General features: G+C 50.4%; 52 protein-coding genes, 1 tRNA gene and 12 pseudogenes (1 of these 65 cut by a window edge). 25 read left to right on the top strand and 40 right to left on the bottom strand.

All coding sequences use genetic code 11. The annotated features are described in order from the left end of the window. From flgK to flgB, 10 genes are all read right to left on the bottom strand, one after another. On the bottom strand, window positions 1–1,538 hold the 5' portion of the coding sequence (flgK, locus tag P349_RS00890) for a flagellar hook-associated protein FlgK (RefSeq protein ID WP_032664294.1). It extends 100 nt beyond the left edge of the window; 1,538 of the gene's 1,638 nt are visible here — the first part of the coding sequence; its start codon is at window positions 1,536–1,538; the stop codon falls past the left edge of the window. 99 nt (window positions 1,539–1,637) lie between these two features. Beyond that, window positions 1,638–2,582 carry a flagellar assembly peptidoglycan hydrolase FlgJ gene (gene flgJ / locus P349_RS00895; protein WP_032664293.1) on the bottom strand — a complete coding sequence of 315 codons (945 nt, stop codon included), beginning with the start codon at window positions 2,580–2,582 and terminating at the stop codon, window positions 1,638–1,640. Next, complete coding sequence (locus P349_RS00900; protein ID WP_443112204.1) at window positions 2,582–3,703, bottom strand: flagellar basal body P-ring protein FlgI; 1,122 nt, start codon at window positions 3,701–3,703, stop codon at window positions 2,582–2,584. The genes flgJ and P349_RS00900 overlap by 1 nt, the downstream gene beginning before the upstream one ends. A gap of 7 nt (window positions 3,704–3,710) precedes the next feature. After that, window positions 3,711–4,355 (bottom strand): flagellar basal body L-ring protein FlgH, encoded by a 645-nt coding sequence (locus P349_RS0124775; RefSeq protein ID WP_443112205.1) that lies wholly within the window; start codon window positions 4,353–4,355, stop codon window positions 3,711–3,713. A gap of 179 nt (window positions 4,356–4,534) precedes the next feature. Continuing rightward, window positions 4,535–5,317, bottom strand: a complete 783-nt coding sequence (flgG, locus tag P349_RS00905) for a flagellar basal-body rod protein FlgG (RefSeq protein ID WP_032664288.1) — start codon at window positions 5,315–5,317, stop codon at window positions 4,535–4,537. Window positions 5,318–5,339: 22 nt separating this feature from the next. After that, window positions 5,340–6,083, bottom strand: coding sequence for a flagellar basal body rod protein FlgF (locus P349_RS00910; RefSeq protein ID WP_032664287.1), 744 nt, complete (start codon window positions 6,081–6,083; stop codon window positions 5,340–5,342). A gap of 11 nt (window positions 6,084–6,094) precedes the next feature. After that, window positions 6,095–7,300 (bottom strand): flagellar hook protein FlgE, encoded by a 1,206-nt coding sequence (flgE, locus tag P349_RS00915; RefSeq protein WP_032664285.1) that lies wholly within the window; start codon window positions 7,298–7,300, stop codon window positions 6,095–6,097. Between the two features lie 47 nt (window positions 7,301–7,347). Continuing rightward, a complete protein-coding gene (locus P349_RS00920) occupies window positions 7,348–8,055 on the bottom strand; it encodes a flagellar hook assembly protein FlgD (protein ID WP_032664284.1) in 708 nt (235 codons plus the stop codon). 12 nt (window positions 8,056–8,067) lie between these two features. Continuing rightward, entirely contained in the window at window positions 8,068–8,472 is a 405-nt protein-coding gene (gene flgC, locus P349_RS00925) for a flagellar basal body rod protein FlgC (RefSeq protein WP_032664282.1), read from the bottom strand. Window positions 8,473–8,477: 5 nt separating this feature from the next. After that, on the bottom strand, window positions 8,478–8,894 hold the full coding sequence (flgB, locus tag P349_RS00930; protein WP_032664281.1) for a flagellar basal body rod protein FlgB: 417 nt from the start codon (window positions 8,892–8,894) through the stop codon (window positions 8,478–8,480). 269 nt (window positions 8,895–9,163) lie between these two features. Here flgB and flgA point away from each other — a divergent pair, with 269 nt between their 5' ends. The 4 genes and pseudogenes from flgA to P349_RS0124770 all read left to right on the top strand — a co-directional run bounded on the left by flgA (window position 9,164) and on the right by P349_RS0124770 (window position 11,935). Further along, window positions 9,164–9,853 carry a flagellar basal body P-ring formation chaperone FlgA gene (gene flgA, locus P349_RS00935; protein WP_050597535.1) on the top strand — a complete coding sequence of 230 codons (690 nt, stop codon included), beginning with the start codon at window positions 9,164–9,166 and terminating at the stop codon, window positions 9,851–9,853. Between the two features lie 67 nt (window positions 9,854–9,920). Next, a complete protein-coding gene (flgM, locus tag P349_RS00940; RefSeq protein ID WP_032664279.1) occupies window positions 9,921–10,205 on the top strand; it encodes a flagellar biosynthesis anti-sigma factor FlgM in 285 nt (94 codons plus the stop codon). A gap of 11 nt (window positions 10,206–10,216) precedes the next feature. Beyond that, a complete protein-coding gene (locus P349_RS00945; RefSeq protein ID WP_032664278.1) occupies window positions 10,217–10,660 on the top strand; it encodes a flagella synthesis protein FlgN in 444 nt (147 codons plus the stop codon). Window positions 10,661–11,375: 715 nt separating this feature from the next. After that, window positions 11,376–11,935 (top strand): annotated as a pseudogene (locus tag P349_RS0124770) (YagU family protein). A gap of 30 nt (window positions 11,936–11,965) precedes the next feature. Here P349_RS0124770 and P349_RS00950 read toward each other — a convergent pair. The 4 genes and pseudogenes from P349_RS00950 to actS form a co-directional block, all read right to left on the bottom strand. Then, window positions 11,966–12,535: pseudogene (locus P349_RS00950) on the bottom strand (IS21 family transposase); the annotation flags it as partial. A gap of 86 nt (window positions 12,536–12,621) precedes the next feature. Next, window positions 12,622–12,813 carry a hypothetical protein gene (locus P349_RS00955; protein ID WP_032664277.1) on the bottom strand — a complete coding sequence of 64 codons (192 nt, stop codon included), beginning with the start codon at window positions 12,811–12,813 and terminating at the stop codon, window positions 12,622–12,624. Window positions 12,814–12,964: 151 nt separating this feature from the next. Next, a tRNA-Gly gene (locus P349_RS00960) sits at window positions 12,965–13,038 on the bottom strand. Window positions 13,039–13,119: 81 nt separating this feature from the next. Next, window positions 13,120–13,845 (bottom strand): annotated as a pseudogene (actS, locus tag P349_RS0124765) (amidase activator ActS). Between the two features lie 156 nt (window positions 13,846–14,001). Here actS and P349_RS00965 point away from each other — a divergent pair. Then, window positions 14,002–14,736, top strand: coding sequence for a FadR/GntR family transcriptional regulator (locus tag P349_RS00965; RefSeq protein WP_032664276.1), 735 nt, complete (start codon window positions 14,002–14,004; stop codon window positions 14,734–14,736). On the opposite strand, the gene fliR is transcribed toward P349_RS00965, so the two are convergent. The 13 genes from fliR to fliF form a co-directional block, all read right to left on the bottom strand. Then, complete coding sequence (gene fliR / locus P349_RS00970) at window positions 14,733–15,521, bottom strand: flagellar biosynthetic protein FliR (protein WP_032664274.1); 789 nt, start codon at window positions 15,519–15,521, stop codon at window positions 14,733–14,735. The genes P349_RS00965 and fliR overlap by 4 nt on opposite strands. A 2-nt stretch (window positions 15,522–15,523) precedes the next feature. Next, window positions 15,524–15,793 (bottom strand): flagellar biosynthesis protein FliQ, encoded by a 270-nt coding sequence (fliQ, locus tag P349_RS00975; protein ID WP_032664273.1) that lies wholly within the window; start codon window positions 15,791–15,793, stop codon window positions 15,524–15,526. A gap of 12 nt (window positions 15,794–15,805) precedes the next feature. After that, complete coding sequence (fliP, locus tag P349_RS00980; protein WP_032664271.1) at window positions 15,806–16,549, bottom strand: flagellar type III secretion system pore protein FliP; 744 nt, start codon at window positions 16,547–16,549, stop codon at window positions 15,806–15,808. After that, a complete protein-coding gene (gene fliO / locus P349_RS25870; protein WP_032664269.1) occupies window positions 16,546–16,941 on the bottom strand; it encodes a flagellar biosynthetic protein FliO in 396 nt (131 codons plus the stop codon). Before fliO ends, fliP begins: the two co-directional genes overlap by 4 nt. Next, window positions 16,941–17,327 carry a flagellar motor switch protein FliN gene (gene fliN, locus P349_RS00990; RefSeq protein WP_032664268.1) on the bottom strand — a complete coding sequence of 129 codons (387 nt, stop codon included), beginning with the start codon at window positions 17,325–17,327 and terminating at the stop codon, window positions 16,941–16,943. The genes fliO and fliN overlap by 1 nt, the downstream gene beginning before the upstream one ends. Window positions 17,328–17,334: 7 nt before the next feature. Next, complete coding sequence (gene fliM / locus P349_RS00995; protein ID WP_032664266.1) at window positions 17,335–18,336, bottom strand: flagellar motor switch protein FliM; 1,002 nt, start codon at window positions 18,334–18,336, stop codon at window positions 17,335–17,337. Window positions 18,337–18,341: 5 nt separating this feature from the next. Continuing rightward, complete coding sequence (gene fliL, locus P349_RS01000; protein WP_032664264.1) at window positions 18,342–18,848, bottom strand: flagellar basal body-associated protein FliL; 507 nt, start codon at window positions 18,846–18,848, stop codon at window positions 18,342–18,344. A 147-nt stretch (window positions 18,849–18,995) separates the two neighbouring features. Continuing rightward, on the bottom strand, window positions 18,996–20,222 hold the full coding sequence (locus P349_RS25040) for a flagellar hook-length control protein FliK (protein WP_050597533.1): 1,227 nt from the start codon (window positions 20,220–20,222) through the stop codon (window positions 18,996–18,998). A 1-nt stretch (window position 20,223) separates the two neighbouring features. Continuing rightward, a complete protein-coding gene (gene fliJ / locus P349_RS01005) occupies window positions 20,224–20,667 on the bottom strand; it encodes a flagellar export protein FliJ (RefSeq protein ID WP_032664262.1) in 444 nt (147 codons plus the stop codon). Between the two features lie 15 nt (window positions 20,668–20,682). Then, a complete protein-coding gene (gene fliI, locus P349_RS01010) occupies window positions 20,683–22,056 on the bottom strand; it encodes a flagellar protein export ATPase FliI (protein WP_032664261.1) in 1,374 nt (457 codons plus the stop codon). After that, window positions 22,056–22,763 (bottom strand): flagellar assembly protein FliH, encoded by a 708-nt coding sequence (locus tag P349_RS01015; protein ID WP_032664258.1) that lies wholly within the window; start codon window positions 22,761–22,763, stop codon window positions 22,056–22,058. Before P349_RS01015 ends, fliI begins: the two co-directional genes overlap by 1 nt. After that, window positions 22,750–23,736 carry a flagellar motor switch protein FliG gene (gene fliG, locus P349_RS01020; protein ID WP_032664257.1) on the bottom strand — a complete coding sequence of 329 codons (987 nt, stop codon included), beginning with the start codon at window positions 23,734–23,736 and terminating at the stop codon, window positions 22,750–22,752. The genes P349_RS01015 and fliG overlap by 14 nt, the downstream gene beginning before the upstream one ends. Then, complete coding sequence (fliF, locus tag P349_RS01025) at window positions 23,733–25,427, bottom strand: flagellar basal-body MS-ring/collar protein FliF (RefSeq protein ID WP_032664255.1); 1,695 nt, start codon at window positions 25,425–25,427, stop codon at window positions 23,733–23,735. The genes fliG and fliF overlap by 4 nt, the downstream gene beginning before the upstream one ends. 288 nt (window positions 25,428–25,715) lie before the next feature. Here fliF and fliE point away from each other — a divergent pair, with 288 nt between their 5' ends. The 8 genes from fliE (at window position 25,716) to P349_RS01065 (ending at window position 32,731) form a co-directional block, all read left to right on the top strand. Continuing rightward, entirely contained in the window at window positions 25,716–26,045 is a 330-nt protein-coding gene (fliE, locus tag P349_RS01030; protein ID WP_032664253.1) for a flagellar hook-basal body complex protein FliE, read from the top strand. Window positions 26,046–26,109: 64 nt separating this feature from the next. After that, window positions 26,110–26,955, top strand: coding sequence for a CheR family methyltransferase (locus P349_RS01035; protein ID WP_032664251.1), 846 nt, complete (start codon window positions 26,110–26,112; stop codon window positions 26,953–26,955). Further along, window positions 26,952–27,998, top strand: a complete 1,047-nt coding sequence (locus P349_RS01040; RefSeq protein WP_032664249.1) for a protein-glutamate methylesterase/protein-glutamine glutaminase — start codon at window positions 26,952–26,954, stop codon at window positions 27,996–27,998. The genes P349_RS01035 and P349_RS01040 overlap by 4 nt, the downstream gene beginning before the upstream one ends. Window positions 27,999–28,040: 42 nt before the next feature. Continuing rightward, the gene (gene cheY, locus P349_RS01045; protein ID WP_032664246.1) at window positions 28,041–28,430 is read left to right on the top strand and encodes a chemotaxis response regulator CheY; all 390 of its coding nucleotides are present in this window, start codon (window positions 28,041–28,043) and stop codon (window positions 28,428–28,430) included. Between the two features lie 2 nt (window positions 28,431–28,432). Then, window positions 28,433–29,074, top strand: a complete 642-nt coding sequence (gene cheZ / locus P349_RS01050; protein ID WP_032664244.1) for a protein phosphatase CheZ — start codon at window positions 28,433–28,435, stop codon at window positions 29,072–29,074. A 12-nt stretch (window positions 29,075–29,086) separates the two neighbouring features. Then, window positions 29,087–30,238 carry a flagellar biosynthesis protein FlhB gene (gene flhB, locus P349_RS01055; RefSeq protein ID WP_032664242.1) on the top strand — a complete coding sequence of 384 codons (1,152 nt, stop codon included), beginning with the start codon at window positions 29,087–29,089 and terminating at the stop codon, window positions 30,236–30,238. Next, window positions 30,231–32,330, top strand: coding sequence for a flagellar biosynthesis protein FlhA (gene flhA, locus P349_RS01060; protein WP_032664239.1), 2,100 nt, complete (start codon window positions 30,231–30,233; stop codon window positions 32,328–32,330). The genes flhB and flhA overlap by 8 nt, the downstream gene beginning before the upstream one ends. Before the next feature lie 8 nt (window positions 32,331–32,338). Continuing rightward, window positions 32,339–32,731 carry a flagellar protein FlhE gene (locus P349_RS01065; RefSeq protein WP_050597539.1) on the top strand — a complete coding sequence of 131 codons (393 nt, stop codon included), beginning with the start codon at window positions 32,339–32,341 and terminating at the stop codon, window positions 32,729–32,731. A gap of 64 nt (window positions 32,732–32,795) precedes the next feature. Here the strand turns inward: P349_RS01065 and P349_RS01070 are convergent, their stop codons facing one another. The 3 genes from P349_RS01070 to fliD are packed head-to-tail and all read right to left on the bottom strand — an operon-like array spanning window position 32,796 to window position 35,086. After that, entirely contained in the window at window positions 32,796–33,137 is a 342-nt protein-coding gene (locus tag P349_RS01070) for a flagellar protein FliT (protein ID WP_032664233.1), read from the bottom strand. Window positions 33,138–33,154: 17 nt separating this feature from the next. Then, entirely contained in the window at window positions 33,155–33,538 is a 384-nt protein-coding gene (gene fliS, locus P349_RS01075; RefSeq protein WP_032664231.1) for a flagellar export chaperone FliS, read from the bottom strand. Window positions 33,539–33,589: 51 nt separating this feature from the next. After that, window positions 33,590–35,086, bottom strand: a complete 1,497-nt coding sequence (gene fliD / locus P349_RS01080; protein WP_032664229.1) for a flagellar filament capping protein FliD — start codon at window positions 35,084–35,086, stop codon at window positions 33,590–33,592. Between the two features lie 455 nt (window positions 35,087–35,541). Here fliD and P349_RS01085 point away from each other — a divergent pair, with 455 nt between their 5' ends. Next, window positions 35,542–36,816 (top strand): FliC/FljB family flagellin, encoded by a 1,275-nt coding sequence (locus P349_RS01085; protein ID WP_032664227.1) that lies wholly within the window; start codon window positions 35,542–35,544, stop codon window positions 36,814–36,816. 111 nt (window positions 36,817–36,927) lie between these two features. On the opposite strand, the pseudogene P349_RS0124755 reads toward P349_RS01085, so the two are convergent. Beyond that, window positions 36,928–37,050 (bottom strand): annotated as a pseudogene (locus P349_RS0124755) (amino acid--tRNA ligase-related protein); the annotation flags it as partial. A 585-nt stretch (window positions 37,051–37,635) separates the two neighbouring features. Between P349_RS0124755 and P349_RS01090 the strand changes: the two are divergent. Beyond that, a complete protein-coding gene (locus P349_RS01090; protein ID WP_050597532.1) occupies window positions 37,636–38,304 on the top strand; it encodes a hypothetical protein in 669 nt (222 codons plus the stop codon). 613 nt (window positions 38,305–38,917) lie between these two features. Further along, a pseudogene (locus P349_RS0124750) lies at window positions 38,918–39,256 on the top strand (tyrosine-type recombinase/integrase); the annotation flags it as partial. A 312-nt stretch (window positions 39,257–39,568) separates the two neighbouring features. Here the strand turns inward: P349_RS0124750 and P349_RS01095 are convergent. Then, entirely contained in the window at window positions 39,569–40,579 is a 1,011-nt protein-coding gene (locus tag P349_RS01095) for a RepB family plasmid replication initiator protein (protein ID WP_032664320.1), read from the bottom strand. Window positions 40,580–41,301: 722 nt separating this feature from the next. Here P349_RS01095 and sopA point away from each other — a divergent pair. Further along, window positions 41,302–42,468: a plasmid-partitioning protein SopA gene (sopA, locus tag P349_RS01100; RefSeq protein ID WP_032664225.1), complete on the top strand. Its 1,167-nt coding sequence runs from the start codon at window positions 41,302–41,304 to the stop codon at window positions 42,466–42,468. Beyond that, window positions 42,468–43,424 (top strand): ParB/RepB/Spo0J family plasmid partition protein, encoded by a 957-nt coding sequence (locus P349_RS01105; RefSeq protein WP_032664223.1) that lies wholly within the window; start codon window positions 42,468–42,470, stop codon window positions 43,422–43,424. Before sopA ends, P349_RS01105 begins: the two co-directional genes overlap by 1 nt. 737 nt (window positions 43,425–44,161) lie before the next feature. Here the strand turns inward: P349_RS01105 and P349_RS26900 are convergent. The 4 genes and pseudogenes from P349_RS26900 to P349_RS26085 form a co-directional block, all read right to left on the bottom strand. Continuing rightward, window positions 44,162–44,294: pseudogene (locus tag P349_RS26900) on the bottom strand (DNA polymerase V subunit UmuC); the annotation flags it as partial. A gap of 106 nt (window positions 44,295–44,400) precedes the next feature. Beyond that, window positions 44,401–45,621, bottom strand: a complete 1,221-nt coding sequence (locus P349_RS01110; RefSeq protein WP_152540109.1) for a S8 family serine peptidase — start codon at window positions 45,619–45,621, stop codon at window positions 44,401–44,403. A gap of 5 nt (window positions 45,622–45,626) precedes the next feature. Beyond that, window positions 45,627–45,998, bottom strand: coding sequence for a hypothetical protein (locus tag P349_RS01115; RefSeq protein ID WP_032664222.1), 372 nt, complete (start codon window positions 45,996–45,998; stop codon window positions 45,627–45,629). 261 nt (window positions 45,999–46,259) lie between these two features. Then, a pseudogene (locus P349_RS26085) lies at window positions 46,260–47,002 on the bottom strand (IS3 family transposase); the annotation flags it as partial. A 263-nt stretch (window positions 47,003–47,265) separates the two neighbouring features. On the opposite strand from P349_RS26085, the gene P349_RS01120 reads away from it, so the two are divergent. Together P349_RS01120 and P349_RS01125 are read left to right on the top strand one after the other, a co-directional pair. Then, complete coding sequence (locus P349_RS01120) at window positions 47,266–48,018, top strand: hypothetical protein (RefSeq protein WP_032664219.1); 753 nt, start codon at window positions 47,266–47,268, stop codon at window positions 48,016–48,018. 32 nt (window positions 48,019–48,050) lie between these two features. Continuing rightward, window positions 48,051–48,785, top strand: a complete 735-nt coding sequence (locus P349_RS01125; protein WP_152540108.1) for a site-specific integrase — start codon at window positions 48,051–48,053, stop codon at window positions 48,783–48,785. A 125-nt stretch (window positions 48,786–48,910) separates the two neighbouring features. On the opposite strand, the gene P349_RS25860 is transcribed toward P349_RS01125, so the two are convergent. Beyond that, window positions 48,911–49,216, bottom strand: a complete 306-nt coding sequence (locus P349_RS25860; protein ID WP_071995340.1) for a hypothetical protein — start codon at window positions 49,214–49,216, stop codon at window positions 48,911–48,913. After that, window positions 49,213–49,839, bottom strand: a complete 627-nt coding sequence (locus tag P349_RS01130) for a ParA family plasmid-partitioning AAA ATPase (protein ID WP_008502208.1) — start codon at window positions 49,837–49,839, stop codon at window positions 49,213–49,215. Before P349_RS01130 ends, P349_RS25860 begins: the two co-directional genes overlap by 4 nt. Window positions 49,840–50,071: 232 nt before the next feature. On the opposite strand from P349_RS01130, the pseudogene P349_RS0124740 reads away from it, so the two are divergent. Beyond that, window positions 50,072–51,424: pseudogene (locus P349_RS0124740) on the top strand (hypothetical protein). A gap of 303 nt (window positions 51,425–51,727) precedes the next feature. On the opposite strand, the gene repE reads toward P349_RS0124740, so the two are convergent. Together repE and P349_RS0124735 are read right to left on the bottom strand one after the other, a co-directional pair. Beyond that, entirely contained in the window at window positions 51,728–52,483 is a 756-nt protein-coding gene (gene repE / locus P349_RS01135; protein WP_032664216.1) for a replication initiation protein RepE, read from the bottom strand. Window positions 52,484–52,925: 442 nt separating this feature from the next. Then, a pseudogene (locus tag P349_RS0124735) lies at window positions 52,926–54,177 on the bottom strand (Y-family DNA polymerase). 219 nt (window positions 54,178–54,396) lie between these two features. On the opposite strand from P349_RS0124735, the pseudogene istA reads away from it, so the two are divergent. The 4 genes and pseudogenes from istA to P349_RS0124725 form a co-directional block, all read left to right on the top strand. Next, window positions 54,397–55,311 (top strand): annotated as a pseudogene (istA, locus tag P349_RS01140) (IS21 family transposase); the annotation flags it as partial. Between the two features lie 22 nt (window positions 55,312–55,333). Beyond that, window positions 55,334–55,681, top strand: a pseudogene (locus tag P349_RS27085) (Mu transposase domain-containing protein); the annotation flags it as partial. Then, window positions 55,681–56,478, top strand: coding sequence for an IS21-like element helper ATPase IstB (gene istB, locus P349_RS01145; protein ID WP_032664212.1), 798 nt, complete (start codon window positions 55,681–55,683; stop codon window positions 56,476–56,478). The pseudogene P349_RS27085 and the gene istB, both read left to right, overlap by 1 nt. 92 nt (window positions 56,479–56,570) lie before the next feature. Further along, window positions 56,571–56,974: pseudogene (locus tag P349_RS0124725) on the top strand (ISKra4 family transposase); the annotation flags it as partial.

Here is a 56,974-nt window from a genome sequence, read left to right as displayed (position 1 = left end):
TACTCTTCGTTCATATCGACCCCGGAGACTGACTGCTGTTGAGTTTGCCACTGGTTGTAAGATTTACTGGCCGTGTCCATATCCCCTTTCAGCGTGCTGACGGAAGAGCCAACAGAGCTGACCAGACTGGCATAAGCCCCCGTGAGAGTCATGTTGCCCACGACCGTTTCGTCTTTTACCGCAATCATCGCTTTTATATTTTCGTTGTTGCTGGTATCCGTCGGATCAGAGGAGCTGGAGGCGGCAATCTGATCACCATCAGTGATCGCCACAGTCAGGCTAGAAGCCGCATTAGCAACCGGGTTGAGCGTGAAACTGTCTCCAGCCTGCGGTGTACCTTTCGGGGTAACCGTAATACCGTCAAAACTCAGCGCACCCGTTTGAGGATCGACACTTGGCTTAATGGTCTGTCCATCACAGGTCGTTACCGTCCAGGCAGAACCATCGTAAGATAAGGAGTAATCCTGCGCTTTGACTTGGGTGATGTCGCTGTAAGCCACATCCAGGGTAGCGTTCCCCTGATTGCCCGTATTGCCCATCGCCTGTGGGTTATCAACGTTAAAAATATCAACACCGGCATTGCCGTTTTTATCGTAGCCCTGCTTATTCACATCGTTGAACTTGTTGGCCATTTGTAGCGCCAGCTGGTTCAGCTGATTACGGGCATCGACTAAATCAGTACTGCGGAATTTGAACAGCCCCCCCAACGCCCCCGTGGTTTTGTCTTCATCAATCTTCAGCGTATTACCGGAAGCATCAATGTAAGACACGACGGTCTCGTTAGGATCTTTGTCTGACTGGCTCGTCTGCAACTGATAGGCTTTATCACCGCTGACCAGCGCCATGCCGTTTTGCATAGAAACATCAACAGTACCGTTTTCTTTGTTTTCTGTGACCTTGACCCCCAGGTCGGTACTCAATTTGCTCAGCAGTTGATCACGCTGATCCAGCAGGTCGGCAGGCATGCCGCCGGTCTGCCCATGGATTTTCGCAATTTGGGCATTCAGGTTAGCTAACTGTTTAGTGGCGGAGTTAATGTCATCCACCGTCAGATTAATCTGCGTGTTAGTACTTTTATCCAGACCATTCAGTGTCTTGCTGTTACTCTGAAACTGGTTGGCAAGCGCCTGAAACTGAGAAAGCACGCCCTGACGCGCCGCCGGATCAACCGGGTCTTTACTGACGGACTCCATCGCATTGAACATGTTGCCAAAGGTGGTCGAAATATTGTCAGTACTGTCACCCAGCATATCGTCAATTTGGCTGACTTGCTGATAGCGGCTTTGCAGTCCACTGAATTCCGTGGTTGCCCCACGAACCTGGTTATTGAGAAATCCATCGTAGCAACGCTGAACGTCGTCTACCTGCACACCATAGCCAAAATAGCCGTAACTGGTGTTTTTGCCCCCTGCTTCCCCCAGAATAATATTCTGACGGCTATAGCCGGGGGTCACCGCATTGGACAGATTATTACCGACCACGTTTAATGCCGCCTGAGCCGCACTTAACCCATTCTGTGCCAGATACAATAAATTCATACGTTATCCGTCATTTTCGTGTAGGGCCAGCCTGGCTGACCTGTTGTGAATTATCTAATTAAATTATCGGCCTCTTAAAAATCCACTAAAGGGCCGCGTTTAAAATAATGAAGAAATATCTGACTCATACGCATTAACTGCCTGATGTAGATTGTTTTTTACCTGATTAATAATACCAATAAGTTTTTTCGCATAGCCCGGGTCAGTCGCATAGCCCGCGTGCTGTAACGCTTTTGCCGCTAATTCAGGTGATGAGGATTGCAAAACATTTCTGTAACGCGGATTATTTTTCAGTAATGCGACATAATCTGACAATGCTTCGGTATAAGAAGCGTACACTTTGAAGTCTCCCTTCACTTTATAGGGGACGCCATCTTTATATTCCGTGGTGGTAATCTGGGTTGTTTTTCCCTGCCAGTCAGGTGTCGCCTTAATACCAAATAAGTTGTGACTCGGTTTGCCGGACTGTGTCGGTATTTCCCGGTTGCCCCAACCCGATTCCAGAGCAGCCTGGGCAATAATCAGCTGGTGAGGAATACCACTGTGACGCGCGACAGCCATGGCCGGGGCCAGCAACCGGGAGATAAAGCTCGTGCTATCCCTATGGTTCTCATCATCTTCATGATCCTGCGCTTTTTGCCCGGACACATGAGCGAGACGGAAAGGCACAGTGCTGCGAAGGGGTATGGGTATACTGCCAGATGGCACTTCAGGAGATGACGTTATCGTGGGGGCAGGCCTATGTCCCGTGACCTGCGCCATAAACAGATCGGCGAACCCCATTTTCCCCGTACTGGCGATATTCTGGGCGATCTGCTGATCGTACATGGAGGTAAACATAGAGGACTGCTCACTGTCCAGCATTCCCCCTTTAAACGACGCGTCGCGCATGCTTTTCAGCATCATCTGCACGAACAACCCTTCCATTTGCCGGGCTGCGGCCTTCATCGCCCCCGGTGAGTTGTTCTCTGCCGCCAGTTTCAGTTTGTCGAGGCTATGTTGATCAAAGGCCGCCCCCTGAGTGATAAGCGGATTGCTATTCATCAGTCGATCTCCAGTTTTGCATGCAGACAACCCGCGTTTTTCATTGATTGCAGGATAGCCATGAGATCATTCGGCGTTGCCCCAAGGCTGTTAAGCGTCCGCACGACATTGTTCAGGTCTGCACTGGTGTTTACCCGTTGCAGAGAACCATTCTGCTCACGCACAGAAACCTGCGTTTGCGGCACCACTACGGTACTCCCGCCACCAAACGGCGTATTCGGTTGACTGACCTGATTATTCTGGGAAATATCCACCGACAAGTCCCCCTGGGCGACCGCACAGGAATCCAGCGCCACACGACGGTTCATGACGACAGATCCCGTGCGTGAATTGATAATGACACGGGCATCACCCACGTCTGTACGCAGTGAAATATCCTGAATGTCCGCCAGGAAGCGAACCCGTGCGGCAGCATTCGCTGGCACATGTACTTTGACGGTACGGGCATCCTCGGCGACCGCGACCAGACCATAACGGCGGTTGATGGCATCACTAATCTGCTGAGCAACAGTAAAATCATCGTCATTCAGCAGTAGATTGAGTTGATTCTGTTCGGCAAAGGCCATGGGGACTTCACGTTCTACCGTACCACCGTCACTGATACGCGCGCCGTTCAACTGGTTAACCTGCACTTTACTTCCCCTGCTTTGGGCACCAACACCTGAAACCAGCAGGTTACCCTGGGCTAGGGCGTAAATCTGATTATCGACCCCTTTCAGCGGTGTCATCAGTAATGTGCCACCACGCAAGCTTTTTGCGTTGCCCATTGAAGAGACCACCACATCAATTTTCGCCCCTGGGCGGGCAAAGGGTGGCAATTCGGCGGTGACCATAACAGCCGCCACATTCTTAAGCTGCATATTGGTACCGGCGGGGACCGTAATCCCCAACTGCGACAGCATGTTATTCAGGCTCTGAGTGGTAAAAGGTGTCTGGGTGGTCTGATCGCCAGTTCCGTCCAGTCCGACCACCAGCCCATACCCCATCAACAGATTGCCACGCACGCCCTCCAGGGTCGTTAAATCCCGGATACGCTCGGCGCGGACGGGATGAGAGATCAGCGCAATGGCCGTCAGGCAAAAAATCCCAAATAAAAATACCCCGTTTCGCATATTCATCATCAGCACCTCAGAAAGGAGAAAGGTTAAGGAACAGACGCTGTAACCAACCCATCTGCTGCGCTTCATTGATATAACCATTGCCCACATATTCAATTCGGGCATCAGCCACCTGCGTGGAAATCACGGTATTACTGCCGCTAATCGTGCGAGGATTGACAACACCAGAAAAACGGATGAACTCAGTGCCCTGATTGATGGCAATCTGCTTTTCCCCTACGACGTTGAGATTGCCGTTATCCAGTACTGATTTGACGGTAACGGTAATGGTGCCGTTAAAGGTGTTTTGCGCCGCAGCGCCGCCTTTACCACTAAAATCATTGCTCCCGGTAATATCAGCATCAGCCCTACCACCACCAAAAACACCACTCATAAAGCTGGGGGTGGTGGCGAATTTAAGCCCGGTCGAACCACCACGGGTCGCATTCGCTGAGGAGCTTTTGCTGGCACTGACGTTTTCCTGCAACACAATCGTCAGAGTGTCGCCGACGTTTCTTGGACGACGATCTTCAAACATCGGTTGGTAACCGTAGTTCATCGCCTGCCCAGTCTGAAAAATCGCGCCATTCCCGACACCTGCCGCAACAGGAGTGGGTAATGCCGTCGTCTCTCCCTTCACCAGTGGCGTTCGGGGCAGATAAGCGCAGCCAGTCATCAACAATGTCAGTAAAAAAGGGGTAGACAGGCGGTAAACTACGCGCCCGGAACAAGGCAGAAAGGTCATAAGCGTCACTACAGATAAGGCCGCAGCGGGTCTCCCCGCTGCCGAAACGAATATCAACCCCCGGGCCGAACATATCCAACCTGAGGGCTCTGATTAAAGAATAAAAACAATTAAAGTTGCGTGAGACGTTGCAGCATCTGATCTGAGGTAGAGACTGCTTTACTGTTAATTTCGTACGCACGCTGCGTCTGGATCATATTGACCAGCTCTTCAGCAACGTTCACGTTGGACGTCTCTACATAGCCCTGCTTCAACGTCCCGGCACCATTCAGACCAGGGGTTGATTCATTTGGCGCGCCAGAGGATTGTGTTTCCCGGTATAAATTTTCCCCCACGCTCTCAAGGCCCGATTCGTTCACGAAGGTACAGAGTGTCAGTTGACCAAGCTGCTGCGGTGCGGTTTGCCCCGGCATGGTCACACTGACGGTACCGTCAGTGCCGATGGTCATCGTCTGAGCATCCGGTGGCAATGTAATCGCAGGCTGGATGGGATAACCGCTGGAGGTCACCAACTGACCATTCTGATCCAACTGGAACGAACCATCGCGGGTGTATGCGGTGGTTCCGTCCGGCATCAAAACCTGAATGAAACCGCTCCCCTGAATCGCAACATCCTTGCTGTTACTTGTTTGGGTCAGGCTTCCCTGACTATGAATACGCTCGGTGGCGACCGGACGTACCCCAGTACCCAACTGCAAACCGGAAGGGATGGTGGTTTGCTCAGAGGACTGCGCGCCAGGCTGGCGCAGTGTTTGATACAGCAGATCTTCAAACACAGCACGCTGACGTTTAAAGCCGTTGGTGCTCACGTTGGCCAGGTTATTGGATATCACATCCATATTGGTTTGTTGGGCTTCCAGCCCCGTTTTGGCGATCCACAAAGAACGGATCATAAAGCATTCTCCTCGCCGGAATTTAACCGGCACTCAATAGCTGGTTGGCGTTTTTCTCATCATCATCCACGGCGCTGATGACTTTCATGTTCATGTCAAAGCCGCGTGCGGTGGCGATCATATCGACCATCGACTTCACTGAACTGACGTTGCTGCCTTCGAGCATTCCGGGCATCAGCTTCATGTTGGTATCCGTCGGTAGCGCGGGTGCCGTTATGTCTGTCTGGTGGAACAGGCCATCGTCGCCACGCTGGAGTTGATCGGGCGTGGTATTGACCATTTTCAACCGCCCGACCTGTGCTACCGCCTTCGGTTCATCTCCCGCACCAAGTGCGGTGATCGTGCCATCCGGGCCGATAGTGAGTTGAGCTTGCGGCGGCACCATGATGGGGCCGTTATCTCCGAGTAACGGCATACCGCGAACCCGCAGTTGACCTTCGCTATCCACTTCGATGTTGCCATCTTTCGTGTAACCTTCACCGCCATCTGGCAACTGTACGGCAAGCCAGCCATTCTGCGGCATCGCGACATCCAGGTTACGTCCCGTTGATTCAATCGCCCCCATCGTGTCATCACTCCAGGGGGTGGATTCCGTGACTAACGTACGTGTCGCCATTGAGGGGCCATTGACCGGCACAGCCCGGAAGGCCGCAATCTGCGCACGAAAACCTGGCGTTGAAGCATTCGCCAGGTTATCCGCGGTGACAGCCTGGCGATCGAGGGCGGCTCGCGCGGCCCCCATAGCGGTATAAATCGCGTGATCCATGCCCGCCGCCGTTAGCCGAGATTAACCAGCGTCTGTAGAATGTCAGACTGGGTTTTGATGGTCTGGGAGTTGGACTGGTAGTTACGCTGATAAACAATCATGTTGACCATCTCTTTACTCAAATCCACATTAGAGGCTTCCAGCATGCTGCCATGCAGGGTACCAAGGTTGCCGGTACCGGAAATCCCAATCACCGGCTGACCAGACTCCGGTGTTTCTGTCCAGCAGTTATTGCCTTCAGATTTCAATCCACCTGGATTAGTGAAGTTGCTTAACACAACCTGGCCAATCAACTGGGTCTGACCGTTACTGTAGGAGGCGATCAACTGACCGTTATCTCCCACGGTGTAGCCATTCATGGATCCCGGTGGATACCCGGTCGTGGTTGGGCTATCCATCGTATTTTCAGACGCTTGCTGGGTCATCTTGCTCAGATCCAGATCAAAGCTCAGCGCATCAGCCCCTTTGTAAGCCCCACCTGCTACAGGTAACTTAACCGGCGTGTTTTGCAGTTGACCAGAAGCATCAAACGTCAGAGATACCGGTCCTGCTTCCCCTCCAGCGGTAGAGTCCACGCTATAAGCTGACCACTGGTTATCCGCCGTTTTAACAAAATAGACGTTCACCGCGTGTTCATTACCCAGGCTGTCATACGCCTTCAATTGGGTTGAGTAGGAGTAGCTGTCAGGATCATCTGTCTTGAAAGGATGGTTAGTCGTATCCACAACGTCCGTTCCTGAGTCAAGGTTACCGCTCAGTGTTCCGGCGTCGGAAGCTTTGGCGGGCATCTGCCCTGTTGGAATTTGCATCGGTCCAACCGGAGAACCAGGCTGAATCGCTGGCGGTGTTCCCGTCGCCATGTAGCCTGTCAGCTTCATCCCCTGGTTATTGATGACATAACCATCAGCATCTGTTTTAAACTGACCGTTACGGCTGTAAAAGACTTTGCCTGCATCAGTAACCAGACGGAAAAAACCGTTGCCCTGAATCCCCATATCCAGCGGGCTGCTACCCGCTCCCAGAACACCATCGCTGAAGTTCTGGTTAACACCTGCAACCTGTACCCCCATGCCAACCTGCGAACCCGCAAAAACGTCCGCAAAGGCAATCGAGCCAGATTTGAAGCCCACCGTTTGGGCGTTGGCAATATTGTTGCCGACCACATCCAGCGCTTGCGCCGATGCGTTCAGTCCACTAAGACCTTGTGAAAAACCCATTATCTGTTTCTCCGGCGCTTGACGTGCCTGTTCAAATTAAAAAAAAATTACTCAATGAGATAAACGCCGCTCAGGGTAGCGGTACCATCGACACCCAGTTGCAGCACGGCCCCAGTCTGCGTAAAGGAGACGCCATCCACGGTCGCTTTTTTCAGTGAAACAATATTCGGGGTACTGCCATCATTGTTGGTAGCAGAGAAGGAGACTTTGTAACTACCATCCGCCGGTGGCGCGCTCGGTTCAAAATCTTTCAGATCGTCCATCGTGTATTGATGCACGCCAGCCTTCACATCCTTCAGATGGGCGGTATAAGCTTTACCCGCAGGATCCGTCAGTGATACCGTGACATCATCAGCATCTGTATCCAGTGACATACCAAAGTCCTGATTGCCGCCGAAATTCGTCTGCACAGTAGAATCACCTTCCACCAATACTTTGCGCCCTACCCATTCAGCCGCATTCATCTGCTGCATGCTTGTCACCAGCGTACCAACACTGTTCAGGGTGCTATTCAGCTCCTGAACCCCTGCTGCCGTGTTGAACTGCGCCAGCTGTGATGTCAGCTGGTTGTTATCCATCGGGTTCGTGGGGTCCTGGTTTTGCATTTGCGCAACCAGCAGTTGCATGAAGGTGTTCATCAGATCATCGGCGCTATTGCCATCTGAAGCCCCGCCATCACCCTCTGCCGAGAGGCGTGGGTTATGGCTCGCTGACACCGTGGTACGGTGCTGAGACATTACGGGTGAAATTCCCATCTGTTGTTATCCTTATTGGCCGAGAGTCAGCGTTTTTAACATCATACTTTTCGCGGCATTCATTACTTCAACATTGGCCTGATAGCTACGGGAAGCGGAGATGGTATTAACCATTTCCCCGGCCTCATCCACATTTGGCATGTGCACGTAGCCTTTATTATCAGCCATCGGATTTGATGGTTCGTAAATAAGGCGGTCAGGGGCTGTACTTTCCACAATATCGCTAACTTGCACACCACCAATCTCCTGCCCTTCATCATGTTTAACACGAAAGACAACCTGTTTTGCGTGATAAGGCTGTCCATCAGGACCGGAAATACTATTGGCATTCGCCATATTACTGGCGCTCACGTTAAGACGCTTAGACTCTGCCGACATGGCCGATCCTGCTATATCAAAAACACTAAACAGCGACATTTTTATTAGCCCTGATTGATCACACTCGTCATGTTTTTAATTTGAGTGGAAAGAAAAGTTAAGCTCGACTGATATTTCATATTGTTATCTGCAAAATTCACGCGCTCACGATCCATATCGACCGTATTGCCATCAGCACTGGGTTGATCCGGTACGCGATAAAGCAACTGTGGGTCATCTATTGTTGTTGGCGCTTTCGCCGCGATATGCATACCCGAGGTGAGCGTCAGGGATAACGGTCCACTGACCGGGTGCTGACGGTTTACCGCGTCCTTTAGCTGCTGAGTAAAATTGATATCTCGCGCCATATAGCCCGGTGTATCAGCATTCGCAATATTTGATGCCAGAATATCCTGTCTTCTGGACAACAGACGCAATGCCTGCTGCTGAAAGCGTAATTCATTATCGAGTCTGTCAAACATGCCACAAAACCTTTATCCGCTCGCCAATTTACGCGCTATAGTCTAAAAGGGCTTAGCATAATTCTATACCTGAAAGATCTGACAAAAGTAACGCCTTTTGCCACCTTTATTATTTAACAGGCAGAAACGAATTCGGGGTTTATATCTTGCAACAATAAACCAACAAAATACGCGCATAAATGCCCGCATTTAACGCATCTGAATAGCGTTACCCATCGGTATAATAATTAAATTACAGTTCCCATTTTTCATTTGAAGGCTTCTTTAATATGTTCAGTCTGCGCGCTTTGTTGGTGGCACTGCTGGGGTTTAGCCTGCCGCAGGTTTATGCGGCCACACAACAAGAATTAATCCCTCGCATCAGCGAGCTGATTGCTCCACAGCAGCATATGAACACCCCGGGTATGCTCACCGTGAAAATTAAAATGCTGTCCCCCAAAGAGCAGCTGGCTAACCTGTGTGAAACGCCAGAGTTTCGTCTGTCGGGTCATCCCGCTCGTCTGACCGGCAATCGCAGTATTATTGCGCGTTGCGGCAACCGACAAACCTTTCTCCAGGTGAATATCAGCGCCACTGGCACCTACTGGACAGCGACCCAAACCCTCACCCCAGGAACCCTCATTAGTAGAGCTGACATCCAACCCCAGCGCGGCGAACTGGATGGGCTCAGCGATAACATCCTTCTCGATCCGGCAAAAATTGTCGGCACCACGCCAACACGAATCATTCGTGTAGGTCAGGTGCTGGATTCCGATCAACTGCGTAAATCCCGGGTGATTAGAGCCGGAAATGAAGTGGATATTGTCGCCCCCGGAAACGGTTTCCTCATTCATGCCAAAGGAAAAGCGCTGGACAGTGCCGGTCTGAATGAAAGATTGCGGATCCAAACACATACAGGTCAGATTGTGCGCGTCACTGCGACAGGCAACAATAAAGCGACAATAAATCTGCAAGATTGACTTCAGTACTGTTGACGCTATGCCGATAGTTATTCTATGAAGCACATATTAATTACCCAGGACAGCTATGAATATCGATCGTATTTCACAGACCCAACCCGTCAATACCAGTGATGTTCGTCAGAATGCTCAGACGCGTTCCGAACATACAACCGCACCCGGTACAGGCAAAGAAAATGGCACCCGTGTACGCCTGAGTCAACGCACACAGCGCTACAACACGGATGACAGCCATGACGTGAACTATCCCCGTCTGGCTGAAATACAGGCCAAAATAGATGCCGGAGACCTTCCGCTCGACAGCGACAAAATTGCCGGTTCGCTGGTCAATGATCTGTTCCAGTTATCCTGAGAAAAAAACCAATGGAAGCGTTAAGTGCTGTTTTAACTCAATTACAAACTCTGATGGATGAACTGGCAGATACGCTGACCGAAGAAGTTAGCCAACTGAGCCAGGCCCGAGTGAATCCAGTCTCATTACAGGTTATCTCGGATAATAAAAGTCGCCTGCTCTCCTCCATTGATTTTTACGATGAGAAACGCAAAGAGGAAGAGAAGCGTTGTCAAACCCAGGCGCCATACCCGCACGAATGTCCCCTTACCGGGCAGTGGGAGCACATTGTTCAGGTTGTGAAACGTTCAAGTCAGTTGAACCAGAAAAGTTTCCAGTTGCTGAATCTGCATCTCCAGCGGGTGAATGAATTTAAGGTGTTAATGGATAAGGCCAGCGGCACCCAGACGCTGTACGGAGAAGGAGGGAATAACAATGGAACATTCACGGGCAAGGCCATGAGCATCTCCGTGTAGAATGGTATACCATTGATATTTTTTCGTCATGAAAATCGGTAATATCTGTATTTTTTTCGTCCATTAGTCGCAAAAAATATGACTAAATGTGTCACCCGAATTGTTACAAAAAATATATGGAAACATCAATAAAACAGAATTAATGACACACAGAATGCAATTGAAAGAAATTAAACAGCGTAAAATCAAAACAAAATAGACAAATTAACTAATTAAATTCAAATTGCATTTATACAAAAATACGATTATTGCTCCACGAAACATTATGACAATCTAATTTTGTGTACCATTACCGGGGAGAAGACATATAGTCTGGCGCATGGCATACCATAACTAACCACCTTCCCGGTTTATGCCACGTGGTTGCCCATTTGGATTTCATGGACCAAATGAGCACAGATACGGAAGCAGTTTAAGCAGTCAAGGATATGCGCCTCGTTGTCATCGCATGCTCTGCATGTAGTGAGCACGAAAAGCCACTTTGCCGCCTTTTCAGGTGGCATTTTTTTTGCGCATCTGTCTGAAGCAGACATACCGGGGAATATGACGGGATCGACAAAACCTATCAATTTGCTGATCTTTGCAACAGTGCCGTAAACACGCTTAGCATTCAGAAAAAAGATGACATACTTTTTAAAATCAGTCCGACAGAAAATACGATAACTTTATAAATACGATAGATTTATAATTAACATTTTCTTAAAGGAAATAACTAATGGTGAAAATCTGGAACAAACTCAACATTTCAATCCTTGTCTGGGCAACACTCATTGGCGGTGCGGTCAGCTCTCTGGTGAAGTCAGGGACTGAGGCTAATATGCCTCCCAGAGTTCCGGGAGAGATTTCCCCACCCGCACTTAACATTGATGCCTGACTCGGCCCGCTTGGGATAAACGCGCATTCCCTGGATTACATCTGGCAGGGGTGACTGTCCCGGGTGCAGTGATGCTCTACCACTGGCTTTTCAGCTTTGCTTTTGCCTTCCTGTATGTGCTGTTTTCTGCGATAAGCCCTAAAATCCGTCTCTGGTACGGAGCGGCTTATGGCATCGTTATCACCCTTGTTATGCATGGATTGTTGATACCCGCACTGGGTTTTCGTCATCCAGTTTATCTTCACGGCAATACTGGCTGGTTGTGGGATCTCAATGGCTATGAACTATGGAGTGAGCTTATCGGCCATATTTGCTGGTCAGTCTCAATTGAACTCAGTCTCATCGCTGTACTTGCTATCTTCTCAAAACCTTTATCAGGTCCCTGGGGCACGACCCAATAGCAAGCAGAAAACCATGAACCGCTCCGGATCCCCGGGGCGGTTCAGTGCCTCCTGCAATCCTTCGGCCAGGGCGGTGAAGCTCTCCCCACCGGTGACAACCCGCATCCAGCTCCAGCGGCTCCATTCAAGGCGGAAGTGGAAGAGTTTGTGTTCCAGTGGCCTGCCATTAATGGTGATAACCGTGCCTTTCAGCTGGGTAAAGTCGGACAGCGCCCGCATTCCCGGCTGATGATCCTGAAGGAACATGATCTCACGTTCCTCACCGTGGCAGGCTTTCCAGGTGCGGATACGACGCTGCAGCGTCCGGCGCACATTATCAGGATACTTCCCCGGATATTTATCCTGCAGATACTCGAGGACCGTTGTCGGCGAGATCTGCGGACGGGACTGGAGCAAGGGAAGGATATCGCTCAGCCAGACATCTTCAAGAGGGTCCGGGCGTGTCCGCCAGTGCCGATCGCCTGACTGCTGCCATTGTCCTTTTTCAATGCGTCGTCCGGAACGAACAGAGATGCCGGCGGTGACCGCTGCGGCTTCCTGGGTAAGACCTTTATTATGTTGAGCCATGTAAAAACTGACCTGTCTGGTATTTAGCGCCACAACCTCTCCCTGGAAAGAAGAAACAGGACGCTCAGATTACAAACAGGCCAGAGTAATTGTCGCGATGCGGACGGGGTAATTGTCGCCTAATAATCAGCTTTCAAAGCTTTAACGTATTCAAGAAAGCCAAGCTCAATCAGCCTTGGATGAATGGGAACTTGTCTCAACGCATTGAGCGTTTTCAGCGATTTATCCGCTTCAGCTTCAGCTTCAGTGTCCATAACTTTATCCGATGAATCTAAATTGAAGTCCAGATACGCAACACCATTTTCACTCATACGGATATCCGCAGAACATAGATCCCGCTAGGACGTCGATAGAGATTACCACGTTGCGCCATCGGCCGTATGAACTCCTTGTAGGAGGATCACGAGCGCCGTCACGTATGGTTTAGAAAAAGATAGTGGAATGAATACGTTAGGGGAATTCTGGAGCGGGCGAAGGGAATCGAACCCTCGTATAGAGCTTGGGAAGCTCTCGTTCTACCATTGAACTACGCCCGCATTTGAGGTGCACGAAGTATTATAAACCTTACACGTCTTCATACAAGCCTCTTCACAACTAAATGGTGATTAAACAATCACTTAGCACTTCGGTTTGCCGCCCTGTACCGGGAGATAGCGCTGTGGGTCGATGGCTGTAGCACGGTAGCGGATCTGGAAGTGAAGCTTCACAGAGTTCGTGCCAGTGCTTCCCATGATTGCGATCTTTTGTCCCGCTTTCACGTTCTGTCCGTTATTGACCAGCATCGTGTCGTTGTGCGCATAAGCCGTAATGTAATCTTCACCGTGCTTAATCATGATTAAGTTGCCGTAACCACGCAACTGGTTACCGACATCCACGACCTTGCCCGCCCCGGAAGCATAAATCGGCGAACCGCGCGTGCCCGCAATATCAATCCCTTTATTTCCCCCTCAGAAAGTGAATAAGGAGAAACCACTTTACCACTGGCAGGCCACACCCAGCAGCGTTGTCCCGGTGGTGGCCACGATGAGGTCGGAACTTTATAAGACGGCGTCACCGCTGCAGTTTGCTTTTTGGTGGACGAGGGTTTTTCGCCGAGGAACCATTGACCTTAAGCCGCTGCCCCACTTCAATGGTATAAGGGGGGAGATGCCATTGATACGTGCCAAATCTTGCACGCTGGTTGCCGTCTTCTGCAAAATACGATAAAGCGTATCGCCGCGTTTAACGGTATAGACCGACCCGGAATAGCTGCCGGCATCCGGAGATTTACTGCCGGAGCAACCCGCCAGTATCAGACAACACAATGCGGCAATGAGCGTTTTTATCAAGCGTCCTGCGGGCAAAACAGACCTCGTTCAATGTGAATAGAGACCCTCTATACTACCAATAAGACGGTTGCATTGCCTGACAATTTTCTGACCGAGGGTCGCTGAAATATCGGATGACTTTCCTTACAAAAGAACTAAACTCTGAAAGCTTATTTATGTCATGAGGTCTGTATGCTTGATAACTTATTTACACCCATAATTAAAAATAAAGACCAAAAAGAAACACTTTCCGATCTGGTTTATAACGAAATTCGTACAGCAATCAGAAATGATAAACTTCGCCCGGGCGATCAACTCCCGGCAGAGCGGCAACTGGAAAAACTATTTCTCGTCTCCAGGGTGCCTATTCGCGAAGCCATCAAAAAACTGACTACCGAAGGGATGTTACGCCATAATCCGGCAGGTGGTGCGATCGTTTCTGATCTCTACAAAGAGGTATTTTCCCAACCTCTGGAACTGTTGCTAAACGTCGATCCACAAGCCAAAAGAGACGTCCTGGAACTGCGTCGCCTGCTGGAAGGGGAAGCCGCTTATTATGCTGCTCAACGCGCGACTGCTCAGGAGCATGAACTGCTGACCCAAAATTACTATAAACTTCGGGACGCTTATTTTAATGGTACCCAGCAGGAAGCTGCAGCAGCCGATGCTGCGTTTCACTTAAGTATCGTTCATGCGGCTCATAATCACGCGCTTAATAGTATTATGAGTATCTTTTATACTGTACTGGAAAGTTCTGTTCTCAATGCCGCAGACACGATAAGAAAAAATGAAGAGAGCTGGAATGCAACGGATAATCATCATAAGAAATTATTATCCAGTATTATTCAGGGAGATGCCGAGGAGGCTCGCCGTATTGCCAGAGAGCATCTGAATTTCATTTACAGTATTCTGACCATGATACGCTAATTACGCGACTGAAATCCGGCGAAAACGTCTCTCAGCCCGTCAAAACACCCGGCCAGCAGATGGGAAAAGAAAGGTGAAAGGGTGTACATAATAAGCGATAATGCCAGCATCCCCACACTCAGGGAGAGCGGGAATCCAATCACGAACACCGACAGTTGTGGTAACAACCGGTTGATAATCCCTAGCGTCAGGTTCAGACACAGCAACAAAGCAATAACCGGTAATCCAAGCATCAGACCAAATTTGAATACCATCCCCGCCCCTGCCACCAACGTATAAAAGCCTGCGGCTCCCATGAGGCTCACGCCAATGGGCAATGTTTTAAAACTCTCCGCAACAACCTCTATCATGTACAGGTGACCATTAAAGATCAGGAACAGCATCGTCACCAGCAAGTTCAGCAACCTTGCTACCACAGGCATATTCTGTCCGCCACTGGGATCGTAAAACGTGGCGAAGGAAAGCCCCATTTGCAGGCCGATAATTTCCCCGGCATGGCGCACAGCCACGAAAATAAGCTGAGCACTGAGTCCGATGGCGGTACCGATCAGCAACTGCTGCGCCCCACACCACAACCCACTGAATGAGTAGATAGCAACAGAGTTATCAGGTAACTGCGGCGCGATAAGCGCACTCAGAATCAGCGCGAGACCAATTTTAACCTTCTTACTGATCTGCTTTTCGCTGAACAGCGGCGCACTGCTGAAAAGCGCCAAAATACGCAAGAAGGGCCAGAACAGATGACTGATCTGCGGGAAGAGCGAAACCAAAGACAGTGCCAGCATAATTAACGGATGAGGTAAGGAATACTACTGAAAAGCGTGTGCATATAATCGAGAAAAATCTCCATCATCCAGGGACCAAGAGCAATCACCACCACCACCAATACCAGGATCTTGGGAATAAATGACAGCGTCATTTCGTTAATCTGGGTCGAAGCCTGCAAGATACTGACCACAAGCCCCGCCACCAGCGAGGCAAGTAATAATGGCGCGGCGATCAACAGGCCAATTTTTATAGCCTGAAACCCCAATGACATGACTATTTCCGGCGTCATTTTCGCTCCTGATTAACTAAAGAAGCTCTGGGCGAGCGAGCCAATAATCAACTGCCACCCCCCTACCAGCACAAACAACATCAACTTGAACGGCAGTGATATAGTCGCTGGCGGTACCATCATCATCCCAAGCGCCATCAGTACGCTGGCAACCACCAGGTCGATTATCAGAAAGGGAATAAACATCGTAAAACCGATCTGAAACCCGGTTTTCAGTTCACTGGTCACAAAAGCGGGTACCAGCAGGCTCATCGGCACATCATCCGGAGTGGCAAAATTTTGTTGATGCGCAATGCGGGTATAGAGTGCAAGATCATCTTCCCGGGTCTGGCGCAGCATAAATTCACGCATCGGCTGCTCTCCTTTCACCAGCGCTTCCTGAAAAGTGATTTTGTCCTGAGAGAGCGGATGCCAGGCCTCGTCATATACCCGGTTGAATACCGGCGACATCACAAAAAAGGTCAGAAACAACGCCAGTCCCAGCAAGACCTGGTTTGGCGGCGTGGACCCCGTGCCCAGCGCATTACGCAGCAGTCCTAACACAATAATAATCCGGGTAAATCCGGTCATCATCAGTAAAACCGCAGGCAAAAACGTCAGTGACGACAGCAATACAAGCGTCTGCACTGGCAAAGACCAGCCATTGGCCGTTTCGTGAGCCAACAGAATATCGCCATTCGCCGCGAGAGCACTGTGTGCTGGCAGCAACATCAACACACAGCTCAGCAGCAGCAGTTTGCGTAAGCAGATATTCATTTGCGCCCTCCGGGAGCGTAGCGTTTCACGCTACTCAGCAGCGCTTTGTGGAAACTTTCCCTGGCCGATAAAGGGGAAAACGAAGCCTCAATATTCTCCTGCTTCTCCATCGTTGACAGACAAGAGATGCTTTTTGCCGTCACCCCCAGCACCAGCCATTGCTCCCCGATTTCCACCACCACAACTCGCTGCCCAGGGCCTAACGATTCGCTGTGTTTAACGCTAAGCATTGGGCGCACATGACGCCCTCGCCCCGTAAAAACGACCCGCCGATAAAGGTTGACTGCGACTATAAAGGCCAGCAGCACCAGTACCAGTCCTCCACCAACATGAAGAAAGACAGAGGATATCGCAGGCCCGGTATTCAGAACGGTGTGTGTAGCAGGGATCATTATCGGCTCAGACGGTTCATACGTTCAGAAGGGGTGATGATGTCGGTGATGCGGATACCGAATTTATCAGAGACCACCACAACTTCCCCCTGAGCTATCAGATAGCCGTTGATCAGGATATCCAGCGGCTCTCCCGCTAACCCTTCCAGGGCAACAATCGATCCCTGGCTGAGTCGTAGCAAATCTTTGATCGTCATTTTAGTGCGCCCTAACTCCACGGTCATTTTGACCGGGATATCAAGCACCAGATCCAGATCTTCAGAAAACTGGGCAGTCGGCTGTACAGAATGTTGCTCTTCGGTGGAGAGCTGTTCACTCATTGCACTGGCCCAGAGATCGTCCGCTGAGGATTTGTCTGCGCCAGCAGGCTGTTCGTTATCGCTCATGCGACCGTCACTCCTTGGTTTTTAAAGATAACAATGCGGGGTTCATCATTTTGTCGACCCGCAGGGCATACTGGTTGCTGACGCTCCCGTATTTCCCCGCCAGGACAGGTATGCCATCAACAAAGGCTTCCACGTTTTCGGGTCTATCCAGCGGAATAATGTCCTGCGGTTTGAGTTTCATCACCTGCGACAGGCGCGTAGGGATGTCAGCAAAATTCACCACCAGTTCCAGCTCTGTATCACGCACCTGAGACGCCAACGCGCTACGCCACCGATCGTCTTCCTGGCGGGAGTTTTCCACCGGTGGGTTGGTCAGCAACTCACGTAAAGGCTCAATAAGGCTGAACGGAATACAAATATCCAGCTCACCGCTATGTGAGCCTATCTCGACATAAAACGGCGTAGTGATCACAATGTCGTTAGGCGAAGAGGTAATATTGGTAAACTTCACCTGCAATTCAGAGCGCACATATTCTGTTTTCAGCTTGAAAATGGTGCTCCAGGCATCATCGTAAGCTTCCTGAGCCATGGACAGCATACGCTGAATAATGCGCTGCTCCGTTGGGGTAAATTCACGTCCATCCGCTTTGGTCTGAAAACGCCCATCGCCACCAAACAGGTTATCGACCGCCATAAAAACAAGGTTTGGCGAGAAGACAAACAGCGAAGTGCCACGTAACGGATTTAAATGCACCAGGTTCAGGTTGGTCATTACCGGTAAATTGCGGGCAAATTCGTGGTAAGGCTGAATACGAATATTGCCAGCGGTAACATCCGGGCTGCGACGCAGAATATTAAACAGCCCCATACGAAACTGACGGGCGAAACGTTCGTTAATGATCTCCAGCGAGTGTAGACGCTCACGGATAACGCGGCGCTGAGTATTGGGATCATACGGGCGGATCGTTTCACTCCCGATTTGCTGTTCGGCAAATCTTGGGTGCTCTTCGCCCCCTCCACCGTTCAGCAGACGATCTATTTCATCCTGAGACAATATGCTGTCAGACATTATTATTACCGTAAGATAAAAGCGTTAAACAGGACGTCAGTGACAACCAGCGACTGTTTTCCTGGAAGCGGCGTTTTTAGCATCGTTTCGATATCCTTCACCAGCTGTGCCTTACCCTGCTCCATGGAAAGGTCGGAAGCCGTCTGCTGAGACAGCAACATCAACAAGCGGCTGCGTATTTCAGGTAAATATTCCGTTAGTATCGTTTTGTCACGCTCATTCGCTAAACGCAGGGTTAATCCGATATACAGTACCCGCTCACTGTTATCACTTTCGGGTTTGAGGCTGACGGTAAATGTGTCCAGAGGAACATAAATCGGCGGTACCATCGTCTTTGCCGCCGCAGATGTCGATTGCTGAACATGGCCCGCAACCTGATTTTTAATTTTGTTCATTTCGAAATACATAAAACCTGCCAGCAACACAATAATGATAAACATTAACACCAGCAGAATAATAATCAGGGGGCGTGTTTTACCGTTTCCGGCGGGTTTCTGGTTTTTCTTCGACATCGGATTAATAAACCTTTAATAAAAGCCATCTGCTACGTGAGTCATTAAATGTGCAGACCGGGAGGGCATTCTATTACAGCCTCCTCCCGGAACAATTTGCTGAAAAAATGAAATTCCTGACAGCAGATTGAGTAATAGAAAATAGCGTCAGACGAACGTATTGATCCCACTGGAATAAGAGATCGTCCGCAGAATATTATCCGTCTCTTCAACGGTGGATTCCCCACCACCTTCTTCCGTCATCCCCTGAGAAGAGCCTCCCCCCTGACCCTGGCCGGAGTAAGACGATCCCCACGAAGCGGCCCCATCTGAGCCGATACTGCTCTGCCCAAGCTGAATACCGGACTCTGCCAGAGAGGTCCGAAGGTGTGGCATCGCAGATTCCAGAGCGGCGCGCACCTGGTGGTTATCGGTGACAAAATGCAATTGTGCCTGATCATTGTTTAGCCTCAGACTGATTTGTAGCGCCCCTAACTCTTCGGGATGCAGTCGAAGCTCCGCATGATGTACGCCATCACGGGTGAAACAGGCCACCTGCTGACCCAAAGACTGTTGCCACACGGGAGTTCCGACGTCCGCATTCAACACCCCAGTCGTGATGAGTGGCGCTGGCGTGGTAAGGGAAACGGTGGGAGGTGTATGAACCGGTGTGCTACTCACTTGTACTGGCGTACTCACATCAGCCATCGGTGTAAAATGTGCCGGTTGCTGAGGTTGATCAGGCTGCGACTGTCCCACCGATTCACGCGCAACGGATAACCGCGTCGCCATGATGTCGGTTGCCTTCGCTGACTGTTCGGCCGAGGGCTTCATAGGGATTAACGAGATAGCACCCTGCTCATGCTTTGTCGCCTGAAGACTGTCCTGTACGGCCAGATGAACCGACTGGGGTTTATCCGTCACAGAATCCTTTTGTGCCTGCATCAACGGAGCCAGCACAGCAGACATATCCTTTTCCCCTGCTAATGCCGTCGTTGCCACGGTTTCCTGCCGGGCAGTCCCGCCCCCCTCCGCTGCCGTCGGCACATCAGACAATACCGGAGATAAACGCGAAGCGTGGTGGATAGCACCGGCCGCAACGTCTGTGGACAATGCATCAGGTGGTGTATCGGCAACGGTCTGAACCAGCGGGAACAATCCAACAGCAAGACCGTTGACCGGTAATTCTGTCTCTTTCTTATCAGACGCTGGTTTATCCCCATTCTGCGCCGTCTTACCGGGTAAAGTATTCTGTGTCGCGGGTTGTGCTGACGGTGGGAAATCCGGCTGCCGTTTTTTATCCAGCTCGGCTGCGAAACGTTCATCGCCGTCAGGCTGTGCAACGGCCTGACGGCCTGTTTCGCCAGGGGTGACTGGCAGTGTTCGAACGATCATTTTATTTATTCCTCTGGCTCGCACGACGTGCAAATTCATCCATCATTTTCTGATCCTGACGATTTTCATAGAGTAACCGCCGGGCTTCAGCACGGTTTTGCAGGGTTTCAAACGCATTCAGTCGCTGCTTATCCTTACGCCAGGCGCAGAGAGTCTCTTCCACTGCACGTTCGCTATCGTTGACTGTATGGGTCTGCCGGGCGACCACGCGTCCAAGTGAGCCGATAAACCCCTGGTAAGCCTGTAACGCAATGACTGAGACACCTTCACCCACGAGGGTATTTTGCATACGCTGGCGGTAATCACGTTCATAGCTCTGTAACTGTTCAAGACGGTGCATCTCCATGGCATGCGCCTGACGCGCTCGTCCCAGTCGGGACGTGGTGTCATTCAGCGTCTTCTCCGCCAGATCGCGCAGAATATCCATTGGGGCTGGTGCAGCCATCGCAAATACCTCTGGTTATGCTTTCGCTTCCGGGATCAAAGCACCAAGCTGCTCACGTGCTTGCGTATACTCGCAACATTCGTGGATCCCCTGCTGTAGATACTGTTCTATCTGCGGGTAAAGCGTAATCGCCTGATCCAGTAGCGGATCACTGCCTGCGGCATAAGCCCCCACACTGATCAGATCGCGATTGCGCTGGTAAGAAGAGAGCAACTGCTTAAAACGCTGCACCTTTTTAAAATCGGAAAGCGCAATAAGTTCCGCCATCACGCGGCTGATTGAGGCTTCAATATCAATAGCCGGATAGTGACCCGACTCCGCCAGACGACGAGACAGGACAATATGTCCATCCAGGATAGCGCGCGCGGAGTCCGCAATAGGATCCTGCTGGTCATCCCCTTCAGTCAGTACGGTGTAAAACGCGGTGATGGAGCCCCCCCCTTTGATACCATTCCCGGCACGTTCTACCAGCGCGGGAAGGCGGGCAAATACCGAAGGTGGGTACCCTTTGGTTGCTGGCGGCTCGCCAATGGCCAGCGCAATTTCACGCTGCGCCATGGCGTAACGGGTCAGGGAATCCATGATGAGCAGGACATCCAGACCGCGATCGCGAAAATCCTCTGCAATACGGGTGGCATAAACCGCGCCCTGCATACGCAATACTGGGGAAACATCCGCCGGAGCAGCAATCACCACCGAGCGTCGTAGCCCTTCATGACCGAGAATATTTTCAATAAAGTCTTTTACTTCACGACCTCGTTCACCAATAAGCCCCACGACAATCACATCGGCTTTGGTATAACGGGCCATCATGCCGAGCAGCACGCTTTTACCCACACCAGAGCCGGCGAACAATCCCATACGCTGCCCACGTCCCACGGTCAACAGACCATTGATGGCGCGAACACCAACATCCAGCACCTCTTTGATGGGATCACGTTGCAATGGGTTAAAGGGGGTCGTAAACAACGACGCCTGGTGACCCGTATCCGGCGGCGGTAGGCCATCCAGTGGACGGGCACTGGCATCCAGCACACGCCCCAAAAGCCCACGTCCCAGCGGCAACTGCTTACCTTTTACGCTACCCTCACCACTTTCCGGGGCATAAACCCTCGCGCCGGGCAAAATCCCTTCGACGTTTTCCAGCGGCATCAGATACAGTGTCTCGCCGTTGAACCCCACAACTTCGCTCTCCACCGCCTGGAGCCCCTCAGTATCATTGCGTTCAACAATACACAGCGTGCCAATAGGCAACTTGAGACCCACAGCCTCCATCACCAGCCCTGTTGCTCGGGTCAGAAAGCCGTAGCGGCGAAAAGGTGGCAACGTGGTCATCCGTTGTTCGCGCTTATCAAGACACATAAGCCAGTTTTTAAGCCGCGAAGACATCAGGAGATCTCCTCCCAACTGAGCCGACACAGCGCCTGCCAGCGCGTTCTGAGGGTGGCATCCAGCTCCCCCTCATCCGTACTCATCCGACAGCCACCAGGCAGAAGGTGCGAATCAATACACAACTCCCAACCACGGGCGGTAACAACCTCTTCTAGCGCCTGTCGTACCTGCTCAGACTCATGGGTACTGATCCACAATTTGCCATACCCCTTCAGTAAGGGATCTTCTGCCAGCAACTGCTGCACACGGGAAAACAGTTGTGAGTGCGTGCTGTCATTCACAATGTGTTTTCCGAGCATAGATCGTGCTGCAGTAAGCGCCATCTGCACCAGCCTCGACGGTACCACGCTGTCAAGATCGTCCAGCGCCGTCTTAAAGCTCTCCAGCAGTGTGCCAAATTGCTCTGCTAACTGTTTTTGATGCGCCAGCCCTTCCGCTTTTCCCTGAGCAATGCCCTCTTCACGCCCCTGCTGCAGACCGATTTCGTAACCTTGTTTCTTTCCCTCTTCCAGCCCTTTTTGCTGACCCTGGGAGAAACCGCGATGTTCGGCCATTTGTTGCAAACGAGCCAGTTCAGCCTGTTGTATCTCCGGGGAAAGCCCCGGTTCGGCGGCAACCATCTGCGGGGATGTTTCGTCCCATGCAGGAGTGCCTAACAGATCTTCTGGCTGCCAGTTGCGCCAGTCGTGATCAGACGTAGACATCTTCGCCTCCTCCAATCACAATCTCACCGGATTCAGCCAGACGACGAACAACCAACAGAATATTTTTCTGCTCCGCTTCAACCTGAGACATACGCACCGGCCCACGGGTGTTGAGATCGTCACGCATGATATCGGCCTGACGTTTAGACATATTGCGGAAGAACTTCTCACGCAGGGCCTGATCAACCCCTTTTATGGCGATAATCAGCGACTCGTTGTCAATATCCTGAAGGATCCGTTGAATACTGCGGTCTTCAAGTTCAACCAGATTCTCGAACAGGAACATCTCATCAATAATTTTTTGCGCCAGTTCAGCATCAAATTCACGCACAGCCGCAATCGCCGCCTCTTCCTGTTGAGATTTCAACAGGTTGAGAATTTCTGCCGAAGCACGCACGCCGCCCATCTTGTTGCGTTTCAGATTCTGACCGTGCAACAGATTGTTCAGCACTTCCGTCAACTCCTGCAAGGCCACGGGTTGCACGCCGCCAAAGGTGGCAATACGCAGCATGATGTCATTGCGCTCGCGCTCATCGAAACGCGCCAGGATATCGGCAGCCTGAGCACGTTTGAGATGTACAAGAATGGTCGCAATGATCTGCGGATGCTCTTCGCGGATCAGATCGAATACCGCGATCGGCTCCATCAGATTAAGGGTTTCGATACCGTTGCTGTTATTGTGTGACTCCAGCAAATCTTCCAAGAGCGTAGCGGCGCGTTCCTCACCCAGCGCCTTAACCAACACGCTGCGCAGGTATTCATTGGTATTAATACTCAGTGCCGCATACTCTTCGGAATCACGCTGAAACGCTTGTAAAACCTGAGAAAGCTGGTCATGGGTAAAAGAGCCCATATTGACCATTGCGCTACTGATCTGCGTCACCTCATGGGTATTGAGATGTTTAAAGACCTCCGCTGCCCGCTCTTCACCGAGCGTCAACATAATAATGGCACTTCTCTCGGCGGCATTCATGATGGCATTTGCTCCTTATTCATCCACTGACGGATCACCAGGGCAATGATCTGCGGCTCCTGTTCCGCCATTTCACGCAGATTCTGGGTGCTCAGTTCGGCATCCATTCGCAGTTGCGCTTTCGCAAGCTCATTGCTCTCTTTCTTACGGCGTTGCGCATCCATCTCAGCTTCACGGGCCTCCTTGACCATCGTCAACCGTTGCAGCTCCAGCTCTTTATGCTTGTGCCAGAACGGTTGTACCGCTTTACGCCACAGCACCCAGGCGATAACTGCCACGACCAGGTAACGCACCACCTCCAGCAGCAGATTGATCACATCTGGCTGTTTCCACAGTGGGATAGCCGCGTCGTGATCCTGAGTACTAAAGGGTGTATTGACCACATTCAGCGTATCGCCACGCGTGGAGGAGTAGCCCATCGCCTCTTTCACCAGCGCATTGATCTGATCCATCTGAGCCTTCGTCAGCGCAGCAGACTGACCATCTTTTCCCGGCAAATAGTTCACCACCACGGCCACCGATAGGCGCTGTACCGTACCGGTATCGTGCTTGATATGGGTCAGAGTGCGATCCAGCTCGTAATTGGTCGTGTCATCCTGATGCTGGTTATAAGGCACCGTCACCGTGCCGTTACCGGCAGCTGCCTGCGACGTGTTTTTACCCGATGAGGTTGTCTGCCCAGCAGTCGAATTTACGGGTCGCACAATAGGGGCGGTGGCAGGCTCTGGCGGCTGGTTGCTTAATGCACCGGGAACCCCTCCGACGCCGCTTTTCCCCCCCTGCTCAGAGCGGCTACTCTGCTGGCTGCGGATCGCCATTTTGTCCGGCGAACTGTTAGGCTGATACTGTTCGGAGGTCTGCTCGTTTTGGGTAAAATCGATTTGCGCCGTCACTTCCGTTCTGACGTTCTGACTCCCCACCACTGGCGCAAGAATGGCCTGAATACGGTTCTGGTAGTCTGATTCTATATGTTGGGTATATTTCAGTTCGGTTGTCTGCGCCGACTGCGCCCCGTTCTGGGTGAGTAAGTGTCCGGCCTGATCAACAATCGTCACATTATCAGCGCTCAACCCTGGGACTGCACTGGCAATCATGTAAGCGATAGCGTTGACCTGTCCATCACCGAGCGCACGCCCACTTTGTAGCGTCAGGGTCACAGACGCAGTAGGCTCTTTCTGCTCACGAATAAACAGAGATGGCTTTGGCATCGCCAGATGAATACGCGCGCTCTGCACAGGACCCAGTGTTTCGATAGTACGGGAAAGTTCGCCTTCCAGCGCACGCTGGAAGTTCACCTGTTCACTGAACTGGCTGATACCAAACCGTTCCTGATCCAGCAGTTCAAAACCTACAGCCCCCCCCTTCGGCAACCCCTGCTGAGCCAGCTTCAGGCGCACTTCATAGACCTTATCTTCCGGAACCATAATTGCACCGTTATGTTCCGCAAACTGGTAAGGTACCTGCATCTGTGTCAGTTGCGTGACAATCGCGCCGCCATCTTGCTCGCTGATGTTGCTGTACAGAACACGGTAATTCGGTGTTCTGGCCCACAACAGTAATGCAATGATGATTGAGATAGAAATCGCCGCCGCAACGATAAAAATAATTCGGGGATTAGCACGAATGCGTTCAAATATCGCCTTCATATCAACGGTGCTATTTTTCTTGCTGCCTATGGTTGTGGCATTCATGCCATATTCCTGTAATAAATAAATGACGCGAATTTAACGCTGGCGTAATATCTCAACGGACGTTCTTCCCAGTGTATCTGGATCGATATCAGGTTCTTACCAGTCAAATTCTGGCGGAGTATTATCTACAGAATAAGGTAAATACTAAGTGGCAATAAGCTGAAATTTGTGTCAGCTATTCACATTATGCCGTTCGGGTGCTCACATGTTAATCTTTGTGACATTCAGAATAGTCTCTGGTCATGCCAGAATAAGAACCTGAAAGACTGGTTCAAAAGGAACGTGTTAATGTCCATGAATTCGATTGGTGGGGTGCTGGATCAAATTAAATTTCAATCCGGCCAGATTTCCACTCCCCTTTTTGGGTCTTTTTCCCCTTCAGCATCAGGAAAAACATCCCCATTCTCAGATTTATTGCTCAATAGCATTAATAACATTAGTCAACAGCAGCAACAGGCTAAACAGCAATCGCAGGATTATCTTTCTGGCGTACCGGGGGTAGGACTGAATGATGTGATGGTTTCATTACAAAAATCGTCACTCTCTCTGAATCTCGGTGTTCAGGTCAGAAATAAATTAGTGAGTGCCTATCAGGATATTATGAATATGGCCGTGTAATAGCGGCCTTATCATTTTTGTCACTCCACCCCTGACATTTTTCTGTATTGCATCCTCCAGAGATATGAACGACGTAACTGAAAAATACTACTCTGCTCAGAATGCCCTGACAGAAAATGAATTAGCGCGCATCGGTCAGTTGATTTATCAGCGAGCGGGCATTGTGCTAAATAATCAAAAGAAAGATATGGTCTATAACCGTCTTTCCCGACGATTGCGTGAGCTCAGGCTTCATCGCTTCAGTGATTACCTGTCGCGTCTTGAAAGTGATCCTGCCTCTCCGGAGTGGCAGGTGTTCACCAATGCACTGACCACCAACCTGACCTCTTTTTTCCGTGAAGCCTACCATTTCCCCATTCTGGCAAAACACGCTCAGACACATCGAGGGGCTTACAACGTCTGGTGTGCGGCGGCCTCCAGCGGCGAAGAGCCCCTGTCCATCGCCATGACGCTTGAAGAGGTGCTGGGGCACAGTATTACCGGCCCTCGCGTTCTGGCTACCGATATTGATACCGAAGTACTGCAAAAGGCCAATGAGGGGGTCTACCGTATGGCGGATCTGGAACGGCTGACGGAGCAGCAGAAAAAAAACTGGTTCTTACGTGGTAAAGGTCCGCTTCAGGACCATGTAAAAGTGAAAAAAAATCTGCTGTCGACGATCGAGTACCGACAACTCAATCTGATCGCACCGGAGTGGAAGATTCCGGCGCCTTTTGACGCCATTTTTTGTCGTAACGTGATGATCTATTTCGATCGTCAGACCCAGGAACAATTGATGCAGCGTTTCGCCAGAGTCCTTAAGCCTGGCGGTCTTCTGTTTATCGGCCACTCGGAACATTTCAGCACCGTTAACGGCCCATTCCGCCTGAGCGGACAGTCGGTCTACTGCCTCTCCGGGAAGGAAAAATGAAAAAGATAAAAGTGCTCTGCGTGGATGATTCCGCACTTATCCGCAACATTATGACCCACATCATCAATGCACAGCCGGATATGGAGATGGTCGCGGTGGCGATAGATCCGCTGATGGCTCGCGATCTCATTAAACAGCATAACCCGGATGTGCTGACCCTCGATGTGGAAATGCCGCGCATGGACGGTCTGGATTTTCTGGAAAAGTTGATGCGCCTGCGTCCAATGCCTGTCGTCATGCTCTCTTCGCTGACCAGTAAAGGGTCAGATATTACCCTCAGTGCGCTGGAACTTGGAGCGGTGGATTTTATCACCAAGCCACAGATGGACCTGCAAGAGGGAATGGTGCAGTACAGCGAGATGATCGTGGAAAAAATCCGGACCGCGGCAACCGTGAAAATCAATCGCCACCATGAAATGCCAAAAGCAGCAAAAATCCGGCATATGCCACTTACAGGCAGCGAAAAGATTATTGCCATTGGGGCATCCACCGGCGGGACCGAAGCCCTGCGTCAGGTGCTGGAGCCGATGCCGCCAGGCTGTCCAGGGATTGTGATAGCCCAACATATGCCCCCCAAATTTACCCGTTCTTTTGCCGAGCGACTGGACAACATTTGTCAGTTGGCAGTGAAAGAAGCGGAAGAAGGTGATCGTGTCCTGCCAGGCCACGCCTATATTGCGCCAGGTGGCTTGCATATGGAACTGGTTCGTAGTGGGGCGAACTACCATCTGCGACTGGACGATTCACAACCGGTGAACCGCCATCGCCCCTCTGTAGATACCCTTTTCCGCTCTGTTGCTCGTTGTGCCGGACATAATGCCGTCGGCGCCATTCTCACCGGTATGGGTAGCGACGGTGCAGAAGGGCTGTTGGCCATGCGTCAGGCGGGAGCCAGAACCCTGGCTCAGAGCGAACGCAGCTGTGTGGTCTTTGGTATGCCACGAGAAGCCATTGCAATGGGCGCCGTCTGTGAAACGGCTGACCTTGATCAACTGTGTCAACGCCTGCTCAGCAATGTGGTCGGTCAGGCGCGACGAATTTAACGCTATCCGATTGAATATCTCCCTTACATCAGGAACTTTATTATGGCAGACAATAACTTGCGCTTTTTAGTTGTGGACGATTTCGCCACCATGCGCCGTATCGTTCGTAACCTTTTAAAAGATCTCGGCTTCCACAATGTGGAAGAGGCCGAGGATGGTCAGGATGCGCTGACCCGTCTGCGAACGTCCCATTTTGACTTTGTCATCAGCGACTGGAATATGCCCAATATGGATGGCCTACAGTTGCTGACGGCAATCCGCCAGGATACCGCGCTGAACACAACACCGGTACTGATGGTGACGGCTGAAGCGAAGAAAGAAAATATCGTTGCTGCCGCTCAGGCGGGTGCCAGCGGCTATGTGGTAAAACCGTTCACCGCCGCGACACTGGAAGAAAAGCTAAACAAAATTTTTGAAAAAATTGGGTGGTAACCATGACAACGCCCTCTCATACCCTCGCTCCTGACAATTTCAAAAATATCTTCTCCCGCATCGGACATCTGACACGTTTGTTGCGCGACAGTCTGGTAAGCCTCGGTCTTGACCGGGCGATTATGGATGCCGCCGAAGCGATCCCGGATGCCCGGGATCGTCTGAGCTATGTGGTCGGTAAAACGTCCCAGGCCGCCGACCGAGTCCTTACCTGTGTTGAGCAAGCGCGCCCGCAGCAAGAGCAGCTCAGCGAGCAGGCTCAGCAGCTCTCGCTACGCTGGGATGACTGGTTTGAAGAGCCAATCGAGATGCCCGTGGCGAAAGAGCTGGTGATGGACACCCGCCAATATCTGCAACAGGTGCCGGATCTTGCTCGTCAGACCAACATCCAATTGATGGAAATCATGATGGCGCAGGATTTTCAGGATCTGACCGGTCAGGTGATCCAGCGCATGATGTCGCTGATTGAGGTTATCGAGAAAGAGCTGATTCAGGTTCTGGTGGAAAATGTCCCGGAAACTGTCATGGCGCCAGATGACGAGACGGACAACCTGAAAAATGGTCCGCAGATCGATCAGAATCGTGACGGTGTGGTCGCAACGCAGGATCAAGTGGACGATCTGCTGGCGAGTCTGGGTTTCTAATCCAGGTAGCTTATGTCCGAAGAGAGCAACGAAGACAAGACCGAGGACCCCACCCCCCACCGACGGGAAAAGGCCCGCGAGGAAGGGCAGATCCCCCGTTCGAAAGAACTCAGTTCACTCCTGATGCTGCTGACCGGGTGGGGACTTCTGTTAACGGGTGGGAGTCGGCTGGTACGCAGTCTGTTGCATCTGTTACGTAACGGACTGACATTTAGCCGGATGCAGGTTCGCGATCCCATGTTTATGCTCCACCATCTGCATCAGATGCTGAACCTGATGAGCAGCGCACTGATGCCGCTGGTTCTGGGGCTATTTATCACCGGCATCACAACACCGATGCTGATCGGCGGACTCCATTTTGGCGGTAAATCGCTGAGCTTTGATATGAAGCGTCTCAACCCACTCCCTGGGATGAAGCGCCTCTTTTCCGGCCAGGTTGTGTCCGAGTTATTGAAAAGTCTGCTGAAGGTACTCCTGGTGGGCTGTGCGGGAGCACTGTACCTCTATAAAAGCAGAACACATTTTATTCAACTGACCAACGAGCCATTGACCTCTGCGCTGGCGGACGCCATGCAGCTCATCATGAATGGTTTGCTGATGGTGCTGCTGTTTTTGATCCCGGTCGTGGGCTATGACATTTTTTATCAGCTCACCAGCCACATGAAAAAGCTACGGATGACCCGCCAGGAGATCCGCGACGAATTTAAACAACAGGAAGGCGATCCGCACGTCAAAAACCGCATCAGGCAGATGCAACGCGCCGTGGCCCGCAACCGAATGATGTCGGATGTGCCAAAAGCAGATGTGATCGTCAATAACCCGACCCACTACTCCGTTGCACTTTCCTATCAGGAACACGGTATGGGCGCCCCCGTGGTGCTGGCAAAAGGGGCTGGCGAAGTCGCACTCAAGATTCGTGAACTGGCAGCCCAACACCGGATACCCATGCTTGAAGCCGCACCACTCTCGAGGGCGCTTTACCGCCACTGTGAAATTGGTGAGCAAATTCCGGCGGAACTTTACAGCGCGGTGGCCGAAGTCCTTGCCTGGGTCTACGGCCTTCGTCGCTGGCGTCAAAGCGGTGGCACGCCGCCGAAAAAACCCAAAGATCTTCCGGTCCCCGAAACACTGGATTTTGAACAAGAGATAACACGCGATGGCTGATATTGCTGACAAATTACGACTCCCGCGACTGAAAGACACTCAGTGGCAAATCCTCGCAGGCCCTGTGCTGATCATGATGATCCTGGCGATGATGGTGCTGCCGCTACCCGCGTTTATTCTGGACACACTCTTTACCTTCAATATTGTGCTTTCACTCATGGTATTGCTGGTTTCGATGTTTACCCGTAATACGCTGGAGTTCTCCGCCTTCCCGACAGTGTTGCTGTTCGCCACTTTACTCCGGCTGGCGCTGAACATTGCTTCCACCCGAATTATTCTGATGGAAGGTCACACCGGTGCTGCTGCCGCAGGCCGTGTTGTTGAGGCCTTTGGTCACTTTCTGGTGGGCGGCAACTTTGCCATCGGCATCGTGGTATTCGCCATTCTTATCATCATCAACTTTATGGTCATCACCAAAGGTGCCGGACGTATTGCTGAAGTGGGAGCCCGTTTTGTCCTTGATGGTATGCCGGGCAAACAGATGGCGATTGACGCCGATCTCAACGCCGGATTGATTGGTGAAGCAGAAGCGAAGCGTCGCCGTAATGAAGTGACTCAGGAATCTGATTTTTACGGTTCCATGGATGGTGCCAGTAAGTTCGTGCGAGGGGATGCGATCGCAGGTTTGCTGATCATGGCGATTAACGTCATCGGCGGCCTGACTATCGGCGTACTCCAGCACGGCATGAGCTTTGGTGAAGCCGGAGAAACCTACACGCTGCTCACCATCGGTGATGGTCTGGTGGCGCAGATCCCGGCACTTATCATCTCCACTGCAGCGGGTGTTATCGTCACCCGGGTCGCGACCGATCAGGACGTGGGCGAGCAGATGGTCGGCCAACTGTTCAAAAAACCACAGGTGATGCTGCTGGCTGCCGCAGTGATTGGTTTGCTTGGGCTGATTCCGGGGATGCCCAATTTTGTTTTCCTGCTGTTCACTGCCGCTCTGCTGGGTCTGGCCTGGTGGCTGCGCGGCCACCAGACTCAGGGGGCAGGTGTCAGCGCTAGCGAAGAACAGAACCGTAGCGATGCACAAGCAAAATCAGATCGTGCTACAGCAGATGCCGCCTGGTCCGACGTCCAGATGGAAGATGTGCTGGCGCTGGAAGTGGGTTATCGCCTGATCCCGATGGTGGACAGCGAGCAGGATGGTCAGCTACTGACGCGAATACGCGGGATCCGCAAGAAATTCGCCCAGGAAATGGGGTTCCTGCCGCCTTCAGTACACGTTAGCGATAACCTCAGTCTGACGCCTGGTGCTTATCGCATCCTGCTTAAGGGGGTAGAGATTGGTCATGGTGAAGTACAAACCGAGCGCTGGATGGCGATTAACCCTGGTTGTGCCGAAGGCGATCTGCCAGGTACGCCGTGTGAGGATCCCGCTTTTGGTCTGCCAGCCTGTTGGATTGATGAGGTACAACGTGAGCAGGCCCAGAATCAGGGTTATACCGTAGTCGATCCGAGTTCCGTGGTGGCAACACATCTCAACCACCTGCTGACGTTGCACACGGGTGAGTTATTTGGTCGTCAGGAGACTCAGCAATTGCTGGATCGCATTACGAAAGAGTCGCCGAAACTGGTGGAAGATCTTATTCCAGGAGTGATCTCTCTGACGCTATTCCACAAAGTGTTACAAAACCTGCTGTCCGAACGTATCTCTATCCGAGATATGCGCACCATTATTGATACCCTGGCCGAATTTGCGCCAATCGTGACGGATGCCGATGAACTGACCGCCCAGGTTCGCATTCGTCTGGGACGCGCCATTACCTACCAGTGGTTCAACAATAACAACGATATTCAGGTCATTGGCCTCGACAGTACACTTGAGAAACTGCTTATCCAGGCCGTGCAAAATGGCAGCGCCATCGAACCCGGTATTGCCGATAACCTGATGCAACAAACTGAACAGGCCATTCTTGAGCAAAATGCCCTGAGCCAGACACCCGTACTGCTGGTCTCCCCTACGCTTCGCACCATGCTGTCTCGCTTTCTGCGCCGGGTATTCCCGCAGTTGGTTGTACTCTCCACGCTTGAAATCAGCCATAACCGCACCGTGAAGATGACCGCTGTGATTGGAGGCCAGGGATGAGGCTCATCATGCTCCCCCTGCTACTCAGTCTTCCCTTAACGGCCACCGCCGTGGCCGGAGGTAGCTGGAGTCAACAAAGCACCGGTGGCACGGTAAGCGTCGGCAAACAACTGTTGGTAGGTCGTACGTTATCTTCACCCGCAATGATTTCTCACACCGCCCTGGTGAGGGAAATTGGCTGGAAAATCACTCTACTTTCACCTCCGCCACGGGGACTTGAGGTTAAACTCTGCCGTCGGGAAGGATGTCTTCAACTTCCGGCACTGGCAGGGCATATGACGCTTTCCCACCCCTGGTCAGCCATCGGTGATTTTCGCTTCCTCTATTCCGTGAACAGTACAGGACAGCTTATCCCCGCCTTAACCGTGGTACGTAATCAGCTGACGGTGAATTACCGTTAATCGAATCAGAAACCCTGAATACAGAAAGGCTATTCCCATATCAAGGACATAGCCTTCATGCATTTTAATGGAAAGAGGTGATTTGCTGGAGGGCGTAGTACTGGCTAATCTTCGCCCCCTGATGCAGGGAGGAGAGATTTTTCTTCAGAATCATCAGACGGGCTTTGAGGTGACGGGTCATCTCGGCTTCGTTATCCACCAGCGTCCCAAGCAAGGTTTTCAGCGTCTCTTTTTCATGAAACGACACCTGCGGGCTGGCAAGCTCATCGGCCAGCGCCTGCATTTTGATGACATAGCGCTCAGCAAGAGCAATAAACTCTTCCCACTGCTCCTGCTGCACCAGCATCAGTAAGGTGGTATTGATTTCAGCAATCTCGTTATAAAATCCTGAGAGTGTTTCTTCCATTCTACTTTTCACTTTTGTTAAGGTTCAATTTCTTTCCACGTATCCGCAAGCCTGACCAACAGCTCATCAACGTGCGCCAGCAGGTCGGGATCGCCGCGAAGGTTTGCCTGTAATAAGGTGCGGGACATATAGACGTAAAGACGTTCCAGATCAGCGGCAATATCCAGCCCCCGCTCATGATCGAGTGAGGCACGTAACCCGTTATCAATAATGTTGATCGCTTTGGAAATCATCTTGCCCCGTAGTGCAACATTACCATTGTCAAAATAGATACTGGCCCGGCGCAGGGCATTATGCGCCCCCTCAAACAGCAGGGTGATTAACTGATGTGATGTGGCGCCAGAGACCTGACTTTGCAGCGACACCTGGGCATAAGCAGAAGATCCCTGAGATTGATACATATAGAACTCCATCAATGCGGGGCCGATAACCGCCCCGCAACTTTCCCAAAATTACAGTGAAGACATTAAAGAGGTGATCTGCGAACTCATGTTGTTCATTTGCGACATCGTGGTATCCAGCGCTTCGAACTGTTTACGATAACGCTCCACATCGCCATCAATTAGCTTCTGGGTTTTGTCTATCTGCTCCTGAATCTGTTTAGTCTGATCGTTCAGGCCATCGGTGGCCGTTTTGATAAGCCCATCCGTGTTGGTTTTGGAATCCCCGATATAGCTAGTGATGATGTCACTCATCGTAGAGGAGAGACCTTTACCGGTTTTCGTATCCGTGAACATCTTACTGATCTGATCCGGATCGTCGGCAATGGCAGAATCCAGCGTATCTTCGTCCAGAGTCATCTGGCCGGTAGATGCATCAATTTTGATGCCTAAATCCGCCAGCGAGCTGTAATCTGCCCCTGAATCACCGTAGTTAGCATTCACCGTCGAGCGAACCTGACTGACCAGTCCACGCAGGGTCGAATCCCCTACCAGAGGGCCGCTCTGGTTACTCTGCGTCGCCACGTCGTCGTCAGTCAGGCCAGAGGTGTCGTTCTGCACATATTTGCTGGCCGCCGTCGTCAACCCCAACAGGCTGTTATACTGCTTCACAAAAGCCTGAATATTGGTCTTGATGGCGGAGGTGTCCTGAGTCAGGGTTAACTGCTCAGACTGGAATTTTGTTGGAGTGGAGTCATCTTTTTCCGATACGGATTTCAGTTTCAGGGTAATGCCGTCGAGAATATCGGAAATATTGTTGCTTGAACGGGTGTACTGGCTGCCGTCAACATCCACAATAGCGTCTTTGGCATCGGAAACCGCGATCATCGCATCGCCAGCACCTGGATCGTTCGGAATTTCGTTACCCTTGTCATCCACATGCTGACCACCATTAGAGGTGTCCATCATCGCAGCCAGATTACCGTCACCATCCACTTTAACGCTCATCTCACCGTCTGTACCGGTGGATTTGGAGTTAAGCGCCAGCTGATATCCACTCCCGGTTTTCTGAACGGTTGCCGTGACATTCCCCCCCTCCTTGTTAATTGCTTTCGCAATATCATTGAGGGAAGTTTCGTCGTCACTAAGTTCAACTTTGACTTCGGAGCCATCTTTCTGCGTGATGGTAATCGTACGAGTGCCGCCGGTCTGCGTACCTAAATCGGTATCGGCGCTGTCTTTCGTCTCGGTGCGCAATTTATGCGCCTGAGCCATCTGTTCTACCGTCACTTCATGGGTATCCGCCTGCGCACCACTACTGGCAGTGGCCGTAAATGCTTTATTGTCGCTGACGGTCATCGTGCTAAACGCATCGCTACCGAGGGATTTAACACTCTTTTGCAACGCGGAAAGCGCACTGGAGATCTGTCCCCAGGCGGAAATTTTTGATTTATAGCTGGTCTGTAAGTTAGTCAGCGGTGTCAGACGGGTCTGCTCGCTGGCCTGAATCTGTTGCAGCATAGAGGCGGTATCAATACCTGAACCGATACCCAGTGATGAAATACCCATTTATGTCTCCTGTCCGGAATTAGCGATATTTGGAACTGCTCTTCCTGAACTATCGGCCTCAATAAAGATTAGATTAATTTTTTACTTATCTATGAGCAAGCGCAGACAGCCCCGACAGCGTTTATTTTCGTTTTTCGATGAATCACCATGATTGATATTCGATACCGAATGTTATGGCATAAAAATGAACACCAAAATCAATACCTGAATTTACGAAAGATTTTGTGCGCAATTCATCGAATTACCTTTAGCATTGTCTTATCAGGAGATAAAAAGCGTTAAAGGACAAAAATAAATATCCTTAAATAACAATGGAATATAGGTTAATTACTGGCTTTAACATGCTTTTCATTTCAGTCAATTTTTCCCACGCCGATATTTCTAATATGCGAACAGAATAACGCATATCGGTATAACGAAATGGGTTCAATATCCCCTATATTTGAGGAATTTACATGTCACAGGTTATTAATACCAACGCCCTGAGCCTGATTGCCCAGAACAATCTGAATAAATCTCAGTCTTCTCTGGGTACTGCTATCCAGCGTCTCTCTTCTGGTCTGCGTATTAACAGTGCAAAAGATGATGCCGCTGGCCAGGCCATCAGTAACCGCTTTACCGCGAATATCTCTGGTCTGACCCAGGCTTCCCGTAACGCCAACGATGGTATTTCTATCGCGCAGACCACTGAAGGCGCGCTGAACGAAGTCAACGACAACTTGCAGAACATCCGTCGTCTGACTGTGCAGGCACAGAACGGCACCAACTCCGATTCTGACCGTCAGTCCATTCAGGATGAAATCACCGCTCGTCTGGACGAGATCAACCGTATCTCCGACCAAACCGAGTTTAACGGCGTAAAAGTACTGAGTGCAGATCAGACGCTGTCTATTCAGGTAGGTTCAAACGACGACCAGACCATTGATATTCAGTTGAATAAAATGGATCAGACAACGCTGGGAATGGATGGCTTTAATGTGGTGCAGGGTCTGGATCCATCAACCCTGACCGATGCCACCACTACAGATATTGATGCCGGTTACAAATACAGTATGGCGAATGCCACAGACAGCGCAGCTACCCCACAAACTGCAACGGATGTTCTTAAAGACGACAAAGGCCAGCTCTATGTCAAATTTAATGATGGGACTAACGATCAATACGTGAAGGCGACTGATGATGGCAAGGGTAACTTATCATTTGATTCAACTGCCAGCCCTTCCCAAACCGTTCCAGCTAATGCAACCAGCGTAGATGGGAAAGAAGCCACCAAATCAGTGACTATTGATACTTCTGGTCTCGCATCCGGTTCAACATTACAAACGGATGGTAAAGGGAACTACTATGTCAAGGCAACTGATGGCTCCTTCACCAAAGCCAATATTACCGTTGATAAAAAAGCGGGAACAGCAACAGCGAAAGATACTGGCACCGCAGTTTCTACTGCTGATGCAACTCAGGATCCACTGGCTGTTGTCGATGCCGCGCTGGCACAGGTTGATAAACTACGTTCAGGGCTGGGTGCAGTGCAGAACCGCTTTGACTCTGTTATCAGCAACCTGGATAACACCGTGACCAACCTGTCTGAATCACGTTCTCGTATTCTGGATGCTGACTTCGCGTCTGAGGTGTCCAACATGAGTCGCGCCAACATTCTGCAATCTGCTGGTACAACCGTGTTGGCTCAGGCTAACCAGGTGCCGCAGAACGTACTGCAGCTGCTGCGTTAACCCTCTCCATCCTGATGAACTGACTGCATATGCGGGTCAGTTCATATCAAGGGCTGAGTTCGTATTCAACCGAACTCAGCCCTTTTCTATACTTCTTTTTATTCTTAAGCCTTATTTCACCGGACGCATCGCCGGGAACAGGATCACGTCACGGATGGTGTGGCTGTTAGTGAACAGCATCACCATACGGTCGATACCAATACCCAGACCTGCAGTTGGTGGCAAGCCGTGTTCGGGCCTCGCGAAAGATACTGATGATCTGTTCGTCGGAAAAACGCTTCTTCATGGGGATGCCCTCACGTTGCTGATGAAGGCATTACTAACATCGTGGTGTGTTAATCAACGGGGAGCAGGTCACAACGCTTTCAGTTAAAGAGGATAATAACGTTATTTCCCGAGAAAATGACCTTTTCGCATTTTCGTTATACACTGTTAATTGCAGATAGAGCCTTGGCTTATTAATGGTAAGTTCACACATGCAGACTACTAAAACCCAATGTATATATAATAATACTCCTGACTTACGGATGACCGGCCATGCCGGTGCAGAACGTCAATTAAACACAGAACTGGACGAGCACTGCGATTATTACCCCGGCAGACCCGGATCAATGGATCCAGTTACAGGAGTCTCTAATCACCGCACAAACACTAGGAGTCAGCTATCCACTCGACCCTTCTGCGGCATTTGATCTTTTCATCAAAAAATTTCAATCTCAACAATTAATGGAAGAATATATAAAGTTAACACCCGCTCTGATACAACAATATTCTCGATCATCGGAGCACGGACGAGAATTCAGTCAGGCAGTTAGTGCCATGTTTTCTGGAACACAAGCACTGGCGATTTCTGGCGGTAAAAATGAATCAGCTCCACTTTATCGCTCCTGGAAACTCAGCTTAACGGGGCCACACCCGCAAACTGCTCAGGATACCCTGAGAGGATACATCGGTTTTGTTACCGACAAAACCATTACACAGATACAACAGGAGCTTCATGAGGCACTTCAGCTGAAAATCAAAACGGAAAAAAGTGGCCTGGCACTGGAAATCTCGGAATTGCAGAACACTCATCTTGCCCGCGTTCAGAGGCTAAGATACGCCCTGCAAATTGCCAGGGCTGCTGGCATTGATGCTCCAGTTTATTCCCGTGGGCAATCGATGAATGATGACCCTGATTTTTCTGTCTCCCTGGGGGCCAGAGGACTTGCCAGTAAACTGAATATTGAAAAAAAATTAAGCGATTTGACTGAGTTAAAACCGGAACTAAGGAACCGGAAGTATCGGTTAGAAGAGCTTGAAAAAATCAGTATCCGGAACACCAATTTCCCAGTATTCAGTTACCAGGTTCCACCGTCCTATCCCGAGAAAAGAGAAGGTCCGGGGATGATGCTTTTACTTATCCTCGGTGCACTACTGGGAGGACTTACAGGTGGAGCATATGTGCTTTTACTCAATATGGTTGTCAGCAGAAAGCCACTGCCTTAGAGTCTTTATAATAAATCACCCGCTGGGTCAGCGAACTGTTGTCATGGCGCATAATACTATCAGTGGAATGAAACATCACCTAAATTACTGTTCTTGCTGTACGCTTCCAATACAACGATGTTGCAATAATTATGAGCCCTTACAGTTAACTGGTACTAAGTAGTCGAACCCGGAAAAAGCCGATGAGCGTATACTCATTACCAAAACTTATTCTGATACCAAGCGGGGTCGGAGAGCTAACCGAAATTTAGATTGATAAGGTTTCGTAAGGTGAAAAATTACAGATAGTTTCTGCAGGGTTCCCGGAGCTTGCATATATTTCAAGTGAAAACAGTACGTTCTTTCACCTGTTCTGAAGGCTGACAGAACCTTAACAGGTACGCTTAAAATTTCCGGTACATAAATGGCCTTCTGAAGAGAACGCCCGCTTCCATCAACTTGCCTTTTAGGCCTACAAGGAAGATATCAGCGCCGCAGCTGCAGAATGCCCTGCAGAAAGTGTCTGACCTGATAGAGGCTGCAGACCTGTCCCTTCGTCTGGAAGTGGACTATTTTAGTAACTGGCGTACCGAAGAAAACCGGGAAATCATTTCGGCCGCGCTGCGCATATCCCCGGGCGGAGAAAGCACGCATCTGAGATATCACCGATCGTACGGTCCGCACCTAGTTCAGCGAGGCAGTGGAAGCAGCAGCGGTCGACGAAGTGACGTTCTCCGTGCCGGTGACACCGCAGACGTTCCGTCATTCCTACGCCATGCACATGCTGTATTACGGGATTCCGCTTAAGGTTCTGCAGAGCCTGATAGGGCACAAGAAGATCAGCTCGACGGAGGTCTATACGAAGGTGTTCGCGCTGGATGTCGCTGCACGGCATCGAGTGAAGTTCCAGCTATCTGAAAGCGAAGCGGTTGCAATGTTGAAAGGAAATGGCCAAAGCCCAACTCAGCAATGACGACGGAGTTCAGGGGGGCTGTTTCCATAATCTGGAGGCAATTCCTTTCGACGACACGCTGGAGGTAACTTTGGTAGCATCATAGCTGAAGCAGGATATTGACTGAGTGGTGTAGTAGGACATGCCGCAGTGAATAACTTCAGACTATGATCACTTCTAACGCTCACCGCAGTCAATATTTCTACTCTAAGCGTGCTTGTTTACATACCGCTGTCAATATAAGGATTACCTGAATGATGGGTGAATGAAGAAATATTGACTGTGGTATGTAGACTACATACCACAGTCAACAGACTTCAAAATCTGCATACATCAGTCATTATCCCCTTTCACGCTGGCGAGCGCTTTTGCAAGTTTCTTAGGATCAATACCAGCGGCCTTCAGGGCTTTAATCACTTCGTCATAGTTCTGCTCAGGCACTTCCTCTTCCTGCTCACGAGGAACAATAACCTTACTGCTTATTAGTTTTGGATTGCGGTAATGCACACTGAAGTATGTGGCCCGACCGCGTTTGAATTCGGTGTAGTCCAAATAGCCGATATCCTTCAGCTGGGTCATGGCTTTGCGCACCGTGTGGTTCTGCGTGTAGACATTAGATGTAAGATTGAGTCTGTCACGCATACGCTTCATGGAGATGGGGGCAGGATTCTGCGGAAGGCTTTCGATATAGGTATAGAGCGCTTGAGCGGACTCCTTACGTTGCAGGGCATCAATGGCCTTCAGACGCAACAAGACACGTCTGTCCATCTGATAAAGCTCGAAGAGTTTGGGTTCTGCCTTGATCTCAACGACATCGGCGGTAATATCGTAATATGCGGACTGGACCAAATGAGTTGTCCACCCTTTCGTTTCACTCTGAAACTTGAGGGTAACAGACGCCAGCTTGAACAGGGAATTACTGATCCTGTCGCGCATTTTCTTGTTGGAACGACGGGAGTCAAAACCACACATTTTAACGAACTCAACAAAAGATAGTTTGAGCGTGTCACCTTTGACTCCAAAATCATACATTGAACGAATGATCCCGAGCCAGACTTTAAAGTCCGTATCCATATCGAGTCGCGATCCGGTGATCCTGACATCGGTATACCCTTCACTCCGGGCTATGGACAACTGTACGAGCTCCTCAGTTGCATCTGTGACGTTTTTGCGGTTCGTCTTACTCCTGGAAGTCGATTTTAGTGTAGGAACGAACAGACCTAGTCTCATGAGTGCTACAGGCTGAACAGTGCTGGCGCTGTTGACATCCAGCTTAACAACTTCGCCCGTAGTCTTGTTGACCTCCTGAAGATTCAGGGGTAACTCATTATTTTCCATAGCCATTTGATTAACCCACATTTATCCACATAAGAAAGTATATACACATATTACAGTCAACGGAAATACATACCTCTGTAAATACAATTGCATACCGCAATAGGTGATCCCGCACATAACAGTCAACATACCACACGCCACAGTTAATGAAGGAAGCCTCCCGAGCCAAGCTAAACGGGGCGCTGAACGATCCTGGGATCTCTTTTGATCTCAACATGATCTCTATATGGATCATTTATTGGATCGAAATATGGAATAACTTCCTTCAACACATACAGGTCATAAGTGACATCGCACTGAATGATCCTACTGCAACAATTTGTTGGCAAAGTTCGAATCTGAAAGACAAAAAGATTGACTGTGGTATGCAAAAAATACGATTCAGCCCGCTTCCATGTGTTAACGAATGGCATACCGCAGTAAAGAAATTGCATACCGTAGTCAATTATCATTCATAGAAAAAATCCAGCAGATTTTCTTTTACTACGAAGCGTCAGTTATCCCCTTCCAGTGCGCAGTAATTCCGCTTCCTCGACGCATGCGCCTGCTGTCTGCGGCGAGCGGATAATATTCACTGAGATATGCCTGCAACTACTCAGGACATTCCTTAACCTGTTATATTTTGAGCAGCTTTGCAATTTTTAATATGGTTTGCAATTTTAGAGTTGCTTTGCGTCTTTTCTCAAGATTTAATATCTTTATGCAAAGATGATGACAAGGAACAGACAATGGGATTGATGGACACGCTTGATCAATGTATAGCAGCCGGTCATGAAATGACGAAAGCCATAGCAATTGCTCAGTTTAATGATGACAGCCCAGAAGCCAGGAAAATAACTCGTCGCTGGCGTGTGGGTGAAGCCGCCGATTTAATTGGCGTTTCTTCCCAAGCGATACGTGATGCAGAAAAAGCAGGCCGTCTTCCCCATCCGGATATGGAAATGCGCGGACGTGTTGAGCAGCGTGTGGGTTACACCATTGAGCAGATCAATCACATGAGGGATGTATTTGGCACCCGTCTGCGGCGACCTGATGACAGCGTTCCACCCGTCATCGCGGTGGCGGCACATAAGGGGGGAGTTTACAAGACGTCGGTATCTGTCCATCTGGCACAGGATCTGGCGCTAAAAGGGCTTCGAGTACTACTTGTGGAAGGTAATGATCCTCAGGGTACTGCATCCATGTATCACGGCTGGGTCCCTGATTTACATATCCACGCCGAAGACACGCTGCTGCCTTTTTATCTGGGAGAGCACGATGATGCAACCTATGCAGTAAAACCGACCTGCTGGCCAGGCCTCGACATCATTCCTTCATGTTTGGCTCTGCATCGTATCGAAACTGAGCTCATGGGCAGGTTTGACGACGGGAAACTGCCAACAGAACCCCACATGATGCTTCGCCTTGCTATTGAAACGGTGGCACATGATTATGATGTTATTGTTATAGACAGTGCACCAAACCTCGGCATTGGTACCATTAATGTCGTTTGTGCCGCGGATGTGCTCATCGTTCCAACGCCAGCTGAATTATTTGATTACACCTCTGCCCTTCAGTTTTTTGACATGCTGCGTGATCTGTTAAAAAACGTAGATTTGCAGGGTTTTGAGCCTGACGTCAGGATTCTTCTGACCAAGTACAGCAATAACAATGGCTCACAGTCACCCTGGATGGAGGAACAAATCCGCGATGCTTGGGGAAGCATGGTACTGAAAAACGTCGTACGCGAGACCGATGAGGTCGGTAAAGGTCAGATCCGTATGAGAACGGTGTTTGAACAGGCTATCGATCAACGCTCTTCGACCGGAGCTTGGAGAAATGCGCTGGCCATCTGGGAGCCTGTTTGTAATGAAATTTTTGATCGCCTGATTAAACCTCGCTGGGAGATCAGATAATGAAACGTGCACCAGTCATTCCAAAACACACTGTAAAAAATATTCGCCCCGTTAATCAGTCAGAGGCGCCCGCTGCACCGATGGTTGATTCTTTAATTTCACGGGTAGGAGCTATGGCCCGAGGGAACTCCATTCAGCTTCCGGTTTGTGGTCGGGAAGTTAAATTTATTCTGGAAGCAATCCCGGCCGAGATTGTTGAAACGGCATCAAGAGTCTGGTCAGGTAATGAACGCGACCAAGAACTGCTGACCGAAGACTCTCTTGATGATCTGATCCCTTCTTTTCTCCTAGGTGGCCAGCAGACACCTGCATTCGGACGACGGGTGGAGGGCGTCATTGAGGTTGCAGATGGCAGTCGCCGCCGGAGAGCTGCCATACTGACGTCATCGTATTATCGTGTTCTCGTAGGGGATCTTGATGATGCACAAATGATGGCTTTATCCCGGCTGGGTAATGATTACCGCCCTGTCAGTGCATATGAGCGGGGTAAACGCTATGCGCATCGGCTTGAAAATGAATTTAACAGCAATATATCTGGCCTTGCTGACGCAGAGAACATTTCCCGTAAAATCATTACTCGCTGCATAAACACGGCCTTATTACCAAAATCTGTGGTTGCCCTGTTTACTCATCCTGGTGAACTTTCGGCCCGTTCTGGTGAGGCTTTATACAAAGCATTCAAAGGAAAAGAAGCGTTATTGCTGCAACAGACTCAGCAGCTTCATGAGCAAAAGAAAGCCGGTGTTATATTTGAACCTGAGGAATTAATCGGATTACTGACTGATGTACTGAAAGAGCCATCCGGTAAAAAAATTAACTTGAGTACCCGTCATCAGTTTGTACCTGGTGCGACCGCCCTTTATAAAGGTGATAAAGTGATTTTCAACCTCGATAAATCACGCTTACCTGCCGAATGTATCGAGAAAATAGAAAGCATACTGCGTGACTTACAATAGGTTCATTCAGCCTGTGTAGTAATACCTGAAAGCTTCAACATTATTTTCTGATTTCCTCTCTTTCTGACTTGCTGCTCTGGGATATATATTCCAGAGCAGCACTTTTACCCTTCATAACAGTCCATCCCGTCTCTAGATTGTAATTACCAGAACAATATCTCCAAACAATTCCCTCGGGTTTCATATCTGTGGCCATGAATCTGGGTGCCACGGTTCACCCAGTAATCCGGCCTGGACTTACGTGATCATACTCTTGAAGGAACTGGGACCACGGTCCCACTTTGTAACCGAGTTTCACGAACCGTCCAGTGACCCGGTTCGGCCATATGTGATCATACTCTTGAAGGAACTGGGACCACGGTCCCACTTTATTACTGATTTTCACGAACCGTCCGGTGACCCGGCTCGGACTTACGTGATCATATTCTTGAAGGTGTTGAGACCACGGTCCCAATCTGCACTTGAATATCACACTCATCCTGATAACTTTGCCAAGATTGGCGACACCATACTCCGAAATGAGCTGAAACTAGACCTCTCTCTTTTATGCAGTCGTTTATCATGATCTATTTCGTGAGAATATTAACTTTACTCTTGTTTACGATGCGAAAGCAGAATATGTCCGTGCACTTCCCTGGCGCTTCCTCGTTCACTCGCGGGCTTCGCCCTGTCGTTCGGCTGCGGCGAGCACTACAGGTTCTCTCTGAAAGCCGAAATTTAACTGATTCTCGCATGAGGATTCCTTTCCAACGGTTGGTATACGCAGGGGGGCATGTTGCGTTTCGTTTGTCGGAATGGCGCAATCCCTCGTCCGGCAAACCAGGCCTGTCCCTGACCGGAATGATCAATGCCATAGAGAACCATCCTCAATGATACATACCTCGCAGGATTGTTCAGATACGATTTGGTTAGTAGGGCGCTCATCCTTCGCATTCCATGTGAGAAGGACAATTGCCCCGAGCGAACGCATTATTTGTCAGGAGGGCAGATTCTTGTCAAGCCAGAGGAGCGCCGAATAAACGTTTGGTCGTCTACCGATGAGATCTTCCACCCCCTGAGAACCTCCTGTGTAGCCAAGGATATCGCGCATCCAGTAGGGACCTATCAAGTATTGATGTGCGGTGAGCGAATAGCCCTGCAGTACCGCAAGCGCACCAGCTACCAGTGGTGTGGCACTTGATGTTCCTGCGAAGGATTTTGTGTAATTGCGTTCGTTGGACACCGTCTGCAGGTCGCCATATCCGGTGGTCGTCACGCTCCAGTCCCCCCACGCACAGACATAGGATGTGTAGTGCCCGTAATTCGAGAAAGACAGGCGGCGGCCCGTGACGTGATCACATGCGCCGACGAGCATACCTCCACTGTCTCCGTAGTCATGCATTGCACCAGATTCCGGACTCAGGTCCAGTCCACCGTTACCTGCGGCGAGAACGACGGTTACCCTGTTACTGGACAGTGCAAAAATCTTGTCCCACCATGATTTCACATGGATAGCGGGAAAATAGACGCCGTCTGAGCCGAACTGGATATCAAGACTGACTATATCGCCTGCTTGAGCGTCGGCCACGATCTTGTCGAAATCGCCCGTATCGTAGAAATAGAATTGACAGTCGTAGGCGATCCCCGTGACACCAGAACTGTTTTTTGTTGCGGCTATGCACCCGACTGATGCGGTGCCATGGTTACAATCATCTGTTTCCGGTCGGCTGGTGACGACCGTGATATGGCCAAGATCTTCATGATTACGGTACACGCCGAAATCGAGATGGCGCACAGTCGCGCCCCGGCCGGTCGCCGCCTTGTTCCCCCAGGCAGCGCGAACGTTCAAGGCAAGAGTTTGTGTTGTGGCCCAGTCGCCGAGGTACGTTTGCCGTGCAGTGAAATCGGGCGTGACACCACCGGGCGCGAACGGAGGGCTCATCTCCCCCTCCTGATTGGGGCGAGCTGGAGCCCTGGGCGGCAGCATACCGGCCGTATCGGGGGTAACTGAACAGTAGACGACATAGTCGAGCGTTTCGAACTCATGTGCGAGCGTGATCATTTCATCGCGCGAGATCGTCCCGTAGAGCCTGTACAAATGAGTAAAATGTTCGCCGTACTTAGCAATGACTTTTGGCGAATACACAAGTGCGAAACTGAGTACAGACTTCAACCTGAGATATGTGGGCAATGCCGAACTTACGATTTCGTTCTGCAACCTGACTAGCCCGCCCGTTCGAGATAATAGTTATCAATATTGTCGTAGAAGCAGTGTCCACCTTTCAAGCTCCTGACGGAGCCTGCCTTGGCGGATGCCGGCCACGGGGTCGTGGACTGGATCGTCAGCGGAGATGAGTCGAGCACCGATGTCGAACCATCGGCGTGCTTGAAAAGTGCTTTTGCCCGATAAACACCGGGCGACTGTATGTCAAAGTGCGCGGTTTCGCCGGGGCGAGTGACATCCTGCTCGGAGATCACTGCATCGTCCTTTTGCAGTTGATAGCGAATAGATTTGAAGCTTGCACGTCCTTCATAGCGAACAAATACAATGCCGTCAAAATCCAGATTTCTGAAGATAAGAAGTTCGGTCGTCATGGCTGGTCCTTTCGTCACATGAAAATCAAATCACAGTCCTGTTGGTTTTCAAGCGGCGTCTCGCTTGTATCCACAGATATTCTGGGCAGCATTCGAACATCCCCTGGTTCAAGCTAAAATGCGCTGAACAAAAAATATGGTACCTCATCGTGAATTTTGCAACATAACCATCCTGGAGGGCATCTAAGACGTCAGTCAAACCACTAAGCATTTTTGACATTTAATAATTCATTAATGTAAGTATGAATCGTCACGGATAATCTAGACACTTCCGAGCCGTTGATAATTCTGGTTTTCATATTCTGTCGGTGACATCTGATTGCTCGAACCATGCCGACGCTTACTGTTATAAAACATTTCGATGTAATCAAAAATATCGCTGCGGGCTTCTTCCCGCGTTCCGTAGATCTTTTTCTGTATCCGTTCGCGTTTCAACAACTGGAAAAAGCTTTCTGCAACCGCATATCGTGACAGTTACCGCGACGGCTCATGCTCCCCTCCAGGCCGTGTGATTTCAGGAACGACTGCCACTCATGGCTGGTGTACTGACTGCCCTGGTCCGAGTGAACCAGCACCTGTTTTTGGGGATTACGCCGCCATAAAGCTGTCAGCAGTGCATTCAGGACAATGTCCTTTGTCATCCGGGATTGCATTGACCAGCCGATAATTTTGCGTGAGAACAGATCAACAACCACAGCAAGATACAGCCAGCCTTCGTGGGTCCTGATGTAGGTTATGTCCGTTACCCAACGCTTATCCGGAGCATCCGGATTGAACTGTCACTGGAGCCTGTTGGGCGATACGATACTGGCCTCGCCTTTGCGTGCCCGCGGGCTTCGGTACCCGACCTGAGCCTTTATCCCGGCACGATTCATCAGTCGCCAGACTCTGTTCACTCCGCACTGTTGCCTGCTATCCCGCAAGTCTAGATGGATCTTGCGATAACCATAAACGCAACCGGACTCCAGCCAGAACTGTTTGATCTGTCCCGTTAGTCTCAGATCTACCTAGTTGTAGCGACCTGCGTTTATAAATGCAGGTTTGAGCATTTATAAACGCAGGTCGCTACAGATAATGGCCTCCGGTACCTGCTGGACTGTAAAGCGGAATGGAATGGCATCCTGGACAGCTTCTGACAGTCAGAAACGGCGCTTCAAGCCATCAGACTGACCTGAAGGCGAAAAGCGCTGGCCGTTTGAGCCTGCCCGTTTTGTGCCAGGCCAGGCCTGACGGGATTTCTCAGGAATATAAAGAGGTAAAATGATCAATGGCTGATATTCAGGTCGCAGCGGAAAGCATAGTTACTGCGACATCCCATCCCGTTTCCGTACAGGTGATTAACCAAGGGGCGGGGATCTCGGGAAACGTAGCAACTGGGCTTATCACTGGCCTGCTGACCGGGGGAATTACGCTCACAGGCATCTGGCTGACACACTATTTCACACTTAAGCGCGAGAGACAGGCGTCAGAAGATAAACTGAAAAAGGAGCTGCATTACATTGCTACCGAATTGGTTTTTAAGCTTGAACGGTATGCTGAGGCTTGTGCCCAGGTTGCGTCGGATGACGGTCAGGATGATGATGCCTCACAGCCTGAAAGGGAAGCTGTGACGGATTACCCTAAACTGAATCTGACTGATATCTCCGGTGACTGGCGGATTTTAGATCCACGTCTTATGTACCGCATCCGTGAACTAACAGTGCTCCAGGATGAGGCCCGCAGGGCAATTAAATATGCCGCCGAAATACCCGCCCCTCCTTGGCATAAGGACTATTTTAGGGAACGGCAGTATCAGTTCACGCGTTTAGGCATCAGGGCCGTCATTCTTGCCGTCCGTCTGCACCGGGCTACCGGTCTGCCCGAAACACGTCTTACAGGTCATGATAAATGGTCTGCGGTTTCCGTGTTTCATAAAGTCTGGAGACGTGAAAGACCCCTGCGCGCTGCTGAAGCAGCCCGCAACAGGAAATGGAATCAAGCGGTGATACCTGATGGAATGTCAAAACCATTAGCGGCCTAATATCATATTCTCACCCGCAGCAGCCGGCGCAAATGCCGGTGGCCATCGATTACCCGGCAGCGCTGGCCCTGCGCCAGATGGCTCTCGTTCAGGACGAACTGCCGAAATATCTGCTGGCACCGGAAGTAAGTGCCCTGCTCCACTATGTACCCGATCTACACCGCAAGATGTTGCTGGCAACCCTCTGGAACACCGGCGCGCGCATTAACGAGGCGCTGGCGCTGACCCGGAGTGATTTTTCCCTGGCGCCGCCCTACCCGTTCGTGCAGCTGGCCACACTCAAGCAGCGGGCGGAGAAAGCGGCCCGAACGGCCGGCCGCTCACCTGCCGGTAGTCAGGCGCATCGCCTGGTTCCGCTTTCCGATGCGAACTATGTCAGCCAGCTGGAGATGATGGTGGCCACGCTGAAAATACCTCTTGAACGTCGTAACAAGCGAAGCGGCAGAACCGAGAAGGCACGTATCTGGGAGATTACCGATCGGACGGTCCGCACCTGGCTCAGCGAAGCGGTTGAAACGGCTGCGGCCGATGGGGTGACGTTCTCCGTGCCGGTGACCCCGCACACATTCCGCCATTCCTACGCGATGCACATGCTGTACGCAGGCATACCGCTGAAGGTGCTGCAGAGTTTAATGGGACATAAGAGCATCAGCTCGACGGAGGTGTATACGAAGGTGTTTGCGCTGGATGTGGCAGCACGGCACCGGGTGCAGTTCCAGATGCCGGGCGATGAGGCGGTGGCGTTACTTAAAAAAATAGGTGACTAAGATAACAAGATAACAAGATGGTAAGTTACTATCTTACTATCTTACTATCTTGTTAATTTAGTAATCATACTACCTTTATTTACCAACTACACAAACCATTAAGTTATTAAGTTATTAAGTTATTATTACTTTAATCTAGATTTTTCAATCAGTTGAGAGATTTCTTCTCGTGATAAATTTTCTAATGCCATCACTGCAGCTCTAACTACATCGGATCTATTTACTCTCCTGTTCCCTGATAACATCTCTTCCTTTATGACATTATCAATTGAGTTAAGATTCTCTTCAGCAAGAGAGATACTGACTGGTTTTGCTTTACTAGTCGCAGATTTATTACTTGGTTCATCTGGATTTTTTGCAGTGAGACCAGCTGTGCCTCCGTTTATAAACGAAGCTTCGTCCCTTGGCGGTGTTTGTGCTCTATTCCTCACAGAATGATCTCCTTAACCAGAGCTTCAATTTCTTCTTGGGCTTTGATGTTCTGTGTTTCAAAAATAGTCATTGATTCGGCCCAGGCATCCCTGTGAGCTTTTCTGTCACATACACGAGCATTAGACAGATTCATTTCCGGAAAGTCTTTGAGAACATCCGCTGCCTGATTAGCTTCATTAACGAACATGTTAGTTGGTGTCATATTCAACACTAAATACCCACGTACCGACTCGTTGAAATCTTTAGCTGCAGTAAAAACAGAGCATGTGTGAGGAACGACATCCAAATCCATTTGGGACGGTCGTAAAGGGGAAATAAACACATCTGCAGCCATTAATCCGCTTCGCATCTCTGCACTGTCACGGCCAGCACAATCGGCGATAACAAAGTCATAAGATTTTTCATGCTCTTTTAGCATGGCTTTGATGTTGCCGGACGCTCCAGTCACAGGCATATGAGGCAAGTTCTCTGGTCGATTGTTATACCAGGTCAGCACTGATTTTTGATCGTCGGCATCTACAATGAGAACTCGTTTTCCTAGTGCCATAAGATATGCAGCGATGGAAACTGCGAGCGTACTTTTACCTACTCCACCTTTTTGACTACCAAGAACAATGATCATATTCCGCACACCTTGTTTGTTATCTTGTTAAGATAATAGGATAACAAGAATTAATTTTCAATATGCTACGGCATTGATATCTTGTTATCATATTAACTTACAATGTTAGCAATTTCTTTAGATTCAGTGCGTTATGAATAAATTCAATATATTTATCATCTTAATAAGATGTTATGATATCAAGATATGATCTTGTTATCGTAATCACACTTTTGAGTGAAGGAGTAAATCAATGGACCCAGTGTGGAAAAAAATCCAAGGGGAAGGCTTGAAAGGAAACTGAATCTGGCAGAGAGAGGCATTGCTGCATGTTTTCAGCAACGGTCGAAAACCCGCTCAGGCTGATTTACGTATAGCAAATTCTGTGCTTGAAGAAATGGACCGCCGTAAGTTGTGGTTAAAATGTGATTGCGTCGAACATGACCCGAACATTGAAGGTCCTTTTAACTGCGAGGTTAACGTTGCCAGGTTACGCCACGTCAAGACGACAAGACAACATGATGAACAGTGCCCTTTGTTCAGGCTAAAGAAAAGTAAGGATGCTGATAACACTACCACTGAAGGAAAAACCAGCCCACTAAATCCGGTTGGCGGGAATGACTGGTTACCCGACAAGAAGAAAGACACCAAAATCAACGCTGTGGAAGGACCGGTACTGCCCCGTAAGCGTCGAAGCAAAACTCTTAAACCCATTCCGGCTCTGGGTCGAAAATTGCTGACTCTCATTCAGGCTGCTGGCCTGAACTAACTTGAACTAGTACCTGAATATAAAAGTCCGGGTTTAGTCGGTTCGGTCAATAGAATAAAAGAAGTTCTGAATGAACATACAATGGGCAATGGAACACAGCTTAATATACTGTTCAGTTGCGCGCCCTGGTTGTCCCTCGAACGGATTAACGACATGCTGACTCAGCTAGAAGTTTCACTACAGACTGATAGCAGTGATAAGGAGGCATGCGTGTATATCATTGGTATTGCGACCGATGCCAATCGGGAAGAAATAATCTTTAGCGTTCGGAGTAATACTTTTATCCATAGGCCTGAAGCCCGAGTCAGTATCAATGGAGAAAGCACCTACAACACTGGCAGTCGGGCCCCATACTGGGCAATTCTGGAATACCGCAGAGGTAGGGATGGCAAGGTTTACTGCCATGAGGGGTATGCGCATGCCGCGTATACGCTTGATAATCCGGTGCCTGTGGATAGCAACAAAGAGCGCGATACACTGAAGGTAATTATAAACGCCAGCAGCTATGCTGGCCGTCAGGAAAATCATCCGGATGCGATCAGCCTCAGCAAGCCACTTTTCACTTCTAAAAGCACTAAGAATGGGGTGGAGGAGGTCATTCATCCTGACTTCATACTGAATGTGGTTCCGAGCAAAGAAAACACAGTTACCACTTTCATCATTGAAACAATGGGCTCTGAATCCGAGGAGTATGTCGAGCGTAAACTACAAACACATAGCTGGATGGAGCAGGAAGGTGTGCTCTTAACTGATCCTCCGGGCTGGCCAGAACCATCAGACAGGACATTTAACAGCTTCCTGCTCAAACACATTTTTAGTGCAGGGAAAATGCACTAACAGGGACAGGCAGCGGTTTTGAATTCAAATAGTGACAATGCACCCTCAGCCAGAAGTGGAAAGGACGCTCTTAAGTGTGACAAACGACACTCAGGGCTGAGGGGAGATGTGACAAGCTGCACTGAACTAAATGTGACAAATTGCCCTCATTAAGTGTTTTTAAAGAACAAAATTGGCACCATTTAGTGCCTGAAAACCAGTCAGGGCAGAGGAAGGCAAACTGTTCTGTGACAAATCACCCTGAGAGCTTTAACTCTAGTGTGACAAACCACCCTGCTAATAGTGACAAATCACCCTCAAAGATCACTCAGGTGTTATCGACATTATGTCGCTGAAAGAAAAGACTATATGAGTCGTCTGGCGGCCTTTCTTTTTCTCTATATAAGACAGGCGCATTGGCGTTCTGCTGTTAATCTCATCGACACTCGCCTGCAGGAACCGACGGCGAAAGTCCGGCATACGCTGATAACTTTGCGGAAGCTGATAGCGCTCCATGATCCAGTCTATTTTCAGGGATACTACGCCAGAGCCATCCGGCTTACGGTACTGGCATAGTGACTCGTACAGGCGCATGGCATAGGGATTAGTGATCTCTTTCGTTTCACTTAGCCGAAACTGTGTGAAACGGTTCTGAAGGCCAATAAAGAAAGGAATGAGGTACGGGTTAATATGAACACTGTAGAGCCCTCTGGAGGGACTATGGGCACGTTTGATGAACCAGGGAAAGGACTCATAACCTTTTTCTTCCCCGGCATCCTCTTCAGGCCGATAAAAGACCACTTCTTTACCCGCGAATCCCTTGAGAGCCTGACGGATATCTTTGCTGGCCTCGGCGGAGGTCAACCCGAAGGTTTCCGCATACTTGGCGACCTGAATTTCACATATCCCATCATGCTCCTGCAGCGTACCGTCAGATTTTCTGATCTGGTCCACAAAGAGATAAAGCATACGCTTTTGATCGCGAGAAAGACTGTATGCCGCCTCAGTCAGTTCGTTTGACTGGACAATTCGCGGGCTATTCTTACGTTTTTTATGGTTGAGAACCGCAACTTCCGTCATGACAGGTCCGTGTAAAGTGTGACAGGAATTTAGATTGTCACACTAATTGAAAAAGAGTCAACAGGTTGGGATAACTTGTGGAATACAGCAAATCATGAGGGCAATTTGTCACAGGGTTAAGGGCAATCTGTCACACTTTAAGAGGGAGGTTGAGGGTGATTTGTCACACTGAAAGGGCAGATTGTCACACTGATCCTTCTCAAACCCGCATGAATAAAGGGCTGAGAGGTATTCTAAAAAGGTAAACCTAACAACCCTTTAAAAAGATCGTATAAAAATATGCCCGTGGATAAGTGGATAAAGCAGAGTGGGGTATCCATTAAACGCCGAGCGTAAGCTGAATTTGTCCGTGCAGTTCCCTGGTGCTTCCTCGCTCACTCGCGGGCTTCGCCCTGTCGTTCGGCTGCGGCGAGCACTACTGGCTCTCTCTGAAAGGCTAAATTTAACTGATCCTCGCTATGGGGATATCTTTCCAGCGGGTGGTGTACGCAGGGGAGAGCATATCGCGTTTCATTTGCCATGCAGGCGCAATCCCTCGCCCGGCAAACCAGACCTGTCCCAGACCGGAATGATTAATGCCATCGAGAACCTTCATCAGCTCAGCGCTGTGAGGACGTGGCGGACGGTCGTCGAACAGCTGCAGCTGCGAAACGCCTGAGTCGGTGAAGTCATTCAGCATCACACCGGCTTTGGCATACCGGTGCCCGTCCTTCCAGAGCCGCTGTGGCGGCCGCAATGATATCCCGGGTGTCCTGAGTGGGGGTAAGTAGTTTCTCTGTGGCCACGTTGCCGTAGTAAGGCTCTTTAACGGCGAACGGGGACGTTTTAATGAAAACGGAAATATGCCGGCAATACTGGCGCTCTTTACGCAGCTTTTCTGAGGCCCGCTCTGCGTACTGACAGACAGCCTGCCGCAGCGAATCGTACTCCGTGATTTTCTCTCCAAAACTGCGGCTGCAGACGATCTGCTGCTTTGTTGGCGGTGCTTCCTCAAGCGACATGCAGCTTTCCCCGTTCAGTTCCCGCACCGTTCGCTCGAGAACCACGGAGAAATTTTTGCGGATGAAGGCCGGGTTCGTCAGGGCCAGATCGAGCGCAGTCCTGATGCCAAGAACATTGAGCTTGCGTGCAATACGGTTTCCCACGCCCCAGATCTCTTCAACCGGCTGCAGTGAAAGCAGTTTCCGCGTTCGCTGAGGATTCCCCCTGGTCAGGGCGAGCACGCCACGAAACTGTTTCCACTCCTTTGAGGCCCACTGGGCTGATTTTGCCAGGGTTTTCGTCGGCCCGGCACCCACGCCGATGGTCAGACAGGTACAGTCATACACGTGCTGGCGCAGCTGCCGGCCGAAGTCCTCCAGGTCCATGCAGTGCTCCACTCCAGCCAGGTCAACAAAGAGCTCGTCAATTGAGTAAAATTCTACTCTCGGCGCCAGCTCCTCCAGGCAGCTCATCACGCGCGCTGACATCGAGGCATAAAGTTCATAGTTGCTTGAGAACGCGTATATTTTTTCCGGGTACTTTTCGTTTTTCATCTGAAACCACGGCGTGCCCATTTTGATCCAGGGCTTTGCCTCGGCACTTCTTGCGATGACGCAGCCATCGTTATTACTGAGCACCACAACCGGCTTTCCTTTCAAATCAGGGCGGAAAACACGTTCGCAGCTGGCATAAAAGCTGTTCACATCGGCCATGTTAGCGCCAATGATATAAGACGGTAATTCACCATTTGAATTGTCCGCTCCACCCAACATGTTGTTTCCTTGAGGTTCTCACACCAGAAAGGACATCGACATGCTGAGCAGAGAGGACTTTTAGCGCCAATGATATAAGACGGTAATTCACCATTTGAATTGTCCGCTCCACCCAACATGTTGTTTCCTTGAGGTTCTCACACCAGAAAGGACATCGACATGCTGAGCAGAGAGGACTTTTACATGATAAAGCAAATGCGCAAGCAGGGTGCGTACATTATCGACATTGCAACTCAGGTGGGTTGCTCTGAACGCACCGTCAGACGGTACCTTAAATACCCTGAACCACCGGCCAGAAAGACGCGCCACAAAATGGCCAAACTGAAGCCGTTCATGGACTATATCGACACGCGTCTGGCTGAGAATGTCTGGAATGGCGAGGTTATCCTCGCAGAAATCAAAGCTATGGGTTACACCGGTGGTCGCTCCATGCTGCGCTATTACATCCAGCCCAAACGCAAAATGCGTCCGTCGAAGAAAACGGTCCGCTTCGAAACCCAGCCCGGTTACCAGCTGCAGCACGACTGGGGCGAAGTTGAGGTAGAGGTCGCCGGGCAGCGATGCAAAGTTAACTTCGCGGTTAATACGCTGGGGTTCTCTCGTCGCTTCCATGTCTTCGCCGCGCCAAAGCAGGATGCTGAACACACCTATGAGTCGCTGGTTCGCGCCTTCCGCTACTTCGGTGGCAGTGTGAAAACCGTGCTGGTTGATAACCAGAAAGCGGCGGTGCTGAAAAACAACAACGGGAAAGTGGTGTTCAACTCCGGGTTCCTGTTGCTGGCCGACCACTATGACTTCCTGCCGCGTGCCTGCCGTCCGCGCAGGGCCAGAACCAAAGGTAAAGTTGAGCGGATGGTGAAATATCTCAAGGAAAACTTCTTCGTCCGGTACCGCAGGTTCGACAGCTTCGCCCATGTTAATCAGCAACTGGGGCAGTGGATGGGCGATGTGGCTGACAAGCGGGAGCTTCGCCAGTTCAGACAGACCCCGGAACAGCGCTTCGCGCTGGAGCAGGAACATCTGCAGCCGTTGCCGGATACGGACTTCGATACCAGTTACTTCGACATCCGTCATGTGTCCTGGGACAGCTATATCGACCCCGGAACAGCGCTTCGCGCTGGAGCAGGAACATCTGCAGCCGTTGCCGGATACGGACTTCGATACCAGTTACTTCGACATCCGTCATGTGTCCTGGGACAGCTATATCGAGGTTGGCAGCAATCGCTACAGCGTTCCCGAAACGCTGTGTGGTCAGCCGGTCTCGATACGCATATCGCTGGATGATGAGTTGCGGATCTACAGTAATGAGCAGCAGGTGGCATCACACCGGCTCTGTTCAGCATCATCTGGCTGGCAAACGGTGCCGGAACACCATGCCCCGCTCTGGCAGCAGGTCAGCATGGTGGAGCATCGTCCACTGAGTGCGTATGAGGAGCTGCTGTGATGCATGAACTTGAAGCGCTGTTGATCCGGTTGAAAATGGAACACCTTAGCTACCACGTTGAAAGCTTGTTAGAGCAGGCAGCTAAAAAGGAGCTGAACTACCGGGAGTTCCTGTGTATGGCGCTGCAGCAGGAATGGAACGGCAGGCACCAGCGCGGCATGGAGTCACGGCTGAAGCAGGCCCGTCTGCCGTGGGTCAAAACGCTGGAGCAGTTCGACTTCAGCTTCCAGCCAGGAATCGATCGTAAGGTTGTCAGGGAGCTGGCCGGTCTGGCGTTCGTGGAACGCTGTGAGAACGTGATCCTGCTGGGTCCTCCCGGCGTGGGGAAAACCCACCTGGCCGTAGCCCTCGGCGTGAAAGCGGCGGATGCAGGCCATAGGGTGTTGTTCATGCCACTCGACAGGCTGGTAGCAACGCTGATGAAAGCGAAACTGGAAAACCGGCTGGAGCGTCAGCTACAACAGCTGAGCTATGCGCGGGTGCTAATCCTGGACGAAATAGGCTACCTGCCGATGAACAGAGAGGAAGCCAGTCTGTTCTTCCGCCTGCTGAATCGCCGGTATGAAAAAGCGAGCATAATCCTGACATCAAACAAAGGCTTCGCAGACTGGGGAGAGATGTTCGGCGATAACGTACTGGCAACGGCGATCCTGGATCGGTTGCTACACCACTCAACCACAGTGAATATAAAAGGAGAAAGTTACCGGTTGAAGGAAAAACGCAAAGCCGGAGTGCTGGCCAAAAACGCAACGCCAATCAGTGATGATGAAATGGCGGAAAGCGGACAACAGAAATGATCAAATAGCGGACATTAAAAATGGCGAAAAACGGTCATAAATCTTGGCGTTGACAGCCGGGAGATAATCATCCACCACCGCAGGAGGCAATGATGCAACTGACGCTCCAGATAGTCATCACCGATGAATCAGGCTCCAGTCGAACGGAGGAACTGATGACACTCCAGAAATCAGGGGAGACCCGGAACGACATCGGATTATCGGTATCAGAATCTAAGCTGTTGCTGAATACGGTCCAGCAGTCGGTGGTCCAGCGGCAGGCAGACGAATATACTCAACACCATATCCGGTGCCCTCACTGCCTTGCTGCGCGCAGAATCAAAGGCAAACAGAAAATACGGTACCGGACGCTGTTTGGCGTTATTCCTGTATCCGGGCTTCGGGTGTACCGGTGCCGTTGTGAAGACAGTGATACAAAGACAGTCAGTTTGCTCAGCGACTGGGCCGGCGATTATTCTCACCCGGCACTGAAATATATTGAAACCCGCTGGGCCTC

It is taken from the genome of Enterobacter sp. DC4 (genome assembly GCF_000568095.1).
Classification (GTDB): Bacteria; Pseudomonadota; Gammaproteobacteria; order Enterobacterales; family Enterobacteriaceae; genus Enterobacter; species Enterobacter pseudoroggenkampii.
Note: the sequence above shows the minus strand (reverse complement) of the source record. Positions and strands in the feature narration are given on the sequence as shown.

What these genes read in the sequence shown, in the direction of transcription:
- flgJ (WP_032664293.1), bottom strand. Translation starts at nt 2,582, where the DNA reads ATGAATAGCAATCCGCTTATCACTCAGGGGGCGGCCTTTGATCAACAT.
- P349_RS00900 (WP_443112204.1), bottom strand. Translation starts at nt 3,703, where the DNA reads ATGATGAATATGCGAAACGGGGTATTTTTATTTGGGATTTTTTGCCTG.
- P349_RS0124775 (WP_443112205.1), bottom strand. Translation starts at nt 4,355, where the DNA reads ATGACTGGCTGCGCTTATCTGCCCCGAACGCCACTGGTGAAGGGAGAG.
- flgG (WP_032664288.1), bottom strand. Translation starts at nt 5,317, where the DNA reads ATGATCCGTTCTTTGTGGATCGCCAAAACGGGGCTGGAAGCCCAACAA.
- P349_RS00910 (WP_032664287.1), bottom strand. Translation starts at nt 6,083, where the DNA reads ATGGATCACGCGATTTATACCGCTATGGGGGCCGCGCGAGCCGCCCTC.
- flgE (WP_032664285.1), bottom strand. Translation starts at nt 7,300, where the DNA reads ATGGGTTTTTCACAAGGTCTTAGTGGACTGAACGCATCGGCGCAAGCG.
- P349_RS00920 (WP_032664284.1), bottom strand. Translation starts at nt 8,055, where the DNA reads ATGGGAATTTCACCCGTAATGTCTCAGCACCGTACCACGGTGTCAGCG.
- flgC (WP_032664282.1), bottom strand. Translation starts at nt 8,472, where the DNA reads ATGTCGCTGTTTAGTGTTTTTGATATAGCAGGATCGGCCATGTCGGCA.
- flgB (WP_032664281.1), bottom strand. Translation starts at nt 8,894, where the DNA reads ATGTTTGACAGACTCGATAATGAATTACGCTTTCAGCAGCAGGCATTG.
- flgA (WP_050597535.1), top strand. Translation starts at nt 9,164, where the DNA reads ATGTTCAGTCTGCGCGCTTTGTTGGTGGCACTGCTGGGGTTTAGCCTG.
- flgM (WP_032664279.1), top strand. Translation starts at nt 9,921, where the DNA reads ATGAATATCGATCGTATTTCACAGACCCAACCCGTCAATACCAGTGAT.
- P349_RS00945 (WP_032664278.1), top strand. Translation starts at nt 10,217, where the DNA reads ATGGAAGCGTTAAGTGCTGTTTTAACTCAATTACAAACTCTGATGGAT.
- P349_RS00955 (WP_032664277.1), bottom strand. Translation starts at nt 12,813, where the DNA reads ATGAGTGAAAATGGTGTTGCGTATCTGGACTTCAATTTAGATTCATCG.
- P349_RS00965 (WP_032664276.1), top strand. Translation starts at nt 14,002, where the DNA reads ATGCTTGATAACTTATTTACACCCATAATTAAAAATAAAGACCAAAAA.
- fliR (WP_032664274.1), bottom strand. Translation starts at nt 15,521, where the DNA reads ATGCTGGCACTGTCTTTGGTTTCGCTCTTCCCGCAGATCAGTCATCTG.
- fliQ (WP_032664273.1), bottom strand. Translation starts at nt 15,793, where the DNA reads ATGACGCCGGAAATAGTCATGTCATTGGGGTTTCAGGCTATAAAAATT.
- fliP (WP_032664271.1), bottom strand. Translation starts at nt 16,549, where the DNA reads ATGAATATCTGCTTACGCAAACTGCTGCTGCTGAGCTGTGTGTTGATG.
- fliO (WP_032664269.1), bottom strand. Translation starts at nt 16,941, where the DNA reads ATGATCCCTGCTACACACACCGTTCTGAATACCGGGCCTGCGATATCC.
- fliN (WP_032664268.1), bottom strand. Translation starts at nt 17,327, where the DNA reads ATGAGCGATAACGAACAGCCTGCTGGCGCAGACAAATCCTCAGCGGAC.
- fliM (WP_032664266.1), bottom strand. Translation starts at nt 18,336, where the DNA reads ATGTCTGACAGCATATTGTCTCAGGATGAAATAGATCGTCTGCTGAAC.
- fliL (WP_032664264.1), bottom strand. Translation starts at nt 18,848, where the DNA reads ATGTCGAAGAAAAACCAGAAACCCGCCGGAAACGGTAAAACACGCCCC.
- P349_RS25040 (WP_050597533.1), bottom strand. Translation starts at nt 20,222, where the DNA reads ATGATCGTTCGAACACTGCCAGTCACCCCTGGCGAAACAGGCCGTCAG.
- fliJ (WP_032664262.1), bottom strand. Translation starts at nt 20,667, where the DNA reads ATGGCTGCACCAGCCCCAATGGATATTCTGCGCGATCTGGCGGAGAAG.
- fliI (WP_032664261.1), bottom strand. Translation starts at nt 22,056, where the DNA reads ATGTCTTCGCGGCTTAAAAACTGGCTTATGTGTCTTGATAAGCGCGAA.
- P349_RS01015 (WP_032664258.1), bottom strand. Translation starts at nt 22,763, where the DNA reads ATGTCTACGTCTGATCACGACTGGCGCAACTGGCAGCCAGAAGATCTG.
- fliG (WP_032664257.1), bottom strand. Translation starts at nt 23,736, where the DNA reads ATGAATGCCGCCGAGAGAAGTGCCATTATTATGTTGACGCTCGGTGAA.
- fliF (WP_032664255.1), bottom strand. Translation starts at nt 25,427, where the DNA reads ATGAATGCCACAACCATAGGCAGCAAGAAAAATAGCACCGTTGATATG.
- fliE (WP_032664253.1), top strand. Translation starts at nt 25,716, where the DNA reads ATGTCCATGAATTCGATTGGTGGGGTGCTGGATCAAATTAAATTTCAA.
- P349_RS01035 (WP_032664251.1), top strand. Translation starts at nt 26,110, where the DNA reads ATGAACGACGTAACTGAAAAATACTACTCTGCTCAGAATGCCCTGACA.
- P349_RS01040 (WP_032664249.1), top strand. Translation starts at nt 26,952, where the DNA reads ATGAAAAAGATAAAAGTGCTCTGCGTGGATGATTCCGCACTTATCCGC.
- cheY (WP_032664246.1), top strand. Translation starts at nt 28,041, where the DNA reads ATGGCAGACAATAACTTGCGCTTTTTAGTTGTGGACGATTTCGCCACC.
- cheZ (WP_032664244.1), top strand. Translation starts at nt 28,433, where the DNA reads ATGACAACGCCCTCTCATACCCTCGCTCCTGACAATTTCAAAAATATC.
- flhB (WP_032664242.1), top strand. Translation starts at nt 29,087, where the DNA reads ATGTCCGAAGAGAGCAACGAAGACAAGACCGAGGACCCCACCCCCCAC.
- flhA (WP_032664239.1), top strand. Translation starts at nt 30,231, where the DNA reads ATGGCTGATATTGCTGACAAATTACGACTCCCGCGACTGAAAGACACT.
- P349_RS01065 (WP_050597539.1), top strand. Translation starts at nt 32,339, where the DNA reads ATGCTCCCCCTGCTACTCAGTCTTCCCTTAACGGCCACCGCCGTGGCC.
- P349_RS01070 (WP_032664233.1), bottom strand. Translation starts at nt 33,137, where the DNA reads ATGGAAGAAACACTCTCAGGATTTTATAACGAGATTGCTGAAATCAAT.
- fliS (WP_032664231.1), bottom strand. Translation starts at nt 33,538, where the DNA reads ATGTATCAATCTCAGGGATCTTCTGCTTATGCCCAGGTGTCGCTGCAA.
- fliD (WP_032664229.1), bottom strand. Translation starts at nt 35,086, where the DNA reads ATGGGTATTTCATCACTGGGTATCGGTTCAGGTATTGATACCGCCTCT.
- P349_RS01085 (WP_032664227.1), top strand. Translation starts at nt 35,542, where the DNA reads ATGTCACAGGTTATTAATACCAACGCCCTGAGCCTGATTGCCCAGAAC.
- P349_RS01090 (WP_050597532.1), top strand. Translation starts at nt 37,636, where the DNA reads ATGTTTTCTGGAACACAAGCACTGGCGATTTCTGGCGGTAAAAATGAA.
- P349_RS01095 (WP_032664320.1), bottom strand. Translation starts at nt 40,579, where the DNA reads ATGGCTATGGAAAATAATGAGTTACCCCTGAATCTTCAGGAGGTCAAC.
- sopA (WP_032664225.1), top strand. Translation starts at nt 41,302, where the DNA reads ATGGGATTGATGGACACGCTTGATCAATGTATAGCAGCCGGTCATGAA.
- P349_RS01105 (WP_032664223.1), top strand. Translation starts at nt 42,468, where the DNA reads ATGAAACGTGCACCAGTCATTCCAAAACACACTGTAAAAAATATTCGC.
- P349_RS01115 (WP_032664222.1), bottom strand. Translation starts at nt 45,998, where the DNA reads ATGACGACCGAACTTCTTATCTTCAGAAATCTGGATTTTGACGGCATT.
- P349_RS01120 (WP_032664219.1), top strand. Translation starts at nt 47,266, where the DNA reads ATGGCTGATATTCAGGTCGCAGCGGAAAGCATAGTTACTGCGACATCC.
- P349_RS01125 (WP_152540108.1), top strand. Translation starts at nt 48,051, where the DNA reads ATGCCGGTGGCCATCGATTACCCGGCAGCGCTGGCCCTGCGCCAGATG.
- P349_RS01130 (WP_008502208.1), bottom strand. Translation starts at nt 49,839, where the DNA reads ATGATCATTGTTCTTGGTAGTCAAAAAGGTGGAGTAGGTAAAAGTACG.
- repE (WP_032664216.1), bottom strand. Translation starts at nt 52,483, where the DNA reads ATGACGGAAGTTGCGGTTCTCAACCATAAAAAACGTAAGAATAGCCCG.
- istB (WP_032664212.1), top strand. Translation starts at nt 55,681, where the DNA reads ATGCATGAACTTGAAGCGCTGTTGATCCGGTTGAAAATGGAACACCTT.